This is a genomic window from Streptomyces atratus (assembly GCF_040655115.1).
Taxonomy (GTDB): Bacteria; Actinomycetota; Actinomycetes; order Streptomycetales; family Streptomycetaceae; genus Streptomyces; species Streptomyces atratus_D.
The window spans coordinates 55,691-102,601 of the sequence record NZ_JBFAJH010000022.1; the positions used below are offsets into that span (position 1 = coordinate 55,691).

At 68.9% G+C, this 46,911-nt stretch carries 36 protein-coding genes, 4 pseudogenes and 1 riboswitch (1 of these 41 running past the window's edge); of the genes and pseudogenes, 12 read left to right on the top strand and 28 right to left on the bottom strand.

Going from position 1 to position 46,911, the window contains the following annotated elements; all coding sequences use genetic code 11:
* The 4 genes from AB0I23_RS23190 to AB0I23_RS23205 all read right to left on the bottom strand — a co-directional run.
* Window positions 1-44: the start of a GntR family transcriptional regulator gene (locus AB0I23_RS23190; RefSeq protein ID WP_359111868.1), read on the bottom strand. It extends 676 nt beyond the left edge of the window; the window shows 44 of its 720 coding nt (coding positions 1-44); its start codon is at window positions 42-44; its stop codon lies beyond the left edge, outside the window.
* Window positions 45-258: 214 nt separating this feature from the next.
* On the bottom strand, window positions 259-1,083 hold the full coding sequence (locus AB0I23_RS23195; RefSeq protein ID WP_359111870.1) for a M23 family metallopeptidase: 825 nt from the start codon (window positions 1,081-1,083) through the stop codon (window positions 259-261).
* A gap of 13 nt (window positions 1,084-1,096) precedes the next feature.
* Window positions 1,097-1,262: riboswitch (cyclic di-AMP (ydaO/yuaA leader) on the bottom strand.
* Between the two features lie 208 nt (window positions 1,263-1,470).
* Entirely contained in the window at window positions 1,471-2,853 is a 1,383-nt protein-coding gene (locus tag AB0I23_RS23200) for a M16 family metallopeptidase (protein WP_359111927.1), read from the bottom strand.
* A gap of 26 nt (window positions 2,854-2,879) precedes the next feature.
* Window positions 2,880-4,256, bottom strand: coding sequence for a M16 family metallopeptidase (locus AB0I23_RS23205; protein WP_359111872.1), 1,377 nt, complete (start codon window positions 4,254-4,256; stop codon window positions 2,880-2,882).
* Window positions 4,257-4,480: 224 nt separating this feature from the next.
* Between AB0I23_RS23205 and AB0I23_RS23210 the strand changes: the two genes are divergently transcribed.
* The gene (locus tag AB0I23_RS23210) at window positions 4,481-6,931 is read left to right on the top strand and encodes a DNA gyrase/topoisomerase IV subunit A (protein ID WP_359111873.1); all 2,451 of its coding nucleotides are present in this window, start codon (window positions 4,481-4,483) and stop codon (window positions 6,929-6,931) included.
* A gap of 23 nt (window positions 6,932-6,954) precedes the next feature.
* On the opposite strand, the pseudogene AB0I23_RS23215 reads toward AB0I23_RS23210, so the two are convergent.
* Both AB0I23_RS23215 and AB0I23_RS23220 read right to left on the bottom strand, forming a co-directional pair.
* Window positions 6,955-8,057, bottom strand: a pseudogene (locus AB0I23_RS23215) (CobW family GTP-binding protein).
* Between the two features lie 23 nt (window positions 8,058-8,080).
* Entirely contained in the window at window positions 8,081-9,241 is a 1,161-nt protein-coding gene (locus tag AB0I23_RS23220) for a citrate synthase/methylcitrate synthase (protein WP_359111875.1), read from the bottom strand.
* 112 nt (window positions 9,242-9,353) lie between these two features.
* Here AB0I23_RS23220 and AB0I23_RS23225 point away from each other — a divergent pair, with 112 nt between their 5' ends.
* Window positions 9,354-10,658: a citrate synthase gene (locus tag AB0I23_RS23225; protein WP_359111877.1), complete on the top strand. Its 1,305-nt coding sequence runs from the start codon at window positions 9,354-9,356 to the stop codon at window positions 10,656-10,658.
* Window positions 10,659-10,740: 82 nt separating this feature from the next.
* Here the strand turns inward: AB0I23_RS23225 and AB0I23_RS41765 are convergent.
* Window positions 10,741-11,045 (bottom strand): annotated as a pseudogene (locus AB0I23_RS41765) (substrate-binding domain-containing protein); the annotation flags it as partial.
* Window positions 11,046-11,093: 48 nt separating this feature from the next.
* Between AB0I23_RS41765 and AB0I23_RS23235 the strand changes: the two are divergent.
* The gene (locus AB0I23_RS23235; protein WP_359111878.1) at window positions 11,094-12,764 is read left to right on the top strand and encodes a sensor histidine kinase; all 1,671 of its coding nucleotides are present in this window, start codon (window positions 11,094-11,096) and stop codon (window positions 12,762-12,764) included.
* Entirely contained in the window at window positions 12,761-13,438 is a 678-nt protein-coding gene (locus AB0I23_RS23240) for a DUF7342 family protein (protein WP_359111880.1), read from the top strand. The genes AB0I23_RS23235 and AB0I23_RS23240 overlap by 4 nt, the downstream gene beginning before the upstream one ends.
* 93 nt (window positions 13,439-13,531) lie before the next feature.
* Here the strand turns inward: AB0I23_RS23240 and AB0I23_RS23245 are convergent, their stop codons facing one another.
* The 4 genes and pseudogenes from AB0I23_RS23245 to AB0I23_RS23260 form a co-directional block, all read right to left on the bottom strand.
* The gene (locus tag AB0I23_RS23245) at window positions 13,532-15,124 is read right to left on the bottom strand and encodes a solute symporter family protein (RefSeq protein ID WP_359111881.1); all 1,593 of its coding nucleotides are present in this window, start codon (window positions 15,122-15,124) and stop codon (window positions 13,532-13,534) included.
* The gene (locus AB0I23_RS23250) at window positions 15,121-15,564 is read right to left on the bottom strand and encodes a DUF485 domain-containing protein (protein WP_359111929.1); all 444 of its coding nucleotides are present in this window, start codon (window positions 15,562-15,564) and stop codon (window positions 15,121-15,123) included. Before AB0I23_RS23250 ends, AB0I23_RS23245 begins: the two co-directional genes overlap by 4 nt.
* 131 nt (window positions 15,565-15,695) lie before the next feature.
* Window positions 15,696-15,887, bottom strand: a pseudogene (locus AB0I23_RS23255) (response regulator transcription factor); the annotation flags it as partial.
* Window positions 15,888-16,093: 206 nt separating this feature from the next.
* Complete coding sequence (locus AB0I23_RS23260) at window positions 16,094-18,214, bottom strand: DNA gyrase/topoisomerase IV subunit B (RefSeq protein ID WP_037701299.1); 2,121 nt, start codon at window positions 18,212-18,214, stop codon at window positions 16,094-16,096.
* 443 nt (window positions 18,215-18,657) lie between these two features.
* Between AB0I23_RS23260 and AB0I23_RS23265 the strand changes: the two genes are divergently transcribed.
* Window positions 18,658-18,891 (top strand): DUF7455 domain-containing protein, encoded by a 234-nt coding sequence (locus AB0I23_RS23265; protein WP_037701300.1) that lies wholly within the window; start codon window positions 18,658-18,660, stop codon window positions 18,889-18,891.
* A 106-nt stretch (window positions 18,892-18,997) separates the two neighbouring features.
* Here the strand turns inward: AB0I23_RS23265 and AB0I23_RS23270 are convergent, their stop codons facing one another.
* From AB0I23_RS23270 to AB0I23_RS23295, 6 genes are all read right to left on the bottom strand, one after another.
* Window positions 18,998-19,828: a S1 family peptidase gene (locus AB0I23_RS23270; RefSeq protein WP_359111883.1), complete on the bottom strand. Its 831-nt coding sequence runs from the start codon at window positions 19,826-19,828 to the stop codon at window positions 18,998-19,000.
* Window positions 19,829-19,956: 128 nt separating this feature from the next.
* On the bottom strand, window positions 19,957-21,507 hold the full coding sequence (locus AB0I23_RS23275) for an RNA polymerase sigma factor (protein ID WP_359111885.1): 1,551 nt from the start codon (window positions 21,505-21,507) through the stop codon (window positions 19,957-19,959).
* A gap of 325 nt (window positions 21,508-21,832) precedes the next feature.
* Window positions 21,833-22,699, bottom strand: coding sequence for a FadR/GntR family transcriptional regulator (locus AB0I23_RS23280; RefSeq protein WP_359111931.1), 867 nt, complete (start codon window positions 22,697-22,699; stop codon window positions 21,833-21,835).
* A 181-nt stretch (window positions 22,700-22,880) separates the two neighbouring features.
* Window positions 22,881-24,707, bottom strand: a complete 1,827-nt coding sequence (locus tag AB0I23_RS23285; protein ID WP_359111887.1) for an ATP-binding cassette domain-containing protein — start codon at window positions 24,705-24,707, stop codon at window positions 22,881-22,883.
* A gap of 112 nt (window positions 24,708-24,819) precedes the next feature.
* Window positions 24,820-25,584, bottom strand: a complete 765-nt coding sequence (locus AB0I23_RS23290; protein WP_359111889.1) for an NUDIX hydrolase — start codon at window positions 25,582-25,584, stop codon at window positions 24,820-24,822.
* A 279-nt stretch (window positions 25,585-25,863) separates the two neighbouring features.
* A complete protein-coding gene (locus AB0I23_RS23295; RefSeq protein ID WP_359111891.1) occupies window positions 25,864-27,162 on the bottom strand; it encodes a DUF4192 domain-containing protein in 1,299 nt (432 codons plus the stop codon).
* Between the two features lie 110 nt (window positions 27,163-27,272).
* On the opposite strand from AB0I23_RS23295, the gene AB0I23_RS23300 reads away from it, so the two are divergent.
* Window positions 27,273-29,444: a RecQ family ATP-dependent DNA helicase gene (locus AB0I23_RS23300; protein ID WP_359111893.1), complete on the top strand. Its 2,172-nt coding sequence runs from the start codon at window positions 27,273-27,275 to the stop codon at window positions 29,442-29,444.
* 215 nt (window positions 29,445-29,659) lie between these two features.
* Window positions 29,660-30,298 carry a hypothetical protein gene (locus AB0I23_RS23305; protein ID WP_359111895.1) on the top strand — a complete coding sequence of 213 codons (639 nt, stop codon included), beginning with the start codon at window positions 29,660-29,662 and terminating at the stop codon, window positions 30,296-30,298.
* A 66-nt stretch (window positions 30,299-30,364) separates the two neighbouring features.
* Here AB0I23_RS23305 and AB0I23_RS23310 read toward each other — a convergent pair whose 3' ends face one another.
* The 3 genes from AB0I23_RS23310 to AB0I23_RS23320 all read right to left on the bottom strand — a co-directional run bounded on the left by AB0I23_RS23310 (window position 30,365) and on the right by AB0I23_RS23320 (window position 32,186).
* Entirely contained in the window at window positions 30,365-30,985 is a 621-nt protein-coding gene (locus AB0I23_RS23310) for a hypothetical protein (RefSeq protein ID WP_359111896.1), read from the bottom strand.
* A gap of 60 nt (window positions 30,986-31,045) precedes the next feature.
* Window positions 31,046-31,756: a ribonuclease HII gene (locus tag AB0I23_RS23315; RefSeq protein ID WP_359111898.1), complete on the bottom strand. Its 711-nt coding sequence runs from the start codon at window positions 31,754-31,756 to the stop codon at window positions 31,046-31,048.
* Between the two features lie 118 nt (window positions 31,757-31,874).
* The gene (locus AB0I23_RS23320; protein ID WP_359111900.1) at window positions 31,875-32,186 is read right to left on the bottom strand and encodes a TetR-like C-terminal domain-containing protein; all 312 of its coding nucleotides are present in this window, start codon (window positions 32,184-32,186) and stop codon (window positions 31,875-31,877) included.
* 3 nt (window positions 32,187-32,189) lie between these two features.
* On the opposite strand from AB0I23_RS23320, the gene AB0I23_RS23325 reads away from it, so the two are divergent.
* Together AB0I23_RS23325 and AB0I23_RS23330 are read left to right on the top strand one after the other, a co-directional pair.
* Window positions 32,190-32,369, top strand: a complete 180-nt coding sequence (locus AB0I23_RS23325) for a hypothetical protein (protein ID WP_359111902.1) — start codon at window positions 32,190-32,192, stop codon at window positions 32,367-32,369.
* Window positions 32,357-32,581: pseudogene (locus AB0I23_RS23330) on the top strand (MFS transporter); the annotation flags it as partial. The gene AB0I23_RS23325 and the pseudogene AB0I23_RS23330, both read left to right, overlap by 13 nt.
* 199 nt (window positions 32,582-32,780) lie before the next feature.
* Here the strand turns inward: AB0I23_RS23330 and AB0I23_RS23335 are convergent.
* The 4 genes from AB0I23_RS23335 to AB0I23_RS23350 form a co-directional block, all read right to left on the bottom strand.
* Window positions 32,781-34,550: a DUF4153 domain-containing protein gene (locus AB0I23_RS23335; protein ID WP_359111904.1), complete on the bottom strand. Its 1,770-nt coding sequence runs from the start codon at window positions 34,548-34,550 to the stop codon at window positions 32,781-32,783.
* Between the two features lie 186 nt (window positions 34,551-34,736).
* On the bottom strand, window positions 34,737-35,648 hold the full coding sequence (locus tag AB0I23_RS23340) for an ADP-ribosylglycohydrolase family protein (protein WP_359111905.1): 912 nt from the start codon (window positions 35,646-35,648) through the stop codon (window positions 34,737-34,739).
* A gap of 12 nt (window positions 35,649-35,660) precedes the next feature.
* Window positions 35,661-36,320, bottom strand: coding sequence for a histidine phosphatase family protein (locus tag AB0I23_RS23345; protein WP_359111907.1), 660 nt, complete (start codon window positions 36,318-36,320; stop codon window positions 35,661-35,663).
* 632 nt (window positions 36,321-36,952) lie between these two features.
* A complete protein-coding gene (locus AB0I23_RS23350) occupies window positions 36,953-37,558 on the bottom strand; it encodes a YdbC family protein (protein WP_359111909.1) in 606 nt (201 codons plus the stop codon).
* Between the two features lie 89 nt (window positions 37,559-37,647).
* On the opposite strand from AB0I23_RS23350, the gene AB0I23_RS23355 reads away from it, so the two are divergent.
* The gene (locus AB0I23_RS23355) at window positions 37,648-38,604 is read left to right on the top strand and encodes a DUF1152 domain-containing protein (protein ID WP_436846987.1); all 957 of its coding nucleotides are present in this window, start codon (window positions 37,648-37,650) and stop codon (window positions 38,602-38,604) included.
* Window positions 38,605-38,732: 128 nt separating this feature from the next.
* Window positions 38,733-39,269 carry a TerD family protein gene (locus AB0I23_RS23360; protein ID WP_359111913.1) on the top strand — a complete coding sequence of 179 codons (537 nt, stop codon included), beginning with the start codon at window positions 38,733-38,735 and terminating at the stop codon, window positions 39,267-39,269.
* On the opposite strand, the gene AB0I23_RS23365 is transcribed toward AB0I23_RS23360, so the two are convergent.
* The 3 genes from AB0I23_RS23365 to nrdR form a co-directional block, all read right to left on the bottom strand.
* The gene (locus tag AB0I23_RS23365; RefSeq protein ID WP_359111915.1) at window positions 39,241-39,639 is read right to left on the bottom strand and encodes a hypothetical protein; all 399 of its coding nucleotides are present in this window, start codon (window positions 39,637-39,639) and stop codon (window positions 39,241-39,243) included. The genes AB0I23_RS23360 and AB0I23_RS23365 overlap by 29 nt on opposite strands.
* Before the next feature lie 142 nt (window positions 39,640-39,781).
* Window positions 39,782-42,694: a vitamin B12-dependent ribonucleotide reductase gene (locus tag AB0I23_RS23370; RefSeq protein WP_359111916.1), complete on the bottom strand. Its 2,913-nt coding sequence runs from the start codon at window positions 42,692-42,694 to the stop codon at window positions 39,782-39,784.
* A gap of 161 nt (window positions 42,695-42,855) precedes the next feature.
* Entirely contained in the window at window positions 42,856-43,368 is a 513-nt protein-coding gene (nrdR, locus tag AB0I23_RS23375; RefSeq protein WP_359111918.1) for a transcriptional regulator NrdR, read from the bottom strand.
* A 542-nt stretch (window positions 43,369-43,910) separates the two neighbouring features.
* Here nrdR and lexA point away from each other — a divergent pair.
* On the top strand, window positions 43,911-44,705 hold the full coding sequence (lexA, locus tag AB0I23_RS23380) for a transcriptional repressor LexA (protein WP_037701351.1): 795 nt from the start codon (window positions 43,911-43,913) through the stop codon (window positions 44,703-44,705).
* A gap of 120 nt (window positions 44,706-44,825) precedes the next feature.
* Here the strand turns inward: lexA and AB0I23_RS23385 are convergent, their stop codons facing one another.
* A complete protein-coding gene (locus tag AB0I23_RS23385; protein ID WP_359111920.1) occupies window positions 44,826-46,796 on the bottom strand; it encodes an ATP-dependent DNA helicase in 1,971 nt (656 codons plus the stop codon).
* Between the last annotated feature and the right edge of the window lie 115 nt (window positions 46,797-46,911).

A 46,911-nucleotide genomic window follows, 5' to 3' on the forward strand; every position in this document is an offset into this window, starting at 1 on the left:
TCGTCACGGATTGCCGTGCATACCGATTGCGCCGGAATGCGCATGTCCGAACCTCCGCCTTAATCCCCGCGAAACGCGGCCGATCGACGCCTGGTCTGTGACTCTATTGCAATGCGACTGCATTTCCGACGCCGGGCCGAAATCCATGAATATCTTTTGGCCGCAGGCCGGTTCCGCGGGGCGGCGCGGCGGGGCGAACACGACGAAGGCCCCGGCGGCAAACCAGGACCTTCGGGGGTGTTGTGGGCGGGACGTCGGTCAGACGTTCACGCCATGGGCGCGCAGGTACGCCACGGGGTCCATGTCGGAGCCGTACGAAGGCGTGGTGCGGGCCTCGAAGTGGAGGTGCGGTCCGGTGGAGTTGCCGGTCGAGCCGGAGAGGCCGATCCGCTGGCCCGCGCCGACGCTCTGGCCGACGGAGACGCCGATCGAGGAGAGGTGACCGTACTGGGTGTACGTGCCGTCCGCCATCCGCAGCACGATGTTGTTGCCGTATGCGCCGCCCCAACCCGCCTCGACGACCGTGCTGGCACCGACGGCGACGACGGAGCTGCCGGAGGCGGCGTGGAAGTCGATGCCCGAGTGGCTGCCGGAGGACCAGAGGGAACCGCTCGACTTGTAGCCGGTGGTGACGTACGAACCGGCGACGGGGAGCTGGAAGGAGCCCAGGCGGGTGCGCTCGGCGGAACGGGCGGCGCGGGCCTTCGCGTCGCGGGCCGCCTTGGCGCGGGCCTCGGCCTTGGTCTTCGCCGCCGCCTTGGCCGTCGCTTCGGCCTTCGCCTTGGCTTCCGCCTCGGACTTGGCCGCTGCGGCAGCCTTCGCCTTCGCGGCGACGTCTGCCTGGCGCTTCTGCACATCGGCCTGGGTGGCCACCTGGTCGGCGAGGGCACCCTCGATGGCGATGATCTGGGTCAGGCCGGTTTCGCCGGCGGAGGGGGCCTCGGAATCCGAGGCGAGGGCCGGAGAGGCCAGTCCGCCGATGACGCCGGTGGTGGCCAGGGTCGCGACTCCGGCGATGCGTGCGCTCCTGCGCTTCAGACGGCTCGGGGCACGATGCTTCCCGGTGGGGCGGGTGAACGCCATGAAGTAGCTGGTCCTTTCCTTCCTTCTCGCCTACCGGGTTAGCTGACGGGTTCGGAGCAGGAAGGTCTCCTACGGATCCCGGCCTCACAGGAGGTCGCGGTATCCGATTCACCCCAGGGACTGCGTGGGTCCCCGGCTCCCCAGGCTCGCGCCTGACGGGGACTCGGCGATCACTGCCCGGCGCCACGGATGCGGCATACGAGTGACGGACAGCGGAGCCGACGCTAGGCGGGGGCACTTTCATTCACCAAACGGACAGGGCGTTTTGTAGCGCATTCCACAGGGCAAGCAAGAAGTTTTCATCTCAAATCAGACAAAAGGGAAGACCCCGGCGAGAAGCGGCTCGCCGGGGTCTCTCTTTGCCCCGCTTTGCGGGACTTTGGCGCATCAGCCGGTGACGACCGACACCTCCCCGATACCCAATGCCCTGACCGGCTCCTCGATCTGCGCGGCGTCGCCGACGAGGATCGTGACCAGCCGGTCCGCGGGGAAGGCGTTGACCACGGCTGCGGTCGCCTCGACCGTGCCGGTCTCGGCCAGACGGGTGTACAGCCGCGCCTGGTAGTCGTCCGCGAGGTGCTGCTCGACCTGGTCGGCGAGCGTGCCGGCGACGGAGGCAGCCGTCTCGAACTTCAGCGGGGCGACACCCACAAGGTTCTGGACGGCGGTCTCGCGCTCGGCGTCGGTCAGCCCCTCGGCCGCCAGCGTCCGCAGGACCTTCCACAGGTCGTCCAGCGCCGGCCCGGTGGACTCCGTGTCCACCGAGCCGCTGATCGCCAGCATCGCTGCGCCGGTCGCCCCGGAGGCGGAGTCCGCGGCCGTCGAGCGCAGGACCTGCCCGAAGGCCCGTACGCCGTAGGTGTAGCCCTTCTCCTCGCGCAGCACCCGGTCCAGCCGGGAGGTGAGCGTGCCACCCAGGCAGTAGGTGCCGAGGACCTGGGCCGGCCACACGCTGTCGTGCCGGTCGGCGCCGATGCGGCCGATCAGCAGCTGCGTCTGCACAGCGCCCGGGCGGTCGACGATCACCACGCGGCCGGTGTCGTCGGCGGTGATCGGCGGGAACGGGCGGGACTCCACGGTGTTCCCGGTCCAGTCGCCGACGGTGTCGGCGAGCAGCGCGTCCAGGTCGATACCGGTGAGGTCACCGACAACGACGGCGGTCGCGGTGGACGGCCGGACATGGGCCTCGTAGAAGGCGCGCACGGCCGCGGAGTCGATCCGCTCCACCGTCTCCTCGGTGCCCTGACGCGGGCGCGACATCCGCGACGTGGCCGGAAAGAGCTCCTTGGAGAGCTGCTTGGCGGCACGCCGGGCCGGGTTGGCCTGCTCGTGCGGGATCTCGTCGAGCCTGTTGTTCACCAGCCGCTCGATCTCGCTGTCGGCGAACGCGGGCGCCCGCAGCGCCTCGGAGACCAGTCCGAGCGCCTTGGCCAGCCGGGACGCCGGGACCTCCAGGGAGACCCGCATGCCGGGATGGTCGGCGTGCGCGTCGAGGGTGGCGCCGCAGCGCTCCAGCTCGGCGGCGAACTCCTCGGCGGAATGCTTGTCGGTGCCCTCGGAAAGGGCCCGCGCCATGATCGTGGCCACGCCGTCGAGGCCCTCGGGTTCGGCGTCCAGCGGGGCGTCGAGGAAGATCTCTACCGCAACGACCTGTTGGCCGGGGCGGTGGCAGCGCAGCACCGTCAGTCCGTTGGGCAGGGCGCCGCGCTCGGGCGCGGGAAAGGCCCAGGGCCTGGCCGTGCCGGGAGCCGGCTGCGGGTGGTACTCCATCGATACTCCAGTCGCGGCAGCGTCGGTCACTTGTCCGCCCCTTCGTGCGCGTCGGTGTCGGTGTCCGTCTCGTCGGCTTCCCCGTCGGCGGATTCGGCCGGCTCGACCGGCTCGTAGACGAGCACCGCCCGGTTGTCGGGGCGCAGCTGGGCCTCGGCCGCCGCCTGGACCTCGTCCGCGGTGACGTCGAGGACCCGCTGGACGGCGGTCAGGGCGAGCTGCGGGTCGCCGAACAGCACGGCGAACCGGCAGAGTTCATCGGCGCGGCCCGCGACCGTACCGAGCCGGTCCAGCCACTCGCGCTCCAACTGTGCCTGAGCGCGCTCCATTTCCTCGGGCGTGGGACCCTCGGCGGCGAACCGGGCCAGCTCCTCGTCGACCGCGGCCTCGATCTGCGCCACTTCGACACCGCCGGACGTCTTCACGTCCAGCCAGCCGAGCGAGGGTGCCCCGGCCAGTCGCAGCAGCCCGAAACCTGCCGCAACGGCCGTGCGGTCGCGGCGGACCAGGCGGTTGTGGAGCCGGGAGGACTCACCGCCGCCGAGCACGGTCAGCGCGAGATCCGCGGCGTCGCACTCCCGGGTGCCGTCGTGCGGCAGCCGGTAGGCGGCCATCAGCGCCCGCGCCGGAACCTCCTCGCGGACCTCTTCGCGCAGCTGCTCGCCGATGATCTCGGGGAGCGTGCCGTCGCGCGGCGGCTGCTTGCCGTCGTGGGACGGGATGGAGCCGAAGTACTTCTCGATCCAGGCGAGCGTCTGCTCGGGGTCGATGTCGCCGACGACCGACAGCACCGCGTTGTTGGGCGCGTAGTACGTCCGGAAGAAGGTACGTGCGTCTTCGAGCGTGGCCGCGTCCAGGTCGGCCATCGAGCCGATCGGGGTGTGGTGGTAGGGGTGGCCCTCGGGGTAGGCGAGGGCGGTCAGCCTCTCGAACGCCGTGCCGTACGGAACGTTGTCGTACCGCTGGCGTCGCTCGTTCTTGACGACGTCCCGCTGGTTCTCCATGGACTCCTCGTCGAGAGCGGCGAGCAGCGAGCCCATCCGGTCGGCTTCGAGCCACAGGGCCAGTTCCAGCTGATGCGTGGGCATCGTCTCGAAGTAGTTGGTGCGTTCGAAGCTGGTCGTCCCGTTGAGGGAGCCGCCGGCTCCCTGCACCAGCTCGAAGTGTCCGTTCCCCTTGACCTGTCCGGAGCCCTGGAACATCAGGTGCTCGAAGAGGTGAGCCAGACCCGTGCGCCCCTTGACCTCGTGGCGCGAACCGACGTCGTACCAGAGGCACACTGCGGCGACCGGGGTCAGATGGTCCTCGGAGAGCACCACGCGCAGGCCGTTGGCCAGACGGTGCTCGGTCGCTGTCAAGCCGCCGGAGCCGGCCTGGGCTGTGGCCGTGTGACCCATGGGCATGTACGTCCCTTCGATCGCGATACTGGAATTCCTGCGAGACCTGCCACTGTAAGCAAGCGCACCGACACCTGGCGAAGTTCCCGTGCCGTGGAAGTTCGCGTGAAAGAGCGCCGGACAGCCCCTTGGGACGGGTCGAGGTCGGCGTTGTCAGTGCGGCGGTCCACAATGGTCCGCGTCAGAACCAGAGGTTGCCCGAACAGATCTGTGAAGGAGTCGCAGCAGCGATGGCCCGCCGCAGTACGAAGACCCCGCCGCCGGACGACTTCGAGGAGAAGATCCTCGACATCGACGTCGTCGACGAAATGCAGGGCTCCTTCCTCGAATACGCGTACTCGGTGATCTACTCACGGGCCCTGCCGGACGCCCGCGACGGCATGAAGCCGGTGCACCGCCGCATCGTGTACCAGATGAACGAGATGGGGCTGCGACCCGACCGCGGCTATGTGAAGTGTGCCCGCGTCGTCGGCGAGGTCATGGGAAAGCTGCATCCGCACGGCGACGCGTCGATCTACGACGCGCTGGTCCGGATGGCGCAGCCGTTCTCGATGCGGCTCCCTCTCGTCGACGGGCACGGCAACTTCGGCTCGCTCGGCAACGACGACCCGCCGGCCGCCATGCGGTACACCGAGTGCCGGATGGCCGACGCCACGTCCCTGATGACGGAGTCGATCGACGAGGACACCGTCGGTTTCCAGTCGAATTACGACGGCCAGGAGCAGGAACCGGTCGTCCTGCCCGCCGCGTATCCGAACCTCCTGGTCAACGGGTCGTCCGGGATCGCGGTTGGCATGGCGACCAATATGCCGCCGCACAACCTGGGCGAGGTCATCGCCGCCGCCCGCCATCTGATCAGGCATCCGGGCGCTGACCTGGAGACCCTGATGCGGTTCATCCCCGGACCCGACCTGCCGACCGGTGGCCGGATCGTGGGCCTCGGCGGGATCAAGGACGCGTACGCGGCCGGACGTGGCACGTTCAAGATCCGTGCGACGGTCGCCGTGGAGAACGTGACGGCCCGCCGCAAGGGTCTGGTCGTCACTGAACTGCCCTTCTCCGTCGGCCCGGAGAAGGTGATCGCCAAGATCAAGGACCTGGTCTCGGTGAAGAAGCTCCAGGGCATCGCCGATGTCAAGGACCTCACCGACCGCGAGCACGGCCTGCGCCTGGTCATCGAGGTCAAGAACGGCTTCGTGCCCGAGGCCGTTCTGGAGCAGCTCTACAAGCTGACGCCGATGGAGGAGTCCTTCGGCATCAACAATGTGGCGCTGGTCGACGGACAGCCGCTCACGCTCGGCCTCAAGGAGCTCCTCGAGGTCTACCTCGACCACCGCTTCGACGTGGTGCGCCGACGCAGCGAGTTCCGCCGGACCAAGCGCCAGGACCGGCTGCACCTGGTCGAGGGCCTGCTTGTCGCGCTGATCGACATCGACGAGGTCATCCGGCTCATCCGGTCCAGCGACAACTCCGCGCAGGCGAAGGAGCGGCTCATCGAGCACTTCTCGCTGAGCGAGATCCAGACGCAGTACATCCTGGACACCCCGCTGCGCCGGCTGACCCGGTTCGACCGGATCGAGCTGGAGAGCGAGCGGGACCGGCTCAACGGCGAGATCGATCAGCTGACGACGATCCTCGAGTCGGACGCCGAGCTGCGCAAGCTCGTCTCCACCGAACTGGCCGCGGTCGCGAAGAAGTTCGGCACCGACCGGCGTACGGTGCTGCTGGAGTCGGCCGGTTCACAGGTCGCCTCGGTGCCGTTGGAGGTCGCGGACGACCCGTGCCGGGTGCTGCTGTCCTCGACCGGTCTGCTGGCTCGTACGGCCACCGGCGACCCGATCGTCGTCGCCAAGGACGCCAAGCGGGCCAAGCACGACGTGATCGTGTCGGCCGTGCCGGCGACGGCGCGTGGCGATGTCGGCGTGGTGACGTCGGCAGGGCGGCTGCTGCGGCTCGCGGTGATCGACCTGCCCCAGCTGCCGGACACCCATGCCGCGCCCAATCTTTCGGGCGGGGCGCAGGTCTCGGAGTTCCTCACGCTGGAGACCGGTGAGGAGGTCATCTGCCTCACCACGCTCGACGAGTCCTCTCCGGGCCTGGCGATCGGCACCCTGCAGGGCGTCGTCAAACGGGTGGTGCCGGACTATCCGCCCAACAAGGACGAACTGGAGGTCATCACCCTGAAGGACGGTGACCGGATCGTCGGAGCCGCCGAACTGCGTACGGGCGAGGAGGACCTCGTCTTCATCACGTCCGACGCACAGTTGCTGCGCTACCCGGCGGCCCAGGTACGACCGCAGGGCCGGCCGGCGGGCGGCATGGCGGGCGTGAAACTGGCGGAGGGCGTCGAGGTGCTCTCGTTCGGCGCGGTGGACCCTGCGGCGGACGCGATGGTGTTCACGGTGGCGGGCTCGCACGGCACACTGGACGACTCGGTGCTGACGGCGAAGCTCACGCCGTTCGACCAGTACCCGCGCAAGGGCCGGGCCACCGGCGGGGTGCGCTGTCAGCGCTTCCTCAAGGGCGAGGACGTCCTGGTGTTCGCCTGGGCGGGTGCGGTCCCGGCGCGGGCGGCGCAGAAGAACGGCACCCCGGCCGAACTGCCGGAGCCGGATCCGCGGCGCGACGGTTCGGGGACGCCGCTGGCCAAGCCGGTCGCGGTGATCGCCGGACCGGTGTAGCCGACGGATTCCGTCAGTCGGTTTCAGTCGGCCGGCTGTTGTACGTAGCGCAGGACGCCCCACATGCTCTGCTCATGTGCGGCGTCCTGCGTCATGTCCGGCGCCGACCCGGCTTCCACCGGCGGTTCGGCGCTCTCGCGGCAGTCAGCCAGCTCCTTGTGCAGAGCATCCGGGTCGATGCCGGAGCCGATCAGCACCAGCTGGGTGAGGCGCGGTTCGTCCGCTTCCAGGGCTGCGGGGTGAACCTCAGGAACCGGCCGACCGCATGCACCTCGTACTTGTTGCCGCGGTGTCCCGCGCCGAAGTCGACGTACCCCTTGATCCGGTAGAGCCCCTCCGGCCGGGAGTCGAGAAACTCCATCGTTCGGCGGGGGTTCATGGGTACATCGGCGCTGAACGAGACACTCTCGTACGTGGCGTGCAGATGCCTCGCGTGCGTCTCGACACCCTCCTCGTCGAGCAGGAGGTCCTCGAAGGAGAGCTGACGCATCTGCTCCTCGCCCTCCGGCCGCAGCGCCGGGTCGAACAGCAGCTCCGGGTCGATGCGTCCGTACGCGGCGGGGACAACGGCCGCCCTGCTGCCGGTCGCCGCGACGGCGTCCCGGATGCGATCCTGCTCCTCGTCCGTGACCCGGTCCGTCTTGTTCAGCACGACGAGATCGGCGACGCCGAGGTGCCGGTCGATCTCCGGATGGCGCTCCCGGACGGCGTCGAACTCGGCGGCGTCAACGAGCTCGACCGGTCCCCCGTACACGATCTGCGGGATTTCGCTGGCCAGCAGCATGCGCACGAGCCCCTGGGGTTCCGCGAGTCCGCTCGCCTCGATGACGATCACATCGAGGCCGACGGCGGGGCGGGTCAGCTTCTCCAGGAAGGTGTCGAGTTCACTCGCGTCGACGGCGCAGCACAGACATCCGTTGCCCAGTGAAACAGTCGAGCCGACCTGCCCCGACACGGTCATGGCGTCGATCTCGATCGAACCGAAGTCGTTGACGATCACGCCGATCCGGTTCCCCGCACGGTGCCGGAGCAGGTGGTTGAGCAGGGTCGTCTTGCCGGAACCCAGGAACCCCGCCAGGACGATGACAGGGATCTGCTGCTTGCGGTGCGGGGACGACGGGCTCAACGGTGGCCTTCCTCGGAGGGACCTCAGGGCGCCGGTACCGGCTGCGGCGGGGGCGGACCGATGTAGCGGGCCGCCGGGCGGATGATCTTCGAGTCCTCCGCCTGCTCCAGGATATTGGCGCTCCAGCCGACCACACGCGCCGCGCAGAAGGTCGGCGTGAACATCTCGCGCGGCAGCCCGCACAGCTCCATGACGACCCCGGCGTAGAACTCCACGTTGGTGTGGAGCTCTCGGCCCGGCTTGAGCTCGGCGAGGATTGTCTCGACCTGCCGTTCCACCTCGACAGCGAAGTCGACGAGCGGTCCGCCGAAGTCCTGGGCCACCCCGCGCAGCATGCGCGAGCGCGGGTCCTCGGTGCGGTAGACGGGATGGCCGAAGCCCATGATCCGCTCGCCTGCCAGCACGCGCTCGCGGATCCAGCCGTCGATGCGGTCGGGCGTGCCGATCGCATCCAGGGTGTCGAGCGCCCGGCTCGGCGCTCCGCCGTGCAGCGGTCCGGAGAGTGCGCCGACCGCCGCCACCAGGCAGGCCGCGACGTCCGCGCCAGTGGAGGCGACGACCCGGCCGGTGAAGGTCGAGGCATTGAAGCCATGGTCGACGGTGGAGATCAGGTACTGCTCGACGGCCCTGACCCGGGCGGCGTCCGGCACGGACCCGGTGAGCATGTAGAGGTAGTTGGCTGCGTACGGCAGATCCTCGCGCGGCTCGACCGGTTCGAGGCCCTGACCGAGCCGGTGCAGTGCGGTCAGCACAGTGGGTACGGCAGCGCAGGCGGCGAGCGCGTCGCTGCGGCGCCGGTCGCCGTCGATGTCGTACACCGGGCGGAATCCGGCCGAGGCGCCGAGCAGCGACAGGGCGGTGCGCAGCCCGGCAAGCGGTCCGGAGACGGCTCCCGCACAGGCTATGGCGGGCAGGGCGTCCCGTACGTCCGCGGGCAGCCGGCGCAGGGCGGCGGTGCGCTCGGCAAAGTCGGCACGGGCGGCCGGACCGGGCAGCTCGCCGTGGAACATCAGGAACCAGACGTCCTCGAAGCTGCGGGTCTGTGCGAGTTCGATCGCCGAATACTGCCGGTAGTGGTAGAAGCCCTCGCGCCCCCGGACGTCACCGAGGGCGGTGTCCGTGACGACGACACCCGCGAGGCCGCGGGGTACGTCGAGCGGGGTTCCGTTGGTCATGGTCGGCATCTCTTCCTCCGCGAACTTACCTGCTCAAGCCGGATCGGCATTGATTCGACTGTCTATGATTGACTTAAATCCTGTCAATGTTGATTGAATCAATATGGATACGGTGAGCAGCATGAAGGATCAAGCAGCCCCCGACGACGGCCAGGCCGGGGCGACCGCGGAGCGTCTCACCACGCGCGAGACGGCCGAGCGGCTGGGCGTGAAGCCCGAGACGGTGTACGCATACGTCAGCCGGGGCCAGTTGAGCAGCAGGCGGGCGCCCGGCGGCCGCGGCAGTACGTTCGACGCCGCGGAGGTCGATGCGCTGCTCCGCCGCACGGGACGCAGGGACGCCTCCCCCGCCACCGGCGACCTGGTGTTCCGCACCGGCATCACGCTGATCGAGGGCGACCGGTACTACTTCCGCGGTGTCGACGCGACCGAGATGGCCACCCACTATGCCTACGAGGAGGTCGCCGAATGGCTGTGGACCGGTAAGCTCCGGCGCGGCACGCGCTTCACCGCACCTGCCGAGGCCCTGGCGGCGGCACGCCGCACGGTCGGTGCGCTGCCCGCGCACAGCCGGTCGACGGACCGGCTGCGGGTCGCGGTCGCGGCCGCGGCCGCCGCGGATCCGCTGCGCTTCGACCTCTCGCCCGAGGCGGTGCTCGGCAGCGCGCGAAGCCTGATTCCCACCCTGGTCGGCGCGCTGCCGACCGTTGCCGGCGCACCGTGGACAGCCGGTCATGAGGCTGCTTCGCCGACGTCCGGACTGGCACAGCGGCTATGGCCGAAACTCACCACCCACCCGGCCGACGCGGCGTCGCTCGCTGTGCTGGACGCGGCTCTCGGCCTGCTGATCGACCACGATCTGGCCGCCTCGACGCTGGCCGCCCGCGTCGCCGCATCCGCCCACGCCCACCCGTACGCGGTGGTCTCCGCGGGCCTCGGCGTGCTGGAGGGCCCCCTGCACGGCGCCGCGAGCGGCCTGGCACACAGGATGCTTGTCGAGGTCCTGGAGCGGGGCGGCGCGGCCCCGGTGGTCGCGGACCATCTCCGCACCGGCCGCAGGCTACCCGGACTCGGACACCGGCTCTACACCGCCGAGGATCCGCGGGCGCGGACCCTGTTCGCCCTGCTCGCGCAGGTCCCGCAGGCGGCGCCCGCGCTGGCCGCGGCGCGCGACGTGGTCACCACGACCGCGCGCCACACCCCCCTGCACGCCAACGTCGACCTGGCGCTCGCCGTGCTCTCGGTCTCGTCCGGCATGTCCGCCGAGGCGGGTGAGACGGTGTTCGCGGTGTCCCGTACAGCGGGCTGGATCGCGCATGCGCTGGAGGAGTACGCGGAACGCCCGCTGCGGATGCGCCCCAGCGGCCAGTACAGCGGCCCTCGACCGCCTCAGCCGCTGCCCGGTCCGGGATCAGCCACCGAGTAGAGAGTGCACCGCTATAGATTGCTCATAGGCCGCAAAACAACGACGCTCAGCCGGAAGTGGTTCGCGGGGGCTGCGCGGTGGATCACCGCACCACCGGTTCCGGTTCGAAGAGCAGCTCGTCAAAGGGCACGGCACGGCCCCCGATCTGCACGGAGAGCAGCTCGACGGCGGCGCGCCCATCGCCTCGATCGGCTGCCGGACCGTGGTCAGCGGCGGCTCGGTGCAGTTCATGAAGACCGAATCGTCGTACCCGACCGGTCCGACCAGCCGGGCCCGCTCACCGCGCGGCTGGGTCGGACGCTCGTCACCGAGGGCGTCGAGCGCGAAGAGGACGGCCTTCCGGGTGATGAGCGAAAAAGACGCAAACCGATTTGCGTGGAGCTGAAAAGACAGTGAGATTTCAGGAAGCGCAGGGCGGCGTTTTACCTTCATACGATGAGCGCACCATCGCCCACCCCCCGGAGACCGCGACGGCTCGGCTGGCCGCAGCGGGTCTTCTCCCAGGTGCTGCTGATGCAGCTCGCCATCGCCACCGGCGTCACCGTACTCGCCACCGGCCTCTTCCTGGCACCCCTCAGCGCGCAACTCGACGACGAGGCGATGCGCCGTGCGCTCGCCATCGCGCAGAGCACTGCGGCCCAGCCGCAGATCGCCGCGTCGCTGCTCACCACGGCCCCCGTCCCCGGAGGGCCTGTGCAATCCGCCGCGGAGCGGATCAGGCGGTCCACCGGCGCCGAGTACGTCGTGATCATGGACCGGCACGGGGTGCGGTGGTCGCACACCGATGCCCGCCGGATCGGCGAGGTCGTCTCGACCGACCCCAGTGAAGCGCTCGCGGGCGGCGAGATCATGGAAATCGACAGCGGTACGCTCGGCCGCTCGGCACGCGGCAAGGTTCCGCTCCGCGACAGCGCGGACCACATCGTCGGAGCGGTCTCGGTCGGTATCGCCTACGACAGTGTCCGCGCCCGGCTCCTGGCGGCGATCCCGGGGCTGCTCGCCTACGCGGGAGGGGCGCTCGCCGTCGGGGCGCTTGCTGCCTATCTGATCTCCCGCCGCATCCAGCGACAGACTCACGACCTGGCCTTCTCCGACATCTCCGCGCTGCTGACCGAGCGCGAGGCGATGCTGCACAGCATCCGCGAAGGGGTCGTCGCGCTGGACCGTACGGGACGCATACGGCTGCTGAACGACGAGGCGCAGCGGCTGCTGGGGCTCGGCCCCGACGCCGCGGGCCGCCCGCTCGACGAGATGCTCGGCCGGGGGCGGACCGCGGACGTACTGGCCGGCCGGGTGGTGGGCGACGATCTGCTGACCGTGCGCGGCAACCGGGTGCTGCTCGCCAACCGGATGCCGACCGACGACGGAGGCGCCGTCGCCACCCTCCGGGACCGCACCGAACTCGAGCACCTCGGCCGCGAGCTCGACTCCACCCGCGGTCTGATCGACGCCCTGCGCGCACAGGACCACGAGCACGCCAACCGGCTGCACACCCTCCTGGGGCTGCTGGAACTGGAGATGCACGAGGACGCGATGGAGTTCGTCACCGAGGTTGTCGGCGTCCACCGGGCCACCGCCGAGCAGGTCACCGAGAAGGTCCACGACCCGCTGCTGGCCGCCCTGCTCGTCGGCAAAGCGACCGTCGCCGCGGAGCGCGGCGTCTCGCTGCGCATGGCTCCCGGCACGCTGCTCCCTGACCGGCTGGTGGACCCGCGCGGTCTGGTCACCGTCGTCGGCAACCTCGTCGACAACGCCCTGGACGCGGCCGCCGGATCGGACGAGGCCCTGATCGAGGTGGGGCTGCGGACGGATGGCCGTACGGTGGTGCTGCGGGTCCGCGACAGCGGCCCCGGCGTCCCTCACGAGTATCGCGAATCGGTCTTCACGGAGGGCTGGTCGACCAAGGAACTCCCGGCGCACGGCAAACGTGGTCTGGGTCTCGCGATGGTACGACGGCTGGCCGAACGGCAGGGCGGCAGTGCCACCATCGACGGGGCACCGGAGGGCGGCGCGGAGTTCACCGTCGTACTGCCGGAGACGCTCACCGAACCGGGTCTCACGGAAACACAGCTTCCGGAGCCGGACCTCACGGGAGGAGTCCAGTGATCCAGGTCCTGGTCGTGGACGACGACATCCGGGTCGCGCGGATCAACGCGGCGTATGTCTCCAAGGTGCCCGGCTTCCGGGTGACCGCACAGGCGCACAGCGCCTTCGAGGCCCTGGCCGCGGCCGAGTCGCAACACGTGGACCTCGTCCTGCTGGACCATTACATGCCCGACCGCAATGGCCTGGCCGTGGTGCGGGAGCTGCGCAGGCTCGGCCACCGCACCGACGTGATCATGGTGACCGCGGCGCGTGACGTCGCCACCGTCCAGGAGGCCATGCGGCACGGCGCGCTCCAGTACCTGGTCAAGCCGTTCACGTACACGGGGCTGCGTACCAAGCTCGAGGCGTACGCGGCGCTGCACCACACCCTGGAGGGCGGCGGCGAGACCGAACAGGGAGACGTGGACCGGCTGTTCGGCGCTCTGTGGGCTGCGGGCGAACCCGCCCTCCCCAAGGGGCACTCGCCCACCACGGCGGAACTGGTCCGCCAGGCACTCAAGGTCGCCGAGGGGCCGCTCTCCGCGCAGGAGATCGCGGAGAGCGCCGGTATGAGCCGGCAGACCGCGCAGCGCTACCTGAAGCTGCTGGAGCGGACGGGGCGGGTACGGCTGACACTGCGGTACGGCGAGACGGGCCGCCCGGAACACCGCTACACCTGGGCCTCGGGCTCCTAGGGAACCCCGACGTAACGGAGCACCGGTCCGCAACCGCCACGGCCGGTCCCGCTCTCCCGGCCCGGCTGTACAACTGTCCGCTGCGCTGTCCGGCTACACCGCCCCCGCCCCGGTCAGCGCGCGGACCTCGGTCTCCGCATGCTTGGCGGCGTCCGCGGGCTCGGACGACGTGACCGTGCCGATCCAGCCGGCCAGGAAGCCGAGCGGAACGGAGACCAGTCCGGGATTCTCGAGCGGGAAGAACTGGAAGTCGACGCCGGGGAAGAACGAGGTGGCGCTGCCGGAGACAATCGGTGAGAGCAGGACGAGCAGCACCACGGGGATCAGCCCGCCGTAGACCGACCAGACCGCTCCCCGTGTGGTGAAGTTCCGCCAGAACAGCGAGTAGAGCAGCACCGGCAGATTGGCCGAGGCGGCGACGGCGAAGGCGAGCCCCACCAGGAACGCCACATTCAGATCCTGGGCGACCAGGCCCAGCCCGATGGCGGCCACCCCGATCCCCGCTGCGGCGACCCTGGCCACGGTGACTTCGCTGTACTGCTTGGAGCCCGGGCGCCTGAGCGAGGCGTAGAGGTCATGGGCCACGGAGGCGGACGAGGCGAGCGTGATCCCGGCGACGACGGCAAGGATGGTCGCGAAGGCCACGGCGGCGACCACGGCGAACAGAATCGCTCCCCCGGTGGAACCTTCGCCGCCGCCGAGCACCAGGGCCAGCAGTGGAACGGCCGTGTTCCCGGCGGGATTCGATGTCTGTACGTCCGCCGAACCGACCAGCGCGGCCGCACCGAACCCGAGCACGATCGTCATGAGGTAGAAGCTGCCGATGAGGCCGATCGACCAGACGACCGAGCGGCGGGCGGCGCGGGCGGTGGGCACGGTGTAGAAGCGCGACAGGATGTGCGGCAGTCCGGCCGTACCGAGCACCAGGGCCAGCCCGAGGCTGATGAAGTCGAAGCGAGCGGTCCAGCTGCCGCCGTACTTGAGGCCGGGCGAGAGGAACTTCATTCCGTGCCCGCTCCGTTCGGCGGCGGAGTTGAGGAGCGCGTTGACGTTGCCGTGGAAGTGGACCAGAACGAGCACGGAGAGCACAGTCGCGCCCACCATCAGCAGGACGGCCTTGACGATCTGGATCCAGGTCGTGGCACGCATCCCGCCGAAGGACACATAGATCACCATGAGCGCCCCGACCCCGATGACGGTCCAGGAGCGGGCGGCGTCGCTCGTACCGCCGAGGAGCAGGGCGACCAGGCTGCCCGCCCCGACCATCTGCGCCACCAGGTAGAGCACGGAGACGGTGACGGAGGAGGTGCCCGCCGCGATCCGTACCGGCCGTTCCGCCATCCGCGCAGCCACCACATCGGCGAGGGTGAACCGGCCGCAGTTACGGACGAGTTCGGCAACCAGCAGCAGGACGACGAGCCAGGCGACGAGGAAGCCGACCGAGTACAGCATGCCGTCGTAGCCGAACAGGGCGATCAGCCCGGAGATACCGAGAAAGGATGCGGCCGACATGTAGTCACCGGCGATGGCCAACCCGTTTTCCATGGGGGAGAACAATCGCCCGCCGGCGTAGAACTCCTCGGCCGAGCCGTGCCGGTTGCGGCTCACCCAGGTGGTGATGGCGAGCGTCACGGCGATGAATGCGCTGAACAGAAGCAGCGTCAGGGTCTCGTGGTTCCGGCTCAACGCCCGATCCCCCGCGTCATCTCCTGAGTCTCCCACCGCAGATCGAGTGCGGCCCGGTCCCTGCGCAGCCGCGCATGACGCGTGTATGCCCCGGTGAGCAGGAACGTCGTGAGGAACTGCCCGAGCCCCGCGACCATCGCGACATTGATGGCGCCGGCGACCGGACGGGCCATCAGCCCGGGTGCGGTGACCGCCGTGACAACGTAGGCGAGGTACCAGACGAAGAAGGCCAGGGTGGCGGGGACGACGAACCGCCGGTATCGACGGCGCACTTCCTGGAAGGCCCCGCTGCGCTGCACCTCCAGATAGATGTCGGCCGCGCTGTGGCTGCGCTGCGGGGCCATGGGCCCGGGTGGCCCGACAGGTACGAAGCTCCCCGCACCGTCCAGCTCGCCCCATCCGGAGGCCACAGCGTCGTACCACGGGTCGTCGACTCGCATCGCTGGGGCGTCGCGCCCTGCTTCCTTCTCCACCGAACAACTCCCCTTGTCCACGGACCACTTCGGCCGCGTACTCAAGAATGGGCAGATCAGGAAGATCCCGGGCACTTCATTCGCCGCTCTTCACCTCTTCAGGTGAAGGATGTCCCGGGTGGGTGTGCGAGACCACGAACATACGCATAGCGCACGGCCTGCGCTCTGTCGCGCACTCCAGCCTTGGCGAAGAGATTGTTGATGTGGCTTTTCACCGTGGCCTGCGAGATGTGCAGCCTGCGGGCGATCTCCTGGTTGGACATCCCCTCGGCGATCAGAACGAGCACTTCGTGCCGAGCACTGGCGGACCACGACGAGGGCGATGACGGCGATGATCACCAGGACATTGATGAGCCCTGACATGGCGGCCTCCCGAGGTGCGGAAAGGTTCAACACCTTCGACGCTACGGAAAATGCCAGGTCAGAAGATCGGCTCAGGGGTTGATCGTGGGTGGAGTCGTCGTCTCCACCCACGGGTGGAGACGACGACTGCCGGTCACGCGTCGATGCGCGAGCGGTCCAGTGTGGCCGCCGAGCTGGTGATGAATTCCTTGCGGGGCGCGACCTCGTTGCCCATCAGCAGATCGAAGACCTGCTCGGAGGATTCGAGGTCGCCGATGTTGATCCGCCGCAGTGTGCGGTGGCGCGGGTCCATCGTGGTCTCCGCCAGCTGATCGGCGTCCATCTCGCCCAGACCCTTGTACCGCTGGATCGAGTCCTTGTACCGGACGTTCTTGCGCTGCAGCTCCAGCAGTGTCTGGCGCAACTCGCCGTCGGAGTACGTATAGATGTACTTGTCCTGGCCCTTCTTGGGCTGGACCAGCTCGATCCGGTGCAGCGGGGGCACGGCGGCGAAGACGCGTCCCGCCTCGACCATGGGCCGCATGTACCGCTGGAAGAGCGTAAGCAGCAGGATGCGGATGTGCGCGCCGTCGACGTCTGCGTCCACCAGGAGGACGATTTTGCCGTAGCGGGCGGCGTCAATATCGAAGGTCCGCCCGGACCCCGCCCCTATGACCTGGATGATCGCGCCGCACTCGGCGTTCTTCAGCATGTCCGAGACGGACGCCTTCTGGACATTGAGGATCTTGCCCCGGATCGGCAGCAACGCCTGGAACTCACTGTTCCGGGCGAGCTTGGCCGTGCCGAGCGCGGAGTCCCCCTCGACGATGAAGAGCTCGCTGCGGTCCACGTCGTCGCTGCGGCAGTCCGCGAGCTTGGCGGGCAGCGAGGATGACTCCAGCGCCGTCTTGCGACGCTGCGCGTCCTTGTGCTGCCGGGCCGCGATGCGTGTGCGCGCGGCAGCGACCGCCTTGTCCAGGACCGCCCTGGCCTGCGCCTTGGCATCACGCTTGGTGGAGGTCAGGAACGCCTTGAGCTCCTTGGCGACGACATTGGCGACGATCCGGTTGGCCGCCGAGGTGCCGAGCACCTCCTTGGTCTGGCCCTCGAACTGCGGTTCCGCCAGCCGTACGGTGACGACCGCGGTGAGGCCCTCAAGGGCGTCGTCCTTGACGATGTCGTCCTCGGCGACCCGCAGGAGCTTGGCGGAGCGAAGCACCTCGTTGACCGTCTTGGTCACGGAGCGTTCGAACCCGGTCACATGAGTGCCGCCCTTGGGGGTGGCGATGATGTTGACGAAAGACTTGAGGTTGGTGTCGTATCCCGTGCCCCAGCGCATGGCGATGTCGACGGCCAGCTCGCGCGTGACCTCGGTCGCCGTCATGTGTCCGCGCTCGTCCAGGACCGGCACGGTCTCCTTGAACGTGCCGTGCCCGGTCAGCCGCAGTACGTCGCAGACGGCCTTGTCCTGGGCAAGGTACTCGCAGAATTCACTGATTCCGCCGTCGAAGCGGAACGTCTCCTCGATCTTGCCCTCGCCGTCGAGACCGCGTTCGTCACGTACGACGATGGTGAGTCCGGGGACGAGGAATGCCGTCTGGCGCGCCCGCTGGTAGAGCGTCTCCAGGCCGAGCTTGGCGTCCTTGAGGAAGATCTGTCGGTCGGCCCAGTAGCGCACCCTGGTGCCGGTACGCGCCTTCGGGACCCGTTTCCCCTTGCGGAGGCCGTTGGCCGGGTCGAACGGGCTGTCCGGCCCCTGCTCGGTGAAGATGCCCGGCACTCCGCGCCGGAAGCTGATCGAGTGGGTCGCGCTGTTGCGGTCGACCTCGACGTCGAGCCGGGCCGACAGCGCGTTGACGACCGAGGCTCCCACACCGTGCAGACCGCCCGACGCGGCGTACGAGCCGCCGCCGAACTTGCCGCCGGCGTGCAGCTTGGTCATGACGACCTCGATGCCGGACAGTCCGGTCTTCGGCTCCACGTCGACGGGGATGCCCCGGCCGTTGTCCCGGACCTCGACGGAGTTGTCCTCGTGGAGGATGACCTCGATGTGGTCGCAGTAGCCGCCGAGGGCCTCGTCGACGGAGTTGTCGATGATCTCCCAGAGGCAGTGCATGAGGCCGCGGCTGTCGGTCGACCCGATGTACATCCCGGGGCGCTTGCGGACTGCCTCAAGCCCCTCCAGCACGAGAAGGTGCCGCGCGGTGTAGTTGGAGCCGTCTCGGTCTGCTCCGGTCAGCAGCGCAGTGGACGGCACGGACGTATCGGCGGTCACGCGGTTCGCTCCTCGCTGAATTTCATTTGGGGCCCAAGTGGGTAACGGGCTCGGCTTCGGTTGCCGCTGAGAGCGTACCGAGGCCTGGTAGAGCGGTTGTACCGCCACCCTCAGGGAATACTCACACTAGACCAGCCTCGCATACACGTTCGATCCCTCGTCGCAGTGACGCGCACATCACGTTCCCTTCGAGGCATGAACCATTTAGGCTCCGGGCACGTCCTCATGAACAAACCGGCAAGCCGGCCGGACGGACCGACCGACCGACCCATACAAGCAACGCGAAACCGTAGCGCTACGCAATACGGCACATTCGCCGCCAACCGGCAACAGACAGCCATCTTGAGAAGAAGTTTCGAAGAAAAGCCACGAGCGGGAACGTTTTCGGCCTGGTTGGATGTTGACCCTGGTACGACAGCTCGTCGAGCTAGAGAAGAGGCGACGTGACTACTGTTCTGACCCCCGCGAGCCCGCTGACCGCAGCAGACCGCTGTGACCGTTGCGGCGCCCAGGCATATCTGCGCGTCGTCCTGATCAGCGGCGGTGAACTGCTCTTCTGCGCCCACCACGGTCGCAAGTTCGAGCCGGAACTCAAGAAGATCGCCGCGGAAATACAGGATGAGACGGACCGACTGACGGCCGTGCAGGCCAATGCCGTCGAAGAGGAACAACACTGACACCTCGCGTCCACGACGAGCCAGGGTCCGGCTCCGTACCGGCCGACGGGCGGCTCCCCCACCGAGGGGGGAGTCGCCCGTTCTCGTACCTACGGAGCGGGGTCGGTCAGGTACCGCCCGCCATCCAGCCCGCCGCCGCGGAGATCCTCGTGTAGACGCCGGGCCTGCCCGCGACGCCACAGCCGTCCCCCCAGGACACCAAGCCGATAAGCCGCCCACCGGCCACCAGCGGCCCTCCACTGTCCCCCTGGCATGCGTCGTGGCCGCCCTGCGGTTCGCCCGCGCAGAGCATCGCCGAGGCCTCGTAGGCGGCGCCGCTGCCGCTCGGGTAGGCTCGCTCGCACGTACTGTCCGGCAGAACACGCACCTGGGCGGCGCGGAGCGACGACACATAGTCACCGTTCCCGGAGATGTCCCCCCAGCCATAGACGACGGCTGCGCGACCCGGCTCATCGGACTTGTGACCGGCCGAGGCCATCGGGATCACGGTCGGCCCGGGGAGAGAGTCGCCCAGAGTGAGCACCGCCAGATCGCCTGAGTTGGTGGCGGGGTCGTACCCCGGGTTGATCCATGTCTCCTTCACCGCGATCTCCCGGCCGCCGGAGCCCGTCAGCTCATCCCGCCCGGCGATGATCCGCAGGTCGCGCACCCGGCTCACATCCGTGCCGAGCGCCTCCCGGCTCAGGCAGTGCGCGGCGGTCAGCACCTTCGTCGGCGCAACCAGCGCGGCACCGCAGAACTGGCCCGCGCGGGTACCTCCGAAACGGTTACGGCTGGACAGTGCCACGACCCACGGGCTGTCCTTCACGTGCGCCGGCTGCCCGCCGATGACGATGCTGTCGGCAGCTGCCGGAACCGGGGACCCGAGCGGTATCAGGGCTGCCGCGGCAACCAGGGCGAGCGGCCCGGTCAAGGCGCGGACGACGGTACGGGACATGCGTACTCCTGACTCTGTGGTGAACCGTGCCCACTCAGAGTCATTCAGCACGTCGGCAACCGCACCCGCACATGCGCCGAGGGCCCGGTTCCTCGGAACCGGGCCCTCGGCCTGCACACTCCCCCGACTTAGTCGAGGTAGTCGCGCAGCACCTGTGAACGCGACGGGTGGCGCAGCTTCGACATGGTCTTCGACTCGATCTGACGGATGCGCTCACGCGTCACGCCATAGACCTTGCCGATCTCGTCGAGAGTCTTCGGCTGACCATCGGTGAGACCGAAGCGCATCGAGACCACGCCGGCCTCGCGCTCGGAAAGGGTGTCGAGCACCGAGTGCAGCTGCTCCTGAAGGAGCGTGAAGCTGACCGCGTCGGCCGGGACGACCGCCTCGGAGTCCTCGATCAGGTCACCGAACTCACTGTCCCCGTCCTCACCCAGCGGGGTGTGGAGGGAGATCGGCTCACGGCCGTATTTCTGGACCTCGATGACCTTCTCGGGGGTCATGTCGAGCTCCTTGGCCAGCTCCTCCGGGGTGGGCTCGCGGCCCAGGTCCTGGAGCATCTGACGCTGCACGCGCGCGAGCTTGTTGATGACCTCGACCATGTGCACCGGGATACGGATGGTGCGGGCCTGGTCGGCCATGGCGCGGGTGATCGCCTGACGGATCCACCAAGTGGCGTACGTGGAGAATTTGTAGCCCTTGGTGTAGTCGAACTTCTCGACCGCGCGGATCAGACCGAGGTTGCCCTCCTGGATCAGGTCCAGGAAGAGCATGCCGCGGCCGGTGTAACGCTTGGCCAACGAGACCACGAGGCGAAGGTTGGCCTCCAGCAGGTGGTTCTTGGCTCGGCGCCCGTCCTCGGCGATGATCTCCAGCTCGCGCTTGAGCTTCGGCGCGAGCTTGTCGGAGTTCGCCAGCTTGTCCTCGGCGAACAGGCCGGCTTCGATGCGCTTGGCAAGCTCGACCTCCTGCTCGGCGTTGAGGAGGGGAACCTTGCCGATCTGCTTCAGGTAGTCCTTGACCGGGTCGGCCGTGGCGCCTGCGACGGCGACCTGCTGCGCGGGCGCGTCGTCCTCGTCGTCGTCGGAGAGGACGAAGCCCTTGCTCTCGCCCTCGCCCTCCTCCTCGTCGCCCTTGCCGACCTGTACTTCCTCGACAGCCTCGTCGCCGTCGAGCAGCTCGTCGGCGTCCTTCTTGCCGGCCTTCTTCGTTGCAGTCTTCTTGGCCGCCGTCTTCTTCACGGCGGTCTTCTTGGCAGCCGTCTTCTTGGCTGCCGCCTTCTTCGCAGGGCTGGCCGCGGCAGCGTCATCGGCCACCACGTCCACGGTCTCGGCCGACGGGGCGGCAGTGGCCGCGACGGTCCTCGTCACGGTCGTCTTGGCCGCGACAGTCTTGGTGGCGGTGCGCTTGACCGGGCTCTTCGCTGCGACGCTCTTGCGGGCGCGCTTCGGCGACTCCGCGGCACTGACCATCAGCGTCACACCCTCTTCCTCGAGGATCTGGTTGAGGCTGCGCAGAACATTCTTCCACTGGGTTGGCGGAATCTGGTCAGCCTCGAAGGCCCGACGCACGTCATCGCCGGCGATCTGCCCATCAGCCTTTCCCCGCTCGATGAGCGCCATCACAGACTCGGACTCGGCGATCTCCGGCGGGAGCGTACGGGATGTGCTGGCCGACACGAACAACCTCTCGGAACGATGGAAAACGGCTTCCGGCCCGGCCCGGGAGAGGGCTGGAACCGACGACCGTCGGGCTGGGAATGTACCGACGGCGCGGGTTTGGCCTCAGAACTGCACAGCGCCGTCAATGGCTGCTGTATTCCTTCCGCGGCGGTCACCTCTTAAGTCATCGCACTGCCTCAAGGAGTGTTACGCCCAATCCGCGTGGCCCGAGTCACACCTTATTCGGGACATGTGCGACCAAGAGTGACATCTCATAACAATTGAGCCGCCGGACCGCGAGGGTCCGGCGACACATGGTTCGTACACCCCGGCCGTACCGCAGTCAGTGCTCGCGCGGCGCCGGAACCACCCGCTCCACCTCGGGATGGACGACGAGCAGTTGGCGCATGGCCGCCTCGGCGCCTGCCGCGTCGCCGGTCGCGAGAGTGTCAACGATCCGGACATGGTGGCCGAGGGACGCCTCGCCGGGACGGTCACAACCTGTGACCGGGCCGCCCGAGACCTGCAGAGCGGCGGAGACGATCCCGGAGAGGTGTTCGAGCATGCGGTTGCCGGCGGCCTGGATGAGCAGGGAATGGAACTCGGCATCGGCCCGCGAGTAAGTGATCACATCGCCCTGCGCGAGCGCGTGCCCCATGATCTCCACCATGTCACCGAGCCGCTGCTGAATGTCCTCACGGCCGTGACCGGCGGCAAGGCGTGCGGCGAGCGGCTCGATCGTCCAGCGGAGCTCACCCAGCTCACGGCGCTGATCGTCGCGCTGCGGACCGAAGGCTCGCCATTCGATGATGTCGGGATCCAGCAGATTCCAGTCGCCGACCGGACGGACCCGGGTACCCACATTGGGCCGTGCACTGACCAGGCCCTTGGCCTCAAGAACGCGCAGAGACTCACGTACGACGGTGCGGGAGACCTCGAAACGCTGACCGATCTCCTCCGGCACGAGCGGGCGATCGGCGCCCAGGTCACCGGAGACGATCATCTGGCCGAGCTGCTGAACGAGTTGTCCGTGGAGGCCACGGCCGCGGCTGGCCGAGCCCCGCCGGCTCACCCGCCCCAGCTCTGCATCGGCGCCGTCCCATGAACGGATGGCGGCGCGCTCGCCGGCCGGCGCCTCTGTATAGGGGTAGCGGTCGAGATCACCCGAGCCGGCGAGGCCGGAATCGACGGAGCGGGCGGCGGTCATCATGGTCTGCGCAAGGGTACTCACGCATCCTTTGTCGGCGCGGCTCGCCCACCCCTTGAGGTCTTTGGTGAAAAGCACACGAAAGGGTGATCGGCGCCCACTCCCCAATTGACGCCTTATTTAGACAAAACGGGCATCCTCAAGGGAGTTGCAGACCTCTTGACCGGGTGGTCCCATTCCACGATCACCAACGGACTCTGCCGCGAAGGCTGGTGAACACATACGCGCAAATAAGGACCGAGAGTGACAAAGACAGAGCCGTTCCCACGGGGTGCGCGACCACACGCACCCCCGCCACTACCCAGGAGTCCAACCCGTACGGCCACTGCACCCAAGCCAGTTCGCGGAGCCTGCCGGGGAGCCCGAGCACCGAATCACTGGCCGGACCCGACAGAATCCTCCGGATAAGGGGAACGACGAGCACGGGCACAGCGAGCACCGCGGCGACTCCGGCGGCTGCCACCCGGAAGATTCCGGCTGCCAGCAGACCCGCCCAGGCGCAGCCCACGTTCAGGCCCGCCCAACTCGCCGCAAGGAAAGCCGCATTCGACGGAACCCTGACCAAGTCGCCTCCGTACACGAGACGGAGCGCCTCGGCAGAACCAGCCACGACGACAAGCGCGAGCAGCAGCGCGACGCACCCGGAGACCACCAGTTTGGCCAGGAGCAGACCCAGGCGGCGGGGGACGGTGCCGCGGCCCGCCGCAAGCGCGGGGTAGCGGAATTCGTCTCCGAAGGAGAGCGCGCCGAGCAGTCCGGTGCCGACAGCAGCAGGCGGCAGGGGCAGTAGCGTCGGCCATGCCGCAAGCACTTTCGGCAGCGGGGCACGGCCGGTGCGGGCGAGCAGGACGGAGAGCCCGACCGAGGCGACCAGAACGGCCGCCATGATCAACGTTGTTGTCCTGACACCGAAGAGACGGCGCAGTTCGTAGCGCAGCGGCCGGTGCGGACCCCGAGCCGGCCGCCGGCGGATCGACGGCACGCATTCCGGGCCCGGAACCGGCGATGCCGGTCGCAACGCGGCCTCCGGCTCGGAGGCGGGCGGCTCCGGTTGCGCCGGTGCCGCCTCCGGGCCTGACGCGGGCGACACACGACCCGGCGGTGCAGCCTGCGTTTCGGGAGCGGTGATCGTTGCCGGACCGGTGTCGGCGATCTCGTCGGCGAGTCGATGAACGGGTACGCCGTGACGGAATGCCGTGTCGCCGATCTCCGCACACGTGCTGCCGTACACCGAGAGGCGGCTGCCCGCTTCGGTGACCACCTCGACGGAGCGCCGGGCCGCGCGCGCCTCACGGCTCACGACCGCGGCGAGCCGTGCGGCGTGCGGAGTCCGGACTGCGACGCGGGGGCGTAGTCGGGTACGCGAGAAGTCGACGACGTCCTGGTCGGCGACCAGCCGCCCTGCGTCGACGGTGACCACGCGGTCGGCCGCGCGCGCCGCTTCCTTCGGGTCACAGGTGGTGTAGAGAACCGTTCCTCCCTGCGCGGCATGGGCGCGCAGGAACCCGTGCAGCCAGGCGTTCTCGCGTGGCGAGAGCCCCTCTCCGGGATCGTCGAGGATCAGCGCGTGGGGGTCTCCGAGCAGCGCCGAGGCGAGGCCCAGCCTGCGGTCCATGCCGAGCGAGAGCGCTCCGATGCGCTGGTCGCCGAGCCCGGCGAGGCCGACGGTGTCGAGCAGCTCGTCGGCCCGGGAGGCGGGTACCCCCGCTGCGGCGCTGAGCATACGGAGCTGGCCGCGGACGGTGCGGACGGGATGGCCGGGTACGTCTCCGAGGAGCACTCCCACTTCGCGGGCGGGCTGCGAAATGCGGTGCAGCGGTCTGCCGCGGAAGTAGGTGACGCCGCGCCCCGACTCGATTTCGAGCATCAGGCGGAGGGCTGTGGTCTTGCCGGAGCCCGGGGAACCGAGGAGTGCGGTGACGCGGCCGGGTCCGGCTTCGAAGGTGAGGTCGTCCACGGCGGGCGAACGGCCGCGGTGGGGGGCGCTGGTGAGTCCGATGGCCTGGAGCATCGCTTCTCTCGCAGGAGGTGAAACCGCTCGGGGGCAGGGGGAATACCGCAGCACGATAACCCGACATATCGGACTTTCGGCGCATCGTCGGTCCTGCGGGCGTTCCGCGAGGTCAGACTTCGGGCCTCAGCATCGGCGGATTGAGCACGGTGGCCGCGCCGGCCCGGAAGAGCTGGGCGGGACGCCCGCCCTGGCGAGTGGTCGTTCCGCCGGCGGGCACCAGGAAGCCTGGGGTGCCCGTCACCTTGCGATGGAAGTTCCGCGGGTCCAGAACAACCCCCCAGACCGCCTCGTACACCCGGCGCAGCTCGCCGACCGTGAACGCGGGCGGACAGAAAGCGGTGGCCAGCGAGGAGTACTCGATCTTGGAACGGGCCCGTTCGACGCCGTCGGCGAGGATCTGCGCATGATCGAAGGCGAGCGGGGCGTGCTGTTCACCCTCGCGACTGGAGCCGCCCTCCAGCCCGAGCAGATCCTCGACGGGCGCCCATCGTGCACTGTTCGCGTCGCCGCCCGCGCGGGGGGCGGGCAGGTCGGGGGCGAGTGCGAGGTGAGCGACGCTGACGACCCGCATCCTAGGGTCGCGCTTGGGGTCACCGTACGTGGCGAGCTGTTCGAGATGAGCGCCATTGCCGACCGCCGGAGTCGCCGGGTCCTGCGCGCACAGTCCGGTTTCCTCGACAAGCTCACGCGCCGCCGCGGCTCCGAGATCCTCATCGGCTCTGACGAAGCCGCCGGGAAGTGCCCACCTGCCCTGGAACGGGGACTCGCCGCGGCGAACCACCAGCGCACAGAGCGCATGACGGCGCACGGTGAGCACAACCAGGTCGACGGTGACAGCGAAGGGCGGGAAGGTCGACGGGTCGTAGGGCGGCATGCCGTGATCATAGTCGTCTGCCTGACGATAAACACTCCCTTCGTCATGATCTTCATCCGCTGCGGCCCCAGAACCCTGGTCGTCTTCTCGCCCGCACGAGGGGAGTCGTCCTCCGAAGCGCGGAAAGGCAGCACCTCGGAGGCCTGTGCGTCCCGGCGCGCAGAAGCCGCGCCACCGGTGGCGCCCCCTTGTCGCTCCTGCCTTCTGTGCCCACTCAACTCGGTGTCCCGTGCCGCGCCCCCATTCCCCTTCCCGACGCCGGGCGATCGGTATCTACGGTCATCGGCCGCCCTCGGTCCCGCCGTGACCGTGGGCCCGCGGCTCCCGGGCACGTCGTCGCCCGGCCCCCCGTGGGCGGGCCGGACCGGGCTGTGTCTTGTTCCGCCTCACCGCTGGCGGGCGGACCGTGCCGGCCCGGACGACTCGCTCGGTACGGTGGTGACCACGCTCCTTCTGCTCACTGCTCTCCCCGCGCAGGCAGCGGCGCAGAGCCTCCGGATCGAGTCCTTCGTTGCACGCCTGATGGAGCAGCTGAGCAAAGGTGTAGTCGGGGTCCACCCGGAGGGCAAGCCCCAGTGCGACGCGTGCGCCCGGCTCGTCGCCTGTCGACCAGGAGACCCAGCCGGCCAGGGTGAGCGGCGCAGCAGCGTGTTCCTCGTACGGTCCGACACAACGGCGTGAGAGCGCCCGCCACAGTCGTAGGGCGGATTCCGCTTCGGGCCCCTCCATCCATTCCGCGGCCTTGTCCCGGGTCTCGCGGTCCTGGAGACCGAGAATCACCGCGGCCGCCTCGTCATGGCTGATCAGCGAGTCGTCCTGGTTGTCTGCCGCCGAGGGCCCGGCCGTCGGCGCCTCCCGGAGGCGTTTCATCAGGACGCGTGCGAGCCCGAGGGTCTCGCGGGCCACTTCCTTGCGTCCCTCCTCGTCGAGGATCCTCGGCACCAGTGCGGCTCCGGCCGAGTCGAGGGCCCGCGGCTGCTGCGCCACGGCCGGGGTCTTCAGAGGAGCCAACCTGGCTTCCATCTCCCTCAGGGATCCCCGGACCTGAATACCCGCGTAGGTGGCGGCGGCCGCCATCACCGATGTGCCCGGCAGGGACAGGCCGTTGCCTTCGGTCGGGCAACAGCGCGCGTCCGGACAGCAATAGGACCAGTAGCGTCCGCCGGAGATGCAGAGCGCTTCGAGGACGGGCACATCGAGAGCCCCGCAGGCCGTGCGCAGACGCTGGGCCAGCGGCCGCAGCCGCTCCATCGTCTGGCCGGGGGTCTCCCCGTCGGCAGGATCCTGGCAGAGGAAGACGACGATCGCATCAGGGTGCTCGCCGCGCCGCTCGCTCCCCTTGACCAGGCACTCGGCGAGCTGCTCGGCGACGTGCGGCCATTCTTGCGGTGCCTGCGGAATCCCGAGCCTGAGGCGCCCGCCGAAGCGGCCCCGGCCGCCGTGCAGGGCGACCATGACCACACTGTCGTTCGGATAGAAGCCCATGAGATAGGGAAGGGCGTCGGCAAGTTCGGCGGGCCCGCGCAGAGTGATCTGCTGCCCGTCGCCCGGTCCGGTGGATTCGTGGTGCTTGTTCATGGCATGACCGTCCCGCAGGCAGCAGAGATCCGCGACCCCCTGTGGATAAGTTGTCCACAGGGCCGCGGGGTCGTTCGCCGTTTGTCATAGCCATCGGGTTGCATAGGGGCATGACCAACGCAGACCGCGCAGAGCTCAGGGCTTCGGCCGATTCCGTACTGGCCCGACTCGTCGGGGACACCACCGACACTGCCCGGCTGCGCGAGGACCAGTGGCGGGCCATCGAGGCGCTCGTCGCGGACAAGCGCAGAGCGCTGGTCGTCCAGCGGACCGGTTGGGGCAAGTCCGCCGTGTATTTCGTCGCGACCTCGCTCCTGCGGGCGCAGGGCAGCGGCCCGACGGTGATCGTCTCTCCGCTGCTCGCACTGATGCGCAACCAGGTCGCGGCCGCGGCCCGGGCCGGCATCACCGCCCGGACGATCAACTCGTCCAATACCGAGGAGTGGGACACCGTCCAGGCCGAGGTGGCCGCGGGCGAGGTTGATGTGCTGCTGGTCAGCCCCGAAAGACTCAACAATCCCGACTTCCGGGACCAGGTCCTGCCCCGCCTCGCCGCCGCCACCGGGCTGCTCGTGGTCGACGAGGCGCACTGCATCTCCGACTGGGGCCACGACTTCCGGCCCGACTACCGACGGCTGCGCACCATGCTCGTCGATCTGCCCGCGGGGGTACCCGTGCTCGCGACGACCGCCACCGCGAACGCTCGGGTGACAGCGGATGTCGCGGAGCAGCTCGGCACCGGGGCGGGTACGGACGCGTTGGTGCTGCGTGGGCCGCTGGACCGCGAGAGCCTCAGCCTCGGCGTACTGCAACTGCCGAACGCCGCACACCGGCTGGCCTGGCTGGGCGATCACCTCAAGGAGCTGCCCGGCTCGGGGATCATCTACACGCTCACGGTCGCGGCCGCCGAGGAGATCACGGCGTATCTGCGCCAGTGCGGACACACCGTGGCGTCCTACACGGGTCGCACCGAGAACGCCGACCGGCAGCAGGCGGAGGACGACCTCCTGGCCAACCGGGTCAAAGCTCTCGTCGCAACGTCCGCGCTCGGCATGGGATTCGACAAGCCCGACCTCGGCTTCGTCGTGCACCTGGGCTCGCCCTCTTCCCCCATCGCCTACTACCAGCAGGTGGGCCGCGCGGGGCGAGGCGTCGAGCACGCCGAGGTGCTGTTGCTCCCGGGCAAGGAGGACGAGGCGATCTGGCAGTACTTCGCCTCGGTCGCTTTCCCTCCGGAGGAGCAGGTCCGGCGCACGATCGATGCGCTCGCCCAGGCCGACCGGCCTCTCTCGCTGCCTGCCCTGGAACCGCTGGTCGACCTTCGGCGCACACGGCTGGAGACCATGCTGAAGGTGCTCGACGTCGATGGCGCGGTCCGGCGGGTGAAGGGCGGCTGGACCGCCACGGGAGAGCCCTGGGTCTACGACGCGGAGCGGTATGCCTGGGTGGCCCGCCAGCGCTCGGCCGAGCAGCAGGCGATGCGCGACTATGCGACGACGACCGGCTGCCGGATGGAATTCCTGCGTCGCCAACTGGACGACGAGGAGGCGACGGCATGCGGACGCTGTGACAACTGCGCGGGGGCTCGCTTCGACGACCAGGTGTCGACGGCCGCCCTGGACACCGCACGGGGCGAACTCGGCAGGCCCGGAGTGGAAGTGGAACCCCGCAAGATGTGGCCGACCGGTCTCGCCGCGGTGGGCGTCGATCTGAAGGGCCGTATCCCAGCGGGAGAAATCTCCTTCTCCGGGCGGGCGCTCGGCCGTCTCTCCGACATCGGCTGGGGCAACCGACTGCGCCCGATGCTGGCGTCGCAGACACCTGACACACCGGTTCCGGACGATGTGGCGAACGCGGTGGTGGCGGTGCTGGCCGACTGGGCCAAGGGCCCCGGGGGATGGGCGTCCGGCGCCGCCGATGCCGTACCGCGGCCGGTGGGGGTCGTCACGGTCGCCTCGCACAGCAGACCTCAGCTGATCCAGTCGCTCGGCAGCCGGATCGCCGCGGTCGGCCGGATGCCGCTGCTCGGCAGCGTCGCCTACGCGCCCGGGGCGGACGGGGTACGGATCTCGCAGACCAACAGCGCGCAGCGGGTGCGTGCTCTGCACGAGGCGCTGGTCGTGGAGCCGGAACTGACCGCGGCGTTGGCGTCGGCAGGGGGGCCGGTGCTGCTCGTGGACGATCTCTCGGACACCGGCTGGACGCTAGCCGTGGCAGCGCGGCTGCTGCGCAGGGCCGGTGCGGAGGGGGTGTTTCCGCTGGTCCTCGCCGTTCAGGCGTGACAGGGGCGTCATCCGTCCACGGTTTGGGCAGGGATATCCGTGTCATACCGGCTGATTCCCGTCAGCCGTATCAATTGCTCGTTGCCGCCTGCCGATACGCCAGGAAGAATTGAACTTGCTCCCCGCATGGTCCTTTCGCGGCCCGGAAGGGCTGTGCCGCGGTGCGTCCCACCCGACCCTGCCCGCACCGTGGGCGCGTATGCGAAGGGAGGATCGTGACCTTCGGATTCGCTCCGTCCGCAGCCACTTCGATGTCGGCGTCCTCGGCATCCGCCGACTCCGCCAATCGCCTTGCCAGAATGCTCGAACCGGCCGAGTGGGCCGCTGCCGGCATACCGTTGCTGCGCAGCCCGCGCGAGGTGGTCAGCGGCCTGCATACCCGGCACCGGCCGACCCCGGAGACCGCTGTCGTCGCCGTACTCGACCATGAGGAACGCCTCACGGCCAGCGCCTCGTTCGCCCGTCGCTCCGTCTCCGCGGATGGCTGGGAGTTCCGGAACGCACTGCTGGCGCATCTGCGCCGGGTCATCCCGCACGATCTGCGCCGCCGCACACCCGTCCGCACCGCGGTGCTGCTCTATTGCCGCGAGGGCGACGAGCGGTGGACGGAGGAGGACGGGGCGTGGATGTGGGGTCTGCGCGATGCCTGCACCCTGCACGGCCTGCGGTGCGGCGCGTACATCACGCTGACACGTGGCGGATGGCAGGTACTGGGCGAGGGCCGGGGCGGCCGTCGGCCCAACTCCATCTCGACGCCTGCGGCTCTCGCCGACACGGTTGCCGAGCACGATCCGTTTCCGCTGCGCACCGGCGGCGGTGCGGCGGAGGCGCTGCGACGCACCGCGGCCCGCTGACCCGGGTCATGGGCCCGGCCGCCCTGTCGGGCAGCCGGGTCACCACGGCTGTGCGCGTCGTTGGGCTCAGACGCCGGCGCCGAGCACGGTGCTGATCCGCTGCGGGTCACCGCAGACGACCAGCAGCGCTCCGGCACGCTCCCTCGCGAGAGGCAGCGCACGGGCGGCGGAGCCATCGACGTCGCCGTTGACCGCGACGATCACCACGGGGCGGGCCTTCACCCGGTCCGCGGCCGCGGCACCGGCGAAGAAGACGTCATCGCCCGCATCGTGCTGGGCCCAGTAGGCGCCTTCTCCGAAGGAGAGTTCGTGGACCGCCCACGGGTGCTGCTCACCAGTGGTGAGCACCAGGATGTCGCCGGGTGCGCGTCCGGAGTCGAGCAGCAGATCGACAGCCTCGTCGGCGGCGTCGATCGCACCGCTGGCTGACGCCGGGATCAGCTGGACCTGCGGCGCGGAACGAGTCTCCGACCGGGCCGTCTGAGACTGACCCAAAGTGGAGTGCGGGCGCTGCGCCGGGGGCGCGGGCCTCGCGGGGCCCGGACCGGGACGACCGGGGCGCGGCGTGGCCGCGGAACGCGGGCCGGGTACGGGACGGGGGGTCGGCGCGTTGCGGCCTGCGGCCGGACTGACGCGGGGACCCTGGGCGCTCTCGTGAATCTGAGGCTCCTCGGGGATGAGAGGCATGGGTGGTTGTCTATCAAACGCCGACACAGAGGGCGTCGGCGGGTGGGTACAAATACGCGATCAGAAGTCGAAGCCGAGTTGGCCCCCGCTTTCCAGTGCAGCCGCCTCGGCGGAGATGCGGATCTTCTTCAAGTGCTGCCACCTGGGCAGCGCGTCGAGGTAGGACCATGAGAGGCGGTGCAGGGACGTGGGCCCCAGCGCCTCCAGAGCGGCCCGGTGCACGGGGGACGGGTAGCCGGCGTTCGCATCGAACGCGAAGGCGGCGTACTCCCCCGATTCCGCGCCCAGTTCGGCCATCATCGTGTCCCTGTGAACCTTCGCGATCACCGAGGCGGCCGCAACCGCGATGCAGGACTGGTCGCCCTTGATGACGGTTCGGACCGTCCAGGGCTTTCCCAGGTAGTCATGTTTGCCGTCGAGGATGACGGCGTCGGGGCGCACGGGCAGCGCTTCGAGGGCGCGTACCGCGGCAAGGCGCAGGGCTGCGGTCATCCCGAGCTCGTCGATCTCCTGCGGCGAGGTGTCACCGAGGCCGTAGGCCGTGACCCAGTCCTGGAGCAGCGGCGCCAGCTCGGCGCGGCGCTTCGGGCTGATCAGCTTGGAGTCGGTGAGTCCGGCGGGAGGCTTGCGGAGGCCGGTGACGGCCGCGCACACGGTGACCGGTCCCGCCCACGCTCCGCGTCCGACCTCGTCGACACCGGCGACGGTCTTGGCACCAGTGGTAGCGCGCAGTGAGCGCTCGACGGTGTGCGTGGGTGGTTCGTACGGCATGGCGCCTGTCAGCCTACGCCGACGAAGACGCCACGAACACCCCGGGGCACCGGACCGTTGTCCGTCCCGTGGCGACGCTCCAACAGACCGCTCACGGTCCGGCCGCCACCGATTGCGCTCAGCTGTCGGAAGGCCGGAGCAGAGGCACCATGATCTGATCGATCAATTCGGCGATGTACACATCCGGCCATTCGCTGCCGCACACCTTGCTGCGAAACATCATCATCGTGGGGATGACGTCCAGGATCAGGTCGCTCGTCGCATCGCTACGGACGTCACTCCGCTCGATGCCCCGGCTCACGACCTTCCGAAAGAGCTCGGTGGACGGCTGGATCACGCCTTGGGAGATCACGGTCTGGAACCGTCCGGAGGCGCTCGAGTCGCACTCGTGAAGCACGGAAAGCAGGGCGGTTCCGGGTGTGGAGAGCATGACGTGGCGCATCCTTCGGTCCAGCTGGTAGAGATCTTCGCGGATGCTGCCGCCTTCGCCGCCGAGGCCGTGCTGCTGGCCGCATTCGTCCTCATCGAGATGCGGGCGAAGGAACCGATCACGCCGCCGAGGATGTTCGCCGACCGCAACCGGTCGGGGACGTACCTCATCTTGCTCAGGTGACACCGGGACAGAAGGCGGAGTCCGCCAAGTCGCACGAACTGCCTGCGCGGTGGGGGCACGAAGTGCTCACCCAGGGCATCTCGACTGCCTTCACGGCGGCGGTGGCGATGGTGACCGTCGCCCTGCTGACCGCGGTGCTGGTGATCCGGGTACACAAGAGCGACTTGGACGCGCCGAGCGGTAAGGCCTCGGCCGGAGGATCCGCCGCGTAACGCGGCACGACGTGTGTCGCCACAGGCGCCCGACAGCAGGGCGGGCCGGCGACGGAGCGCCCGCCGGCACAGGTGCAGGACGTACGCAGGGGTACGTCCTGCACGTGTCCGGTCGCCCGGTAGGACTCGGACCGGTCCCCTCCAAGATGTGTGCGCTTCGACGCGGGGTGAGTACAGGGCGTTGCGGGCTGGGCAGGGGTCAGTACGGGTCGTACGAGTCGTCGCCCTCGACACCGTTGCGCCCGCTGCCCCCCTCGCTCCCCTGCCCCCGGCAGTTCGCCACAAGAGCGTTCGCACTCCGCTTCTCCAGAATGTCGCGTGCCCGCACCTCGCCCCAACTGGTGGCGTACCAGGGGGCGTCGGACGTACGTAGCGTCTGCTGGATCTCCTTGAGGGCACAGGACCGCAGTGGTTCGGGAAGGCTGTCGAGAGCCGGTACGGCGTCGGCCGAGAGTCCCCGGAGGTAGTCGATGTCGATGGTGTGACGGCTGCGATAACGCTGCACGTTCTGTTCCGCGATCAGCCCGTCGGGCGAGACCAGACCGAACGCGAGCACGGTGGCGGCGGCGCTCGCCGCCACGGCGCGCGGCAGGATGCGGGCTCCGAACATGCCCGCCGCCATGATCAGGATCAGCACCACGCCCAGCCAGAGTTCGATGGCAGCCACGGATATACGCAGCCGGGTCAGGCCGTAGGCATCGACGTACAGGCCCATGCGCCGCAGCGCCGAGGCGACCACCACGAGAGTGAGGAGGCAGAGCGCGCCGAGGACGGTCCGTACGAGCGTGCGGTCGCGCGATTGCCCGCGCGGTGCCCAGCGCAGCGCGAGCGCGATGACCAGGAGGGTGAGCAGGGTTGCCCACAGCAGCTGCCAGAAGCCCTGGCGTGCGTATGCGGAATAGCTGAGGTGGGTCTCGGCCATCACCTTGTCGTATCCGCCGAGCAGCACGGTGAGCTGGATGGCGATGAAGACGGCGAAGAGCAAGTTCAGCACGATGAGTGGCAGCGCCCATTCCAGGCGGCCGCGGGGCTTCCCGGCCCGTATGGTGATGTCATCCCAGCGCACCGGGGCGGCAGCGGTGTATGCGGCGGTGAGCGCACCGACCAGACCGACCGCGAACAGGAAGATCCGCCACGGGGCATCGCCCAGCGACACGTCGGGGATCAGGTTGCCGAGCACATCGGCGAACGCGGCATCCGCGCTGGCGAAGAGCGCTCCGAAGACGATGAGCAGACCGATCGCAACCACGGTGGAACGGAACACGACACCCCACCGACCGCGGGAACCGGTCATACGGTCGCGAACACCACCCATGCCCCACCTCAGTCCCCCGGCCACGGAGGAGAGTAGGCCCACCGAACCGAGGAACACACCGAGCCAGCTGCGGCTGCCGTGCAGCGTCAGTGAACCCAGCGCGACGGCCGACACAACGGCGAGGAAGGTGGGCCAGCCCGCGTCCCTGAGCGCCGGGACCGCGAGCAGCGCAAGGCCGCCGACCGCCCAGACGGCCGACCAGGTCCGGAGCCGACGGCCCGCTGCCTGCGCGGCGAAGTAGGCCGCGAGTGCGGCGGGGACTGCCACGATCAACAGGTTCGGGCCGAGACCGTCACCGAGCAACAACGCGCTGAGGAGCGCGGTGGCGACGGCCGCCCAGAGCGTGGCGTTACGGATGGCGGCCGGGCGGGCCGGGCGCAGCCGCGCGAGCGTCCCGGTTGTCTGCCGGTTGCTCTGCCATGGGTTGGGCGGCTGCGGTTGCCTCCCTTGCTGCGCGTACGCCGGAACCTGCGGCGGCGACGGAACGGCGTCCCGGAACTCCGGTGCCTCGGACATACCGGGCGCCTCGGACGACTCCGGTCGCTCCGTCGGCTCCCCCTCCGGCTTCGACTCCGTGGCGCGAGACGGTTTCGACGTACCGGTCGGCTCGGGCGTCTCTGGCCGGACGGATGATTCTGACGCATGATCGGGCATGGGGCCCCTCCCCACCGAGGTCCGCTCACACGGCAGCTGAACAGTGCGAGCAGCCCGGCATCTCATTCGGCACACGCCCGTCATGATGATCACCGAGGGCGGCGTGGCCGAAAGGTTAACTCCCTGCTACCGCTCGCAGGCGCGCCCGCGGCAGGGATGTGTCAGTACCGTGACAGTCGGCCCGTCTCAGCCGCGGCCCGGGCGGGGAAGCCAGTCCGGCAGCTCCTCCGCCTGCGCCGACCAGTCGGCCGGCGGTGCGCCCGCCTTGCCCGCCGCGACGACCCCGCCGACGATCGCGCAGGTCGTGTCCACGTCTCCCCCGGCCTGAGCGGTCACCCAGAACGCCTTCTCGAAGTCGCCGAGGCTCCGCGCCGCAGACCAGAGAGCGAACGGCACCGTGTCATGTGCACTTGTACGACGGCCGTTGCCCAGAACCGCGGCCACAGTCCCGGCATCGTTGTAGTCGAGCATGTCGCGGGCCCGGCGCAGCCCGGCGCCCACCGCGCTGCGCGGTACGAGCGCGACCACCCCATCGAGGAGATCCTCAGGGGTCGGTGGCCCCCCGGGTGCGGCTGCGAGCGAGGCGGCCGCCGCCACGGCCATCGCCCCCACGACGGCCTCCCGGTGCTGATGCGTGGTGTACGAGGAGATCTCGGCCTGGTGCGTGGCCTGCTCGGGATCATCCGCGTACCAAGCGCCAAGGGGTGCGATGCGCATCGCCGAACCGTTGCCCCAGGAGCCCTGACCGTTGAACAACGCCGACGCCAGCTCGCGCCAGTCGCCGCCCTCCCGGACCAGCCGGAGCAGCCGGTTCACTGCGGGACCGTATCCCCGATCGAAGTCGTGATGGTCGGCGAAGGAGCGGGCGAGCGCGTCCTGGTCGATCCGGTCGTGCCCGACGAGCACGGCCAGGACCGAGCAGGCCATCTCCGTGTCATCGGTCCATTGCCAGGGTCCGGGCGGCAATGCACGCTGCTTCAGAAGCGGATAGTTGACGGGCACAAAGAACTGGGATCCCAGGGCGTCTCCCACGGCCAGCCCGCGAAGGCTGGCCAGGGCGCGTTCGAAGCGTGGGGCGGTAGCGGAGTCAGCGGTCATCGCCCTTCCACTCTATCCGGTGATGCCGTAGGGCTCAGGGGCGCGCCACCGCTCGAACGGCCGGTCAAGTGTGTAGCGGCCGTCCTCGCCGAGTATCAGCGTCCGTTTCTCGCCGTTGCCAGGATTGGACAGTGACTCGAATTCGGCCACCGACCAGTGGAACCAGCGCATGCAGAACAACCGCATCGTCAGTCCATGGGTGACCAGGAGAACGTTGGGCGGATGGTCCGGGGCTTCGAAGCTCCGGTACAGGCTCTCCAGAAATGCTCCGACCCGGTCGTACACATCGGCGCCGGACTCCCCCTGCGCGAAACGGTAGAAGAAGTGCCCATAGGCATCCCGATACGCCTTCTGCAGTCTTACGTCCTCGCGGTCCTGCCAGTTTCCCCAGTCCTGCTCACGCAGCCGTGGCTCCTCCCGCACCCGCACCCGCTCCAGATCGAGGCCGAAGGACCTGAAGGTCTCGTGCGTGCGGCGGTAGGGCGAGACGTACACGCTGACACGCTCCCTGCCGAAGAGTTCGCGCAGCTGTACCCCCGTCTCCCTGGCCTGCCGCAAACCCGTCGCGGTGAGCCGCAACGCATGGTCGGGCTCACGCTCATACACCGTGTCGTCGACATTGCCCTCGGACTCGCCGTGCCGGACGAGGACAATGCGCTGCGGTCGTGCCATGTACAGACCCTAGATCGGTTCCCGCTCGTTCGAGCAGCTGCCCGGGCTCCATCCGCCGTGTATCGCCGGTGAAACGGCGTCACAGAGCCGGTCGTGGGACAGCCATGGGACACCAAGAGCGCCCCCGGCCGGAGGGCCAGGGCTTCTTCCGGCGCCCGTACCGGCCCGAGCGCCCTGGGGTTCACCGGCCCGTAGAGCAGCAGATCCGCGGACCGGGCAGACGGGCGAGCGCGAGCCTCCCGCCTTGCTCGGCGGAGAGCGATCCGCCGGGTACTCGCAGGTCCTGGGCGTGGAACAGCCCGTGCGAGCGCAGCGCCCCTGCGCCCGCCGGCCCTGCGGCCACACTGTCTACCTGGTCGGCGAGGCACCTGGGGCCCGTCCTACACCGGCAGCCTGGGGGCTCTCCGGGCCCCGGCACGCGGCGAGCACCCCACACCGACGCCGCCGCGCTGGTCAGGGCCGTCTCTCGGCGCCGCTGACCCTCAGGTTTCTCCTCAGCCGCGAGCCCGTTACCGGAGACCGACCGGTCCGCTTTCGCAGCCCGGGCTGCCGCCCCAGCAGGGCGTTCAGCACCCGCCGCACCGTGCCAGGACCCGGCTGATCAGGAGCGGAACGGGCCCGGGTGCCGACGGTCACACCGTCCAGGAGGGCTCGAGCTGCACGACGTCCCCCTCCAGAGCCGCCACATCGTCCTCGGTCTGCGCGCGTTGCGAAAGCCGTTCGACACTCCCCGGCCGGTACTTGCCTCGCTCAGCGCTCGACTGCCACATCGACAACACGAGGAACTCGTGCCCCGGCGCCTCGCCGAACACACCGCGCAGCATTCCGGGAGATCCGGCCATGGCCGGATTCCACACCCGCTGCTGCATCAGCGCGAAATGCTCGACACGGTCCTCATGCACGGTGCTGTGCGCCACTCTGACCACGTCCGCATCAGCGAAGTGCGGCTCGAAGCCGGTCTTCACATCGAAGCGGTACTCGAACAGTTTGACCTGGATGTCGCTGTACGTTCCGGACTGCGCCGCAGCCAACTGGTCATGCGCACGCGCCATGAAGGAGTCGTAGAAGACCCGGTTCTCCCAGAACGCGAACACATGGGCAACCTCTGGTCGCCCCCGACTCCATCCGCCCCCCTGTCCCCTGAACCCCGGCTCACCGAGCAGCCCCGCCCACTTTCGCTGCCCCCGCTCGAAACCACGACGATCCATCACAGTGCAGCGAATCCACTTGACCAGCACCGCGCCATCGTACGGCGCTGAACGTGGCGCGGGTCACGCTCTGCCGGAGTGCGCCCGAACCGGTCACCACGAACCGGAGAATGATCTCCATGACGGCCTTCCACGCCAACCCCCTGTTCGCGTGCCTCGAATCGGCCGAGCGCATCCTCGTCGCCGGGGCAGGTGGCGGCTTCGACATCTACGCGGGCCTGCCAGTGGCGCTCTCCCTGCTCCATCAGGGCAAGGACGTCCGGCTCGCAAATCTGTCGTTCAGCGCGCTCGAAGGACTCCCCCTCGATGCGTGGCTGGCACCGGACGTCGCCGTGATCACCCCCCAAACGGCCCTCCACCAGGCGTACTTCCCGGAACGCACCCTCGCCCAGTGGCTCGATCTGCACCACTACCCGAGCACCGTGCACGCCTTCACGCGAGTGGGAGTGCAGCCGCTGCGCGCCGCCTACCGGGCGCTGATCGAGCGGTACGACATCGATGCGGTCGTCCTCGTCGACGGCGGTACGGACATCCTGATGCGCGGCGACGAAACCGGTCTCGGCACCCCGGAGGAGGACCTGACCAGTGTCGCCGCCCTCGCCGGTATCGACGTACCGGAGCGCCTGGTCGTCTCCGTCGGCTTCGGAATCGACGCATACCACGGGGTGAGTCACGGACTCGTCCTGGAGAACATGGCCGCCCTGGAACGCGACGGCGCCTGCCTCGGCGCATTCTCCGTCTCCCGTACGACGCGCGAGGGCGCCCTCTTCGTCGACGCGGTGACCCACGCCCAGAAGTACACACCCGAACACCCGAGCATCGTCAACGGATCGATCGCCGCGGCGGTCCAGGGCGCCTTCGGGGACGTCCAGTTCACGTCCCGCACCCGTGGCAGCGAGCTGTTCATCAACCCGCTGATGACGCTCTGTTTCGCCTTCGAGCTGGACGGGCTGGCCCGCAACTGTCTCTATCTCGACCGCATCGAGAACACCCACCTCATGCGTCAGGTCAGCGGCGCGATCGAGCTCTTCCGCGAAGAGATCAGCCCGCGTCCACCGCGCCGCATCCCGCACTGAACGGCGCCGGGAACAACAATGGCCCGATTCCGCCGCCCGCGCCCAAGCCGGTTGGATTCAGGGACAGTTACAGACATGATCGGATGGTACGAGCAATCCGACGTCCCAGCGGCAAGGAGGGAAGCCCGATGAGCACTCCCAACAAGGACATCGAAAAGGTCGAGGTCAGGCTCAAGTGGGACCCGAGTCCGCCGGGCGCGCCCGCTCACGACCTCGACATCATCGCGGCGACGTATCCGGCCGACGAACCGTCCGGCAGCCCCTCGTATCTCGTCCACTTCGACAGCCGCTCGCCGGACGGCACCATCACCCTGAACCGCGACAGCAGGACCGGCCAGGGTCTCGGTTTCGACGAGGTGATGACTCTGGAACTGGAACGGCTGTCGACCGTGTACACCCGGGTCGTGGTCGGAGTGGTCATTCAGCAGCGCGACGGCCGGAAGACGTTCGGCGACATACCCAATACCGGTGTACAGATTCGCGAGGGCTACACGAACTTGGCGGAGAACGACTTCTCCGGGGTCGCCACCGCGACCGCGGTGACCGTGGCCGAGTTCGTCCGGGACGGATCGGGCGTCTGGAAGTTCCACGGGACGGTCCGGGGCTTCGACGGCGACCCCGGTTCGTACGCCGCGATCATGGGAAACCACAAGCCGGGCACCTGACACCTGCTGACTTACCGTCACGGGTCATATCACCGATATTGCCAGATAATCTAAAAAAGTCTTCTTCGGTGGCCGCCAGGACGGGGTCGCGGTGGTCTTCGAAGGGGTGGTGCCCACGGTGGTTGACGAGGTAGTCCACCCAGCCGACGACGTCGGAGGCTATGCGGGTGGCGGTGCCACGTTCTGGCCTGGCCAGGCAGTGGTGGCGCAGGAAGTCGCTGGTCAGTCCGTGGATATGGCCGTTGATCGTGATGAACGGGGCCAGGACGCGGTCGGCGTGGCCCAGCGGCAGGGGTCCGTCTCCGAGGGCGGCTTCAATGAGGGCGTCGTCGTGGACGATTGACCGCTGCACGCGCACGTCTGGCGACATGCCGCCTCTCGAAACAGTGTGTCCCCTCAAAGCTCTTGGGGCTTTGAGGGGACACACTGTCTGGTCACATTGCCATCAGCCGGTGCTTCGCCTGAGGTTCACGCCGACGGGCGACAAGGGAACACATCGAGGATGGTCACATTCAGCTGCAGCCGCTGGTCGAGCCGCAGCCCTCGCAGATGTAGCAGGACCCGGCGCGCTGCATCTTCGTACCGCAGGAGAAGCAGAGCGGCGCGTCCGCGCTGATGCCCAGCTGCATCTCGACGAGCTCCGCCGAGGTGTGCGCCGTCCTCGGAGCGGGCATCTCCGCCTCCTGCGGAGCGGCCACCGCCTTCAGCGGCTCCGTCCGGAGCGGGGCGGACTGAGCCAGACCCTCGACGTCCAGCTCGTCGTCCTCGAGAGACGGCTCGTACGAACCGGTGTCGAGGTGACGCTGACGCTCCTCGGCCGAATGGATGCCGAGTGCCGAGCGGGTCTCGAAGGGCAGGAAGTCCAGCGCCAGACGGCGGAAGATGTAGTCCACGATCGACTGCGCCATCCGCACGTCCGGGTCGTCCGTCATGCCCGCCGGCTCGAAGCGCATGTTGGTGAACTTCGAGACGTACGTCTCCAGCGGGACGCCGTACTGCAGACCGACCGAGACGGCGATGGAGAAAGCGTCCATCATGCCGGCGAGGGTGGAACCCTGCTTGGACATCTTCAGGAAGACCTCGCCGAGACCGTCGTCCGGGTAGGAGTTGGCGGTCATGTAGCCCTCGGCGCCGCCCACCGTGAAGGAGGTGGTGATGCCGGGACGGCCCTTGGGAAGACGCTTGCGGACCGGGCGGTACTCGACGACCTTCTCGACCGCGGCACGGATGGTCCCCTCGGCCTTGGCCGTGACTGCATCCGCTGCGGACTTTCCCTTCTCCTTGGTCTTCGCGGAGAGGGGCTGGCCGACCTTGCAGTTGTCGCGGTAGATGGCGAGGGCCTTGACGCCCATCTTCCACGCCTCGAAGTAGACCTCTTCGACGTCCTCGACGGTGGCCGTCTCCGGCAGGTTCACCGTCTTGGAGAGCGCGCCGGAGATCCACGGCTGGATGGCCGCCATCATGCGCACGTGGCCCATCGCGGAGATGGAACGCTCGCCCATCGCGCAGTCGAAGACCTCGTAGTGCTCGGCCTTCAGACCGGGGGCGTCGATCACATTGCCGTGCTCGGCGATGTGGGCGACGATCGCCTCGATCTGCTCCTCCTGGTAGCCCAGGCGGCGCAGAGCCTGCGGAACGGTGCCGTTGACGATCTGCATCGAGCCGCCGCCGACCAGCTTCTTGAACTTGACCAGGGCGAGGTCGGGCTCGAGGCCGGTGGTGTCGCAGGACATCGCGAGACCGATGGTGCCGGTGGGCGCGATGACCGAGGCCTGCGCGTTGCGGAAACCGTTCTTCGCGCCGAGGCGGATGACGTCCTGCCAGGCCTCCGTGGCGGCGGCCCAGATCGGGTTGTCCAGGTCGTCCATGTGGACGGCCGCGGCGTTGGCGTCGGCGTGCTGCTTCATGACGCGCTGATGTGGCTCGGCATTGCGGGCGTAGCCGTCGTACGGGCCGACGACCGCGGCGAGCTCGGCGGAGCGCTTGTATGAGGTGCCGGTCATCAGCGAGGTGATGGCACCGGCAAGAGCGCGGCCGCCGTCGCTGTCGTACGCGTGGCCGGTCGCCATCAGCAGGGCGCCGAGGTTCGCGTAGCCGATACCCAGCTGACGGAAGGCGCGGGTGTTCTCGCCGATCTTCCGGGTCGGGAAGTCGGCGAAGCAGATGGAGATGTCCATCGCGGTGATGACGAGCTCGACGACCTTGGCGAAGCGCTCGGACTCGAAGGACTGGTTGCCCTTGCCGTCGTCCTTGAGGAACTTCATCAGGTTCAGCGAGGCCAGGTTGCACGACGTGTTGTCCAGGTGCATGTACTCGCTGCACGGGTTCGAGCCGTTGATCCGGCCGGACTCGGGGCAGGTGTGCCACTGGTTGATCGTGTCGTCGTACTGGATACCCGGGTCGGCGCAGGCCCAGGCGGCCTCGGCCATCTTGCGGAAGAGGGACTTGGCCTCGACCTCTTCGATGACGTCACCGGTCATGCGGGCGCGCAGCCCGAATTTCCCGCCGGACTCGACGGCCTTCATGAACTCGTCGTTCACGCGGACGGAGTTGTTGGCGTTCTGGTACTGGACGGACGTGATGTCGTCGCCGCCCAGGTCCATGTCGAAGCCCGCGTCGCGCAGGGCGCGGATCTTCTCCTCCTCCTTGACCTTGGTCTCGATGAAGTTCTCGATGTCGGGGTGGTCGACGTCGAGAATGACCATCTTGGCCGCACGGCGGGTGGCTCCACCGGACTTGATCGTTCCGGCGGACGCGTCGGCGCCGCGCATGAAGGAGACGGGACCGGAGGCGTTGCCACCGGAGGACAGCAACTCCTTGGAGGAGCGGATACGGGAGAGGTTCAGGCCGGCGCCGGAGCCGCCCTTGAAGATCATGCCCTCTTCCTTGTACCAGTCGAGAATCGACTCCATGGAGTCGTCGACGGCCAGGATGAAGCAGGCTGAGACCTGCTGCGGCTGGGGCGTACCGACGTTGAACCAGACCGGCGAGTTGAAGCTGAAGATCTGGTGCAGAAGGGCATACGCCAGCTCGTGCTCGAAGATCTCGGCGTCGGCCGGAGAGGCGAAGTAGTTGTAGTCCTCGCCCGCCTGCCGGTATGTCTTCACGATCCGGTCGATCAGCTGGCGCAGACCGGTCTCGCGCTGCGGCGTACCAACAGCGCCGCGGAAGTACTTGCTGGTGACGATGTTGACCGCGTTCACCGACCAGAAGTCGGGGAACTCGACGCCACGCTGCTCGAAGTTGATCGAGCCGTCGCGCCAATTGGTCATGACGACGTCACGGCGCTCCCACGCCACCTCGTCGTACGGATGCACGCCGGGGGTGGTGTGGATGCGCTCGATACGCAGGCCCTGCTTCGTCGCAGTCGACTTGGATCCCTTGGCTCGGGAACCTCGTGCCGGGCCGCTCGCCGTCTCTGTCATGCCGCCTCCCATATGTGGGCAAAAACGCCCTGAAGTGCCCAGAACTTCCCGGGGCACAGTGTGTGTCTGATGCTTCGGATGCCGCGCACAGCGCCCGGAGCAGGTTCCTGCAGCCGCCCTGCCGCTGATCTCACAGCCCTGTGTCGATCAGCCGGTGTCGCTCAGTCGGCGGCGACGGCGGGAACGGGAACCTCAAGAGTCCCGACGGTCCCGCATCCCTCCATGGGAGACCGTCGCTCGCGGAGTTCCACGATCGCGGCCTCGAAGTCTTCAAGTGTGTCGAACGCCCGGTACACGGACGCGAAGCGCAGGTACGCGACGAGGTCGAGTTCCTGCAAGGGGCCAAGAATGGCCAGACCCACGTCGTGAGTGGTCAGCTCGGCGCTCCCGGTGGCGCGCACCGCCTCCTCGACCCGCTGGCCGAGCTTGGCGAGGGCGTCCTCGGTGACCGGCCGCCCCTGGCACGCCTTGCGCACGCCGGAGATGACCTTGGTGCGGCTGAAGGGTTCGGTCACCCCGCTGCGCTTCACCACCATCAGCGAGCAGGTCTCCACCGTGGTGAAACGGCGGGAGCAGTCGGGGCACTGACGGCGTCGACGGATCGACGTGCCGTCGTCGGTGGTGCGGCTGTCGACAACCCGGCTGTCGGGGTGCCTGCAGAAGGGGCAGTGCATGGCTCCGAACCCTCCTTCACGGCACGACTGAATAGCCTCTTCAGGCCCCGTTGGGGACCTTCGAAGCAGCCACAAGCATAGGCGATGGCCACGGCCGGATCGACCGGAGACCACAAGTTCTGGGTAGCTGAAACAATCCAACCACTAGATCTTGGGTTTGGTTGCACTTTCGGCCCTAGCGCGTGTCGCGCATCCCGGGCGGCCCGCAGGCACCGTGCGGCCGCCCACGAGGTTACGGGACAGGCCCGGCCGCCCGGATCGCGGGGCACCCGGCACCGGACCCGAACGGCCATCGGAAGACCACCCCGCATGGCGGCGGCACGGCCGCGAGGGCTACCGTGTCGGTCCGAATCGCCGGTCGCACCCGATCACAGCAGAGCGGCGCCGGTGCGGGCCGGAACGCTGCCGGAAACCCGCTCATACACCCCGCAGTGAACGCCGGACAGACTTTTATTCGTTTTTCACTCGAACGTGTGTTTGGCGCAACCTTTCGAAAGCTACTACCGTTGTCCAGCTAGGGAGACCATTCGAGAGGGGCCGACGTGACCACCACCGCAGACAGTGCCACCATCACTGCCCAGGACCGCTCCCAGAGCCGACTCCAGCCGGTGCATGCCATGAATGACTCAGTCACGAACACGGAGGGGCCGGAGCCAGCACGACCGACGCGCTCGCTCCCAGGCCGACCTCCAGGCATCCGAGCGGACAGCTCGGGGCTCACGGACCGCCAACGGCGCGTGATCGAGGTCATCCGGGACTCCGTGCAACGCCGGGGATACCCGCCATCGATGCGGGAGATCGGTCAGGCGGTGGGCCTGTCCAGCACGTCCTCCGTCGCCCATCAGTTGATGGCCCTGGAGCGCAAGGGCTTCCTGCGCCGTGATCCGCACCGCCCCCGGGCGTACGAGGTCCGTGGTTCGGATCAGCCCAGTACGCAGCCGACCGATACGACCGGCAAGCCCGCGGCATCGTACGTGCCGCTCGTCGGCCGGATCGCAGCCGGCGGCCCGATCCTCGCCGAGGAATCGGTCGAGGACGTCTTTCCGCTCCCCCGCCAGCTGGTCGGGGACGGCGAGCTGTTCGTTCTGAAGGTCGTCGGCGACTCGATGATCGAGGCGGCGATCTGTGACGGCGACTGGGTCACCGTCCGCCGTCAGCCCGTCGCGGAGAACGGCGACATCGTGGCCGCGATGCTGGACGGCGAGGCCACCGTCAAGCGCTTCAAGCGGGAGGACGGCCACGTATGGCTGCTCCCGCATAATTCCGCGTACCAGCCGATCCCTGGCGACGAGGCAACCATCCTCGGCAAGGTCGTGGCCGTGCTGCGGCGGGTGTGAAGAGACGCCATGTTCCGACAGGGCCCCGGGATCCGCAGCGCCGGACCCGGGGCCCTGTCCGTGCGGCTGGGCTCCGGCGACCGCCCAGGGATGAGCAGACAGCCATGGGCGGCGTCCGGATCACCGCCCGTCGGCCTTGGCGGCAGCGTCGATCGCCGCGAGTGAGCGGCGCGCCTGGTTGCGGTCCGTCGTGTACCAGAAGTCGGGGAGCGAAGCCCGGAGATAGCTGCCGTACCGGGCATTGGCCAGCCTCGGGTCGAGCACCGCGACCACGCCTTTGTCGCCCGTGGCCCTGACCAGACGACCGGCACCCTGGGCCATCAGCAGCGCGGCATGGGTCGCCGCGACAGCCATGAAGCCATTGCCCCCCGCCTCCTCGACGGCCTTCTGGCGCGCGCTCATCAGTGGGTCGTCGGGACGCGGGAACGGGATCCGGTCCATGATCACCAACTGGCAGCTCGCTCCCGGGACATCGACGCCCTGCCAGAGCGAGAGTGTGCCGAAGAGGCAGGTCTCGGGGTCGGCCGCGAAGTTCTTGATCAGCTCACCCAGCGTCTCCTCGCCCTGCAGCAGGATCGGCTTGTCGAGCCGGCCACGCAGTTCCTCCGCGGCGGCCTGGGCGGCCCTCATGGAGGAGAAGAGCCCGAGCGTGCGCCCGCCGGCGGCCTCCACCAGTTCGGCGAGCTCGTCCAGCATGTCGGTGCGTGAACCCTCCCGGCCTGGCGTGGCCAGGTGCTTGGCGACATACAGGATGCCCTGCTTCGGGTAATCGAAGGGCGAGCCGACGTCGAGCCCCTTCCACTGCGGGATGTCGTCGCCCGCGGTGCCCTCGGGGGCCAGGCCCAGGGACGCGCCCACACCGTTGAAGTCACCACCGAGCTTGAGCGTGGCCGAGGTGAGGACGACCGAACGGTCCGCGAAGAGCTTCTCGCGCAGGAGGCCGGAGACGGAGAGCGGGGCGACGCGCACGGACGCGCCGAAGCGGTCGTGGCGCTCGTACCAGACGACGTCGTACTCGGACCCCTGGGTGATGCGCTCGGCGACGCCGTGGATCGTCTCCACCGAGGCCATCGCCTGCTTGCGAACGGCGTCCTCGTCCTGGACGGACTTGTCCCGGGTGGACCCCAGGGCGGTGATCGTCGTGCGAGCAGCGTCCCGGAGCGCCATCAGTGCGTAGCCGAGGTCCTCCGGAACCTCTTGCAGACGGCCGGGGAGCGCCAGCTCCATCACCCGCTCGAAGCCCTCCGCCGCGGTCTGCAGGGCGTCGGCGGCCTTCTCGTTGACCAGCTTCGCCGCGCGGCGCACGGCCCGGTTCACCTGGCCGGGGGTGAGCTCTCCGGTGGCCACTCCGGTGACCCTGGAGACCAGCTCGTGGGCCTCGTCGACGATCAGCACTTCATGCTGCGGGAGGACCGGGGCTCCCTCGATCGCGTCGATGGCGAGGAGCGCGTGATTGGTGACGACGACATCGGCGAGCTTGGCGCGCTCGCGGGCCGTCTCCGCGAAGCACTCCGCGCCGTACGCGCACTTGCTGGCGCCCAGGCACTCCCGGGAGGAGACGGAGACCTGCGCCCACGCCCGGTCGGAGACGCCCGGGGTGAGGTCGTCGCGGTCCCCGGTGTCGGTCTCGTCCGACCAGTCTCGCAGCCGCAGCAGATCCTGGCCGAGCTTGCTCGACGGCGCTGCGGCCTCGAACTGGTCGAAGAGTCCCTCTTCCTCTTCCTGCGGGACGCCTTCGTGGAGCCGGTGCAGACAGAGATAGTTCGAGCGTCCTTTGAGCATCGCGAACTGGGGCCGACGGCGCAGCAGTGGATGCAGGGCGTCGACCGTACGCGGAAGGTCACGCTCCACGAGCTGGCGCTGCAGTGCCAGGGTGGCCGTGGCGACCACGACGCGCTCCCCGTGCGCCAGCGCGGGCACCAGGTAACCGAGGGACTTGCCCGTGCCGGTGCCGGCCTGGACCAGCAGATGGGAATTGTCGTCGACAGCCTCGGCGACGGCCTCGGCCATGGAGGCCTGGCCAGGCCGTTCCGTACCACCGACGGCGGTCACGGCGGCATGCAGGAGCTCGGGGAGGGATGGCTTTGTCATAGCGTGACCAGCCTACGGTGCACCACTGACATTGATACTCGTAAGTGGGTTCCGGTGGTCGTGGCTCCACCACTGACTGACGCCCTGCTGGGCTGTCCTCCGGTTGTTCTGTCCG

Excerpts from the sequence above, each read along its gene's own strand:
- AB0I23_RS23195 (WP_359111870.1), bottom strand. The coding sequence starts at position 1,083 with ATGGCGTTCACCCGCCCCACCGGGAAGCATCGTGCCCCGAGCCGTCTG.
- AB0I23_RS23200 (WP_359111927.1), bottom strand. The coding sequence starts at position 2,853 with ATGGAGTACCACCCGCAGCCGGCTCCCGGCACGGCCAGGCCCTGGGCC.
- AB0I23_RS23205 (WP_359111872.1), bottom strand. The coding sequence starts at position 4,256 with ATGCCCATGGGTCACACGGCCACAGCCCAGGCCGGCTCCGGCGGCTTG.
- AB0I23_RS23210 (WP_359111873.1), top strand. The coding sequence starts at position 4,481 with ATGGCCCGCCGCAGTACGAAGACCCCGCCGCCGGACGACTTCGAGGAG.
- AB0I23_RS23220 (WP_359111875.1), bottom strand. The coding sequence starts at position 9,241 with ATGCCGACCATGACCAACGGAACCCCGCTCGACGTACCCCGCGGCCTC.
- AB0I23_RS23225 (WP_359111877.1), top strand. The coding sequence starts at position 9,354 with ATGAAGGATCAAGCAGCCCCCGACGACGGCCAGGCCGGGGCGACCGCG.
- AB0I23_RS23235 (WP_359111878.1), top strand. The coding sequence starts at position 11,094 with ATGAGCGCACCATCGCCCACCCCCCGGAGACCGCGACGGCTCGGCTGG.
- AB0I23_RS23250 (WP_359111929.1), bottom strand. The coding sequence starts at position 15,564 with ATGCGAGTCGACGACCCGTGGTACGACGCTGTGGCCTCCGGATGGGGC.
- AB0I23_RS23270 (WP_359111883.1), bottom strand. The coding sequence starts at position 19,828 with ATGTCCCGTACCGTCGTCCGCGCCTTGACCGGGCCGCTCGCCCTGGTT.
- AB0I23_RS23280 (WP_359111931.1), bottom strand. The coding sequence starts at position 22,699 with ATGATGACCGCCGCCCGCTCCGTCGATTCCGGCCTCGCCGGCTCGGGT.
- AB0I23_RS23285 (WP_359111887.1), bottom strand. The coding sequence starts at position 24,707 with ATGCTCCAGGCCATCGGACTCACCAGCGCCCCCCACCGCGGCCGTTCG.
- AB0I23_RS23290 (WP_359111889.1), bottom strand. The coding sequence starts at position 25,584 with ATGCCGCCCTACGACCCGTCGACCTTCCCGCCCTTCGCTGTCACCGTC.
- AB0I23_RS23295 (WP_359111891.1), bottom strand. The coding sequence starts at position 27,162 with ATGAACAAGCACCACGAATCCACCGGACCGGGCGACGGGCAGCAGATC.
- AB0I23_RS23300 (WP_359111893.1), top strand. The coding sequence starts at position 27,273 with ATGACCAACGCAGACCGCGCAGAGCTCAGGGCTTCGGCCGATTCCGTA.
- AB0I23_RS23310 (WP_359111896.1), bottom strand. The coding sequence starts at position 30,985 with ATGCCTCTCATCCCCGAGGAGCCTCAGATTCACGAGAGCGCCCAGGGT.
- AB0I23_RS23315 (WP_359111898.1), bottom strand. The coding sequence starts at position 31,756 with ATGCCGTACGAACCACCCACGCACACCGTCGAGCGCTCACTGCGCGCT.
- AB0I23_RS23320 (WP_359111900.1), bottom strand. The coding sequence starts at position 32,186 with ATGCTCTCCACACCCGGAACCGCCCTGCTTTCCGTGCTTCACGAGTGC.
- AB0I23_RS23335 (WP_359111904.1), bottom strand. The coding sequence starts at position 34,550 with ATGCCCGATCATGCGTCAGAATCATCCGTCCGGCCAGAGACGCCCGAG.
- AB0I23_RS23340 (WP_359111905.1), bottom strand. The coding sequence starts at position 35,648 with ATGACCGCTGACTCCGCTACCGCCCCACGCTTCGAACGCGCCCTGGCC.
- AB0I23_RS23345 (WP_359111907.1), bottom strand. The coding sequence starts at position 36,320 with ATGGCACGACCGCAGCGCATTGTCCTCGTCCGGCACGGCGAGTCCGAG.
- AB0I23_RS23355 (WP_436846987.1), top strand. The coding sequence starts at position 37,648 with ATGACGGCCTTCCACGCCAACCCCCTGTTCGCGTGCCTCGAATCGGCC.
- AB0I23_RS23360 (WP_359111913.1), top strand. The coding sequence starts at position 38,733 with ATGAGCACTCCCAACAAGGACATCGAAAAGGTCGAGGTCAGGCTCAAG.
- AB0I23_RS23365 (WP_359111915.1), bottom strand. The coding sequence starts at position 39,639 with ATGTCGCCAGACGTGCGCGTGCAGCGGTCAATCGTCCACGACGACGCC.
- AB0I23_RS23370 (WP_359111916.1), bottom strand. The coding sequence starts at position 42,694 with ATGACAGAGACGGCGAGCGGCCCGGCACGAGGTTCCCGAGCCAAGGGA.
- nrdR (WP_359111918.1), bottom strand. The coding sequence starts at position 43,368 with ATGCACTGCCCCTTCTGCAGGCACCCCGACAGCCGGGTTGTCGACAGC.
- AB0I23_RS23385 (WP_359111920.1), bottom strand. The coding sequence starts at position 46,796 with ATGACAAAGCCATCCCTCCCCGAGCTCCTGCATGCCGCCGTGACCGCC.